58 protein-coding genes and 1 other annotated feature (2 of these 59 cut by a window edge) are annotated in these 55910 nt (G+C 63.9%); of the genes, 40 read left to right on the plus strand and 18 right to left on the minus strand.

Annotated elements, in window-relative coordinates; translation table 11 throughout:
* Window positions 1–1557: the 5' portion of a TRIC cation channel family protein gene (locus RAZWK3B_RS15195; protein WP_007816676.1), read on the minus strand. It extends 36 nt beyond the left edge of the window; 1557 of the gene's 1593 nt are visible here — the first part of the coding sequence; the start codon lies at window positions 1555–1557; its stop codon lies beyond the left edge, outside the window.
* A 350-nt stretch (window positions 1558–1907) separates the two neighbouring features.
* On the opposite strand from RAZWK3B_RS15195, the gene RAZWK3B_RS15200 reads away from it, so the two are divergent.
* Window positions 1908–2522, plus strand: a complete 615-nt coding sequence (locus tag RAZWK3B_RS15200) for a hypothetical protein (protein ID WP_007816678.1) — start codon at window positions 1908–1910, stop codon at window positions 2520–2522.
* A 142-nt stretch (window positions 2523–2664) separates the two neighbouring features.
* Here RAZWK3B_RS15200 and RAZWK3B_RS15205 read toward each other — a convergent pair whose 3' ends face one another.
* A complete protein-coding gene (locus RAZWK3B_RS15205) occupies window positions 2665–3459 on the minus strand; it encodes a beta-keto acid cleavage family enzyme (RefSeq protein WP_007816680.1) in 795 nt (264 codons plus the stop codon).
* Window positions 3456–4124 (minus strand): DUF1989 domain-containing protein, encoded by a 669-nt coding sequence (locus RAZWK3B_RS15210; RefSeq protein WP_198133298.1) that lies wholly within the window; start codon window positions 4122–4124, stop codon window positions 3456–3458. Before RAZWK3B_RS15210 ends, RAZWK3B_RS15205 begins: the two co-directional genes overlap by 4 nt.
* Before the next feature lie 332 nt (window positions 4125–4456).
* Here RAZWK3B_RS15210 and RAZWK3B_RS15215 point away from each other — a divergent pair, with 332 nt between their 5' ends.
* Entirely contained in the window at window positions 4457–4774 is a 318-nt protein-coding gene (locus RAZWK3B_RS15215; protein WP_007816684.1) for a hypothetical protein, read from the plus strand.
* Between the two features lie 32 nt (window positions 4775–4806).
* Here RAZWK3B_RS15215 and modC read toward each other — a convergent pair whose 3' ends face one another.
* The 5 genes from modC to RAZWK3B_RS15240 form a co-directional block, all read right to left on the minus strand.
* The gene (gene modC / locus RAZWK3B_RS15220) at window positions 4807–5907 is read right to left on the minus strand and encodes a molybdenum ABC transporter ATP-binding protein (RefSeq protein WP_007816686.1); all 1101 of its coding nucleotides are present in this window, start codon (window positions 5905–5907) and stop codon (window positions 4807–4809) included.
* Window positions 5907–6596, minus strand: coding sequence for a molybdate ABC transporter permease subunit (modB, locus tag RAZWK3B_RS15225; protein WP_007816689.1), 690 nt, complete (start codon window positions 6594–6596; stop codon window positions 5907–5909). Before modB ends, modC begins: the two co-directional genes overlap by 1 nt.
* A gap of 12 nt (window positions 6597–6608) precedes the next feature.
* Complete coding sequence (modA, locus tag RAZWK3B_RS15230) at window positions 6609–7394, minus strand: molybdate ABC transporter substrate-binding protein (RefSeq protein ID WP_007816691.1); 786 nt, start codon at window positions 7392–7394, stop codon at window positions 6609–6611.
* Between the two features lie 66 nt (window positions 7395–7460).
* A complete protein-coding gene (locus tag RAZWK3B_RS15235) occupies window positions 7461–7835 on the minus strand; it encodes a winged helix-turn-helix domain-containing protein (protein ID WP_037296015.1) in 375 nt (124 codons plus the stop codon).
* A gap of 50 nt (window positions 7836–7885) precedes the next feature.
* Complete coding sequence (locus RAZWK3B_RS15240) at window positions 7886–8836, minus strand: GlxA family transcriptional regulator (protein WP_007816695.1); 951 nt, start codon at window positions 8834–8836, stop codon at window positions 7886–7888.
* Window positions 8837–8913: 77 nt separating this feature from the next.
* Here RAZWK3B_RS15240 and bcoG point away from each other — a divergent pair, with 77 nt between their 5' ends.
* The 7 genes from bcoG to RAZWK3B_RS15275 all read left to right on the plus strand — a co-directional run bounded on the left by bcoG (window position 8914) and on the right by RAZWK3B_RS15275 (window position 16865).
* Window positions 8914–9825 carry a 3-dehydrocarnitine:acetyl-CoA trimethylamine transferase BcoG gene (gene bcoG / locus RAZWK3B_RS15245; RefSeq protein WP_037296018.1) on the plus strand — a complete coding sequence of 304 codons (912 nt, stop codon included), beginning with the start codon at window positions 8914–8916 and terminating at the stop codon, window positions 9823–9825.
* A gap of 73 nt (window positions 9826–9898) precedes the next feature.
* A complete protein-coding gene (locus tag RAZWK3B_RS15250; RefSeq protein WP_007816698.1) occupies window positions 9899–10666 on the plus strand; it encodes an SDR family oxidoreductase in 768 nt (255 codons plus the stop codon).
* A complete protein-coding gene (locus RAZWK3B_RS15255; protein ID WP_007816700.1) occupies window positions 10666–11208 on the plus strand; it encodes a lipocalin family protein in 543 nt (180 codons plus the stop codon). The genes RAZWK3B_RS15250 and RAZWK3B_RS15255 overlap by 1 nt, the downstream gene beginning before the upstream one ends.
* Entirely contained in the window at window positions 11205–12623 is a 1419-nt protein-coding gene (locus tag RAZWK3B_RS15260; RefSeq protein ID WP_007816702.1) for a carnitine 3-dehydrogenase, read from the plus strand. The genes RAZWK3B_RS15255 and RAZWK3B_RS15260 overlap by 4 nt, the downstream gene beginning before the upstream one ends.
* Window positions 12624–12626: 3 nt before the next feature.
* The gene (locus tag RAZWK3B_RS15265; protein ID WP_007816703.1) at window positions 12627–13787 is read left to right on the plus strand and encodes an acyl-CoA dehydrogenase family protein; all 1161 of its coding nucleotides are present in this window, start codon (window positions 12627–12629) and stop codon (window positions 13785–13787) included.
* A gap of 253 nt (window positions 13788–14040) precedes the next feature.
* Window positions 14041–16083, plus strand: coding sequence for an acetate--CoA ligase family protein (locus RAZWK3B_RS15270; RefSeq protein WP_037296057.1), 2043 nt, complete (start codon window positions 14041–14043; stop codon window positions 16081–16083).
* Window positions 16080–16865, plus strand: a complete 786-nt coding sequence (locus RAZWK3B_RS15275) for a carnitinyl-CoA dehydratase (protein WP_007816707.1) — start codon at window positions 16080–16082, stop codon at window positions 16863–16865. Before RAZWK3B_RS15270 ends, RAZWK3B_RS15275 begins: the two co-directional genes overlap by 4 nt.
* Window positions 16866–16989: 124 nt before the next feature.
* Here RAZWK3B_RS15275 and sfsA read toward each other — a convergent pair whose 3' ends face one another.
* A complete protein-coding gene (gene sfsA / locus RAZWK3B_RS15280; RefSeq protein WP_007816709.1) occupies window positions 16990–17691 on the minus strand; it encodes a DNA/RNA nuclease SfsA in 702 nt (233 codons plus the stop codon).
* Window positions 17692–17739: 48 nt separating this feature from the next.
* Here sfsA and RAZWK3B_RS15285 point away from each other — a divergent pair, with 48 nt between their 5' ends.
* The 6 genes from RAZWK3B_RS15285 (at window position 17740) to RAZWK3B_RS15310 (ending at window position 23377) form a co-directional block, all read left to right on the plus strand.
* Complete coding sequence (locus RAZWK3B_RS15285) at window positions 17740–18462, plus strand: competence/damage-inducible protein A (RefSeq protein ID WP_007816711.1); 723 nt, start codon at window positions 17740–17742, stop codon at window positions 18460–18462.
* Entirely contained in the window at window positions 18459–19169 is a 711-nt protein-coding gene (locus tag RAZWK3B_RS15290; RefSeq protein ID WP_007816712.1) for a GNAT family N-acetyltransferase, read from the plus strand. The genes RAZWK3B_RS15285 and RAZWK3B_RS15290 overlap by 4 nt, the downstream gene beginning before the upstream one ends.
* Window positions 19170–19193: 24 nt before the next feature.
* Window positions 19194–19772 (plus strand): peroxidase-related enzyme, encoded by a 579-nt coding sequence (locus RAZWK3B_RS15295; protein WP_007816713.1) that lies wholly within the window; start codon window positions 19194–19196, stop codon window positions 19770–19772.
* Window positions 19772–20794: an OmpA family protein gene (locus RAZWK3B_RS15300; protein WP_007816714.1), complete on the plus strand. Its 1023-nt coding sequence runs from the start codon at window positions 19772–19774 to the stop codon at window positions 20792–20794. The genes RAZWK3B_RS15295 and RAZWK3B_RS15300 overlap by 1 nt, the downstream gene beginning before the upstream one ends.
* A 74-nt stretch (window positions 20795–20868) precedes the next feature.
* Window positions 20869–20926 (plus strand) — a sequence feature (sul1 is cis-regulatory element that is thought to sense ions involved in sulfur or methionine metabolism; They are found in Alphaproteobacteria).
* A 64-nt stretch (window positions 20927–20990) separates the two neighbouring features.
* Complete coding sequence (locus RAZWK3B_RS15305) at window positions 20991–22481, plus strand: SulP family inorganic anion transporter (protein ID WP_007816715.1); 1491 nt, start codon at window positions 20991–20993, stop codon at window positions 22479–22481.
* Window positions 22482–22495: 14 nt separating this feature from the next.
* On the plus strand, window positions 22496–23377 hold the full coding sequence (locus RAZWK3B_RS15310; protein ID WP_007816716.1) for a universal stress protein: 882 nt from the start codon (window positions 22496–22498) through the stop codon (window positions 23375–23377).
* 46 nt (window positions 23378–23423) lie between these two features.
* Here RAZWK3B_RS15310 and RAZWK3B_RS15315 read toward each other — a convergent pair whose 3' ends face one another.
* Genes RAZWK3B_RS15315 through fsa form a run of 4 tightly spaced genes read right to left on the minus strand, consistent with a single transcriptional unit; the run spans window position 23424 to window position 26469 of the window.
* A complete protein-coding gene (locus RAZWK3B_RS15315) occupies window positions 23424–24122 on the minus strand; it encodes a CDP-alcohol phosphatidyltransferase family protein (protein ID WP_037296061.1) in 699 nt (232 codons plus the stop codon).
* A gap of 35 nt (window positions 24123–24157) precedes the next feature.
* A complete protein-coding gene (locus tag RAZWK3B_RS15320; RefSeq protein ID WP_007816718.1) occupies window positions 24158–25072 on the minus strand; it encodes a tyrosine recombinase XerC in 915 nt (304 codons plus the stop codon).
* Window positions 25069–25776 carry a DUF484 family protein gene (locus RAZWK3B_RS15325; RefSeq protein ID WP_037296020.1) on the minus strand — a complete coding sequence of 236 codons (708 nt, stop codon included), beginning with the start codon at window positions 25774–25776 and terminating at the stop codon, window positions 25069–25071. Before RAZWK3B_RS15325 ends, RAZWK3B_RS15320 begins: the two co-directional genes overlap by 4 nt.
* 39 nt (window positions 25777–25815) lie before the next feature.
* Entirely contained in the window at window positions 25816–26469 is a 654-nt protein-coding gene (fsa, locus tag RAZWK3B_RS15330; protein WP_037296063.1) for a fructose-6-phosphate aldolase, read from the minus strand.
* A 95-nt stretch (window positions 26470–26564) separates the two neighbouring features.
* Between fsa and RAZWK3B_RS15335 the strand changes: the two genes are divergently transcribed.
* Entirely contained in the window at window positions 26565–28766 is a 2202-nt protein-coding gene (locus RAZWK3B_RS15335) for a primosomal protein N' (protein WP_007816723.1), read from the plus strand.
* Window positions 28767–28830: 64 nt separating this feature from the next.
* On the opposite strand, the gene RAZWK3B_RS15340 is transcribed toward RAZWK3B_RS15335, so the two are convergent.
* Window positions 28831–29892 (minus strand): YeeE/YedE family protein, encoded by a 1062-nt coding sequence (locus tag RAZWK3B_RS15340; protein ID WP_007816724.1) that lies wholly within the window; start codon window positions 29890–29892, stop codon window positions 28831–28833.
* A 182-nt stretch (window positions 29893–30074) separates the two neighbouring features.
* Here RAZWK3B_RS15340 and RAZWK3B_RS15345 point away from each other — a divergent pair, with 182 nt between their 5' ends.
* The 3 genes from RAZWK3B_RS15345 to RAZWK3B_RS15355 all read left to right on the plus strand — a co-directional run bounded on the left by RAZWK3B_RS15345 (window position 30075) and on the right by RAZWK3B_RS15355 (window position 32686).
* Complete coding sequence (locus RAZWK3B_RS15345) at window positions 30075–31307, plus strand: MFS transporter (RefSeq protein ID WP_007816728.1); 1233 nt, start codon at window positions 30075–30077, stop codon at window positions 31305–31307.
* A gap of 29 nt (window positions 31308–31336) precedes the next feature.
* Window positions 31337–32215: a 50S ribosomal protein L11 methyltransferase gene (locus RAZWK3B_RS15350; protein WP_007816730.1), complete on the plus strand. Its 879-nt coding sequence runs from the start codon at window positions 31337–31339 to the stop codon at window positions 32213–32215.
* A 126-nt stretch (window positions 32216–32341) separates the two neighbouring features.
* The gene (locus tag RAZWK3B_RS15355; RefSeq protein ID WP_007816732.1) at window positions 32342–32686 is read left to right on the plus strand and encodes a hypothetical protein; all 345 of its coding nucleotides are present in this window, start codon (window positions 32342–32344) and stop codon (window positions 32684–32686) included.
* Window positions 32687–33028: 342 nt separating this feature from the next.
* Here the strand turns inward: RAZWK3B_RS15355 and RAZWK3B_RS15360 are convergent, their stop codons facing one another.
* A complete protein-coding gene (locus RAZWK3B_RS15360; RefSeq protein ID WP_007816733.1) occupies window positions 33029–33220 on the minus strand; it encodes a DUF1127 domain-containing protein in 192 nt (63 codons plus the stop codon).
* 228 nt (window positions 33221–33448) lie between these two features.
* On the opposite strand from RAZWK3B_RS15360, the gene ruvC reads away from it, so the two are divergent.
* The 20 genes from ruvC to folD all read left to right on the plus strand — a co-directional run bounded on the left by ruvC (window position 33449) and on the right by folD (window position 52089).
* On the plus strand, window positions 33449–33943 hold the full coding sequence (ruvC, locus tag RAZWK3B_RS15365; protein ID WP_037296022.1) for a crossover junction endodeoxyribonuclease RuvC: 495 nt from the start codon (window positions 33449–33451) through the stop codon (window positions 33941–33943).
* The gene (ruvA, locus tag RAZWK3B_RS15370) at window positions 33940–34611 is read left to right on the plus strand and encodes a Holliday junction branch migration protein RuvA (RefSeq protein WP_007816737.1); all 672 of its coding nucleotides are present in this window, start codon (window positions 33940–33942) and stop codon (window positions 34609–34611) included. The genes ruvC and ruvA overlap by 4 nt, the downstream gene beginning before the upstream one ends.
* 3 nt (window positions 34612–34614) lie before the next feature.
* On the plus strand, window positions 34615–35643 hold the full coding sequence (gene ruvB, locus RAZWK3B_RS15375; RefSeq protein ID WP_007816739.1) for a Holliday junction branch migration DNA helicase RuvB: 1029 nt from the start codon (window positions 34615–34617) through the stop codon (window positions 35641–35643).
* A 54-nt stretch (window positions 35644–35697) separates the two neighbouring features.
* On the plus strand, window positions 35698–36465 hold the full coding sequence (locus RAZWK3B_RS15380) for an SGNH/GDSL hydrolase family protein (protein WP_007816741.1): 768 nt from the start codon (window positions 35698–35700) through the stop codon (window positions 36463–36465).
* A 331-nt stretch (window positions 36466–36796) separates the two neighbouring features.
* The gene (locus RAZWK3B_RS15385) at window positions 36797–37366 is read left to right on the plus strand and encodes an NYN domain-containing protein (RefSeq protein WP_007816744.1); all 570 of its coding nucleotides are present in this window, start codon (window positions 36797–36799) and stop codon (window positions 37364–37366) included.
* A 212-nt stretch (window positions 37367–37578) separates the two neighbouring features.
* On the plus strand, window positions 37579–38217 hold the full coding sequence (locus RAZWK3B_RS15390; RefSeq protein WP_007816747.1) for a hypothetical protein: 639 nt from the start codon (window positions 37579–37581) through the stop codon (window positions 38215–38217).
* A gap of 12 nt (window positions 38218–38229) precedes the next feature.
* On the plus strand, window positions 38230–38790 hold the full coding sequence (gene thpR, locus RAZWK3B_RS15395) for an RNA 2',3'-cyclic phosphodiesterase (protein WP_007816749.1): 561 nt from the start codon (window positions 38230–38232) through the stop codon (window positions 38788–38790).
* An 11-nt stretch (window positions 38791–38801) separates the two neighbouring features.
* A complete protein-coding gene (gene ybgC, locus RAZWK3B_RS15400; RefSeq protein WP_037296027.1) occupies window positions 38802–39191 on the plus strand; it encodes a tol-pal system-associated acyl-CoA thioesterase in 390 nt (129 codons plus the stop codon).
* A gap of 160 nt (window positions 39192–39351) precedes the next feature.
* Window positions 39352–40047, plus strand: a complete 696-nt coding sequence (tolQ, locus tag RAZWK3B_RS15405) for a protein TolQ (RefSeq protein WP_007816753.1) — start codon at window positions 39352–39354, stop codon at window positions 40045–40047.
* 3 nt (window positions 40048–40050) lie between these two features.
* Entirely contained in the window at window positions 40051–40527 is a 477-nt protein-coding gene (gene tolR / locus RAZWK3B_RS15410) for a protein TolR (protein WP_037296029.1), read from the plus strand.
* A 10-nt stretch (window positions 40528–40537) separates the two neighbouring features.
* On the plus strand, window positions 40538–41680 hold the full coding sequence (tolA, locus tag RAZWK3B_RS15415; RefSeq protein WP_007816758.1) for a cell envelope integrity protein TolA: 1143 nt from the start codon (window positions 40538–40540) through the stop codon (window positions 41678–41680).
* Window positions 41677–42999 (plus strand): Tol-Pal system beta propeller repeat protein TolB, encoded by a 1323-nt coding sequence (gene tolB, locus RAZWK3B_RS15420; RefSeq protein ID WP_007816759.1) that lies wholly within the window; start codon window positions 41677–41679, stop codon window positions 42997–42999. Before tolA ends, tolB begins: the two co-directional genes overlap by 4 nt.
* 86 nt (window positions 43000–43085) lie before the next feature.
* The gene (gene pal, locus RAZWK3B_RS15425) at window positions 43086–43601 is read left to right on the plus strand and encodes a peptidoglycan-associated lipoprotein Pal (protein WP_007816761.1); all 516 of its coding nucleotides are present in this window, start codon (window positions 43086–43088) and stop codon (window positions 43599–43601) included.
* A gap of 28 nt (window positions 43602–43629) precedes the next feature.
* Window positions 43630–44478, plus strand: coding sequence for a tol-pal system protein YbgF (ybgF, locus tag RAZWK3B_RS15430; RefSeq protein WP_007816763.1), 849 nt, complete (start codon window positions 43630–43632; stop codon window positions 44476–44478).
* On the plus strand, window positions 44475–45728 hold the full coding sequence (gene tilS / locus RAZWK3B_RS15435; RefSeq protein ID WP_007816764.1) for a tRNA lysidine(34) synthetase TilS: 1254 nt from the start codon (window positions 44475–44477) through the stop codon (window positions 45726–45728). The genes ybgF and tilS overlap by 4 nt, the downstream gene beginning before the upstream one ends.
* 79 nt (window positions 45729–45807) lie before the next feature.
* Window positions 45808–47733: an ATP-dependent zinc metalloprotease FtsH gene (ftsH, locus tag RAZWK3B_RS15440; RefSeq protein ID WP_007816766.1), complete on the plus strand. Its 1926-nt coding sequence runs from the start codon at window positions 45808–45810 to the stop codon at window positions 47731–47733.
* A 62-nt stretch (window positions 47734–47795) separates the two neighbouring features.
* Window positions 47796–48515 carry a methyltransferase domain-containing protein gene (locus RAZWK3B_RS15445; RefSeq protein ID WP_149778355.1) on the plus strand — a complete coding sequence of 240 codons (720 nt, stop codon included), beginning with the start codon at window positions 47796–47798 and terminating at the stop codon, window positions 48513–48515.
* 94 nt (window positions 48516–48609) lie between these two features.
* The gene (locus tag RAZWK3B_RS15450; protein ID WP_007816769.1) at window positions 48610–49209 is read left to right on the plus strand and encodes an MOSC domain-containing protein; all 600 of its coding nucleotides are present in this window, start codon (window positions 48610–48612) and stop codon (window positions 49207–49209) included.
* Between the two features lie 222 nt (window positions 49210–49431).
* On the plus strand, window positions 49432–51108 hold the full coding sequence (locus tag RAZWK3B_RS15455; protein WP_007816771.1) for a formate--tetrahydrofolate ligase: 1677 nt from the start codon (window positions 49432–49434) through the stop codon (window positions 51106–51108).
* Between the two features lie 78 nt (window positions 51109–51186).
* On the plus strand, window positions 51187–52089 hold the full coding sequence (folD, locus tag RAZWK3B_RS15460) for a bifunctional methylenetetrahydrofolate dehydrogenase/methenyltetrahydrofolate cyclohydrolase FolD (RefSeq protein WP_007816773.1): 903 nt from the start codon (window positions 51187–51189) through the stop codon (window positions 52087–52089).
* A gap of 52 nt (window positions 52090–52141) precedes the next feature.
* Here the strand turns inward: folD and RAZWK3B_RS15465 are convergent, their stop codons facing one another.
* Window positions 52142–52564, minus strand: a complete 423-nt coding sequence (locus RAZWK3B_RS15465; protein WP_007816775.1) for a PaaI family thioesterase — start codon at window positions 52562–52564, stop codon at window positions 52142–52144.
* A gap of 266 nt (window positions 52565–52830) precedes the next feature.
* Between RAZWK3B_RS15465 and RAZWK3B_RS15470 the strand changes: the two genes are divergently transcribed.
* Window positions 52831–53103 carry a hypothetical protein gene (locus RAZWK3B_RS15470; protein WP_007816776.1) on the plus strand — a complete coding sequence of 91 codons (273 nt, stop codon included), beginning with the start codon at window positions 52831–52833 and terminating at the stop codon, window positions 53101–53103.
* A 71-nt stretch (window positions 53104–53174) separates the two neighbouring features.
* Here RAZWK3B_RS15470 and pdeM read toward each other — a convergent pair whose 3' ends face one another.
* Both pdeM and RAZWK3B_RS15480 read right to left on the minus strand, forming a co-directional pair.
* Window positions 53175–53837: a ligase-associated DNA damage response endonuclease PdeM gene (gene pdeM / locus RAZWK3B_RS15475; RefSeq protein ID WP_007816777.1), complete on the minus strand. Its 663-nt coding sequence runs from the start codon at window positions 53835–53837 to the stop codon at window positions 53175–53177.
* A 17-nt stretch (window positions 53838–53854) separates the two neighbouring features.
* Window positions 53855–55910 carry the 3' portion of a ligase-associated DNA damage response DEXH box helicase gene (locus tag RAZWK3B_RS15480; protein ID WP_007816778.1) on the minus strand. It continues 374 nt past the right edge of the window, so only the last 2056 of its 2430 coding nucleotides appear in the window; its start codon lies off the right edge, out of view; its stop codon occupies window positions 53855–53857.

A 55910-nucleotide genomic window follows, 5' to 3' on the forward strand; every position in this document is an offset into this window, starting at 1 on the left:
GCGTATCCCAAGGATCACCACGGTCATGCGTGTCACGAAGGTGCCGATGACCGTGATCACGATGGCAAGTGCGATCTCTTCCGGTGCCAGCACATTGGGGCGGGTCAGCAGGAACAGCGAAAAGGCCAGCCCCCAGAAAAACGGAACTTCAGCGTAAAACTCAGTCTTGAGAGTTCCGACCTGGCCGGATTGCCGCACGATATCACGCAGGATCCCGCCACCGGCGGCTGTCAGCATCGCGAGGATCGGCCCCCATAGCCACAATGGCTCTGCATCCATGGATATTGCTATGGCAAGCCCCGAGACCGTGAAGACGGCCATCCCAAGTGAATCGGTCAGCTCCTGAACATTGGCAATCGTGACAATTCGGGGTGCTTTGGGCAGGCGTGACAGTGTCCAGCCCCGGCTAGCCATAAGTCGTAGCGCAAGAATAATCGCAAAACCCACCAGAACGGTCACGCCGACAAGGCACAGGTAAAGCGGCGATGACATCATGCCCATCGGGTGCCGGTCCAACAGGATGTCCCGCAATGCCCCGCCGCCAAGGGCCGGAAGCGCGGACAGCACCAGCGCACCGAAGAAACTGAAATTTTCCCGATAGGCGATCAACACGCCCGACACGGCAAAGGCCACTGTCCCAACAATGGTCATAATAAAGAACAGCCGCGTGTCGAGCACGTAACTCATCAACACCGAGGAAATGCTTGAATGGAGGCGCCTCTTCAATTGTCCATTGTCGTCCAGTGTCTCGATTGCCTGATCGATGGCGGCCAGCGATGAAGGTTGCATGGTGGTCTTGCTGAAAATGAAATGAACACTCGTGATACCAGGCATCATGATTTCGGCCGCCTGGAATTTCAGCCCAGCCTCAAGGGCCGCTGTCGATACGCCAAGCCTGTCTCCGACAAAACCATCGATCCGTCCTGCCAGCAGGTTGCGAAGATTTTCCTCGTCATTCGACGCGGGAATGACCCGCCGTTCCCGTGTCGCGGTTTCGATGCTTTGATTCAGCGCGGAGTCCGCGAACAGACGGCCAGGAATGACCCCTAGCCGGAAATCGGGCGTTTCGATGATTAACTTGGCGATATCGGTCGTGTCATACAGGCTGATCTCGTCCTGCTTGACATAAAGCGCGATCCGCGCCCATCGATAGGGCAAAGAATAATGAAACCTGTCATCGCCATTCTCGGGCTGAAATGCCCCAAGCGCAATGTCACCTCGGCCTTCGCCGAGATCTTGCAACTGATCCTGCCAGGACTGTCTGCGAAGATGGGCGTCCATTCCGGCCAAGTGCAACACATCGGCCAGGATTGCGATGTCCAGCCCCTCGACGCCTTGAAGCTGTCCGACCGCCGCTGTCTGATAAGGTTTCGACATGATCCAGCCGCCGCGTAGGCTGGTCATGTCATTAGTCTGATGCAGTGGCTCAAGATCTGTCTCCGAGGCATTGACCATGTCCTGTGCCATCGCTGGTGATGTGATCGAACCACACAGACCCGACATTGCGGCGAGGCCGAAGGTTGCGGAAAACAGGAACGACCAGAGGCAGGATCGCATCTTCAAGCCTGCTTTGGCCGGCCACTCGTCATGGCGTCGCGGGCACACGGGCGGTCTCGTTGCTTGTCGCAGTGATGGAAGGGATCACAAGGCAGCTTTTGTCAAAGTCGTTCAAGGTCAAATTCCTGAGTGGCGTCGCCTCGGAAATGGTTGGAGCATTCAGCCCCCGAATACAAGGCCCAGGCGTTCTGGCAGCTTGATACGCCGACTCGCCAGCGCCTCAACCCGCTGATATTTCGTGAAAATCCACCTTGGCCTCCGCTATCGATCGACCTATTCAGACAATAAAAACCTGCTGCCTTTGGCGTATTGGTGCCATTGTCCTGACATCGATATGCAAACGCCTCCAGATGGCGCGTCATTTCTCTTTGGATAGTGACGACACCGCCTCTGAGAAGTCTTGTTTCAGGATCTCAACCGGCATTCCCCAAGTGGCCAGCCGAAGCACGCCTTACGAAAACCTGCTTGAGCAAGCATCCGAATTAAAGCGTTTCGCCTTTAACCTGAGGTATCAGCTAAAGGCGAAACGCGCGCAAAGATTGAACAAAGCCCTGCATTTCGCGAAACGCTTTAGATCAGCCATTCGGGAATTTTGGAGTGCAGGGTTTGAGCAGGCCATGCGTCTGCGTCCAGAGGCTTGCCGGGCGTACTTTGATGCTGAAGACACGCGGGTAGAAGTTGCGTTTTCTTGTATGTGCGGTTTTCTTGCAATGCAGCTTGGTGAAAGCTCTTTGCCCCAAGAGCGGCGGGGCGAATTACAGAAATGCGCCTGCAACCTGATACCTGAAATGGTCATGGTGATGAACGACTGGATCAAATCACAGGCACCCGTTCCTATGGGTGCTGTAGCGGATTGGCTCAGTGCAGCGAACGTGAATTTAGGTCCAGCGCGATCAAACAAGTTTGGGCGTAAGAACAATGCGCTTGTGGAGGCGGTGGAAAGTACAAGCGATGCTGTGGGGTAAATTGAGGCTTTGAAATGCGTCACGCGCGTAGCTCACTATAATTTTCAAAATCCAAGTCATTGAAAGTAAATATTTAAAGAGCGCGCCCTGAAATCATAATCCGCGTATCGGGGGCTTAGTTCCTCCTCCGCTACCATCACCGTCATTCTCGTGTCGCGATCGTATCTCCGTGCTGACCGCAAGCGCGCAGGACATCCCGCACTCTTTCGGCGTTGTCGGTCGCTTGTCGGCCATCGCCATGCCACAGCGAATTTTCGAACCCGACGCGGAGTTTGCCCCCGCGTTTGTGCGCCTCCACAAGGCAGGCCGTTTCGCCCCTGCCGAAAGCGCAGACGGCCCAATCCGCCTCGGGGTTCACGTCAGACAAACGCTCGGTGAATGGCACAAGGTCTGATGGCGCGCTTTCCTGATCGCGACTGTAGCGCCCCAGCACAAAGATCAGCTGCAATCCCGGATCCCGAAGCAGGCTTTCGGGCAGAAGGCGGGTCAAAAGGTCGAAGTCACTGGTATCATACAAGATATGCTGAACCGCGATGCCCTGCTCGGCGCAGTTCCGGTAAAAGGCCGTGGCTATCGCGTCTTCGGTCTGATGCGTCATTTCCCGCAAGGCGGCCGAAACTAGAGTTGCGCCAGAATGAAGGGCGACGTGCCGTTGATGCGGTGCGTCATAGATGCCTACCGCTTCCGTGGTGATCTGAACCACGAGGCCCGGCAGGGCGCTCTGCAATTCGCCAAGCGCTTCGCGGTACAGTCCCGCATCCAGCAGATGGCGACCGGCCGCATCGCGCAAATGCAGGTGCAGACCGTCTGCTCCCGCCGCGGCGCAATCGCGCGCCGTTTCGATAAGCTCCGGTAGCGTCAGCGGAATGGCCGGATGATCCGATGTCACACGCCGCGCCCCGTTCGGTGCGACCATCAGATGTGGCAGCGCCGTCATGGAAGCGCCGCGCCGATGGCTTTCGACAGCTTGTCCACCAGTTCCCCTGTTTGATCCGCGCTCAGAATGCGGTAATGCGCATCGGTCGGCACGCAGTCGGCGCCATTTATCGGCAGCATGTCCTGCGGGCAGGCGGACATCGCCACGATGCAATCCATCTGTGCGCGCAAGACCACGACATCCCCGGGTTTCGACAAGGGCTCGCCCCAGCTGGTCGTGCCATCCTGCGCCACCGGAATATTCATCCAAAGGTTCAGCGGGCTTGGGCAGTCATGCGTGATGACCCCGATCCTGCGCATCGCGGCGTGCAGGTTGTCGGTGCAGTTGTCGTGATAGTCTCGGCAGCCCAGAAGCCCGTAGCGATAATCGTCGCATGCCGCGATCAGCGTATCGTGCCTGCCCGGAGACGTGTCTTCTTCGAGAATGAGGATGGGGCGGCGCCGGTTCGTGATCAACGGATCCCCCTTGGCCGGCCACAGCTTGCCAAGGCTCGCGCGCATATGCTCGTTCGACAGGAACTCCGAGATGTCTTCCGCATTGAAGGCCCATGTGTCCACCACCTGTGATCCATGGGTGTTGATGATCTCTATGGCCTCGCCCTTGGTCAGACGAACAGCGCGCCCTTTGCGGGCAGGAAGAAGGGTCAGGTGGGGGGCAGGGGACATCGGCATGCTCCAGTGGGTGCGAAGGTCTTCGAGCAAGCACGCCCAGATGACCGTATCTGAACTATAAATCTGCATCTTGCGCGGGGCGGCACAAGCGCTTTCGGGCAGAACCCATCGCCTCGCCCGAGCGCATCCGGCAAGGCATTCTGGTTGTCATGCCATGGCCCCGCCTAGCCGCGCGCCGTGCTTGGGCCATGACCCGAACAAGACCTGCCTTCGGATTGTGCAGATCGAGTGGCCGAGCAACGATTTTGCTGCACTGCAGCGCGAATCATCTTGTCTTCGGGTGATCGGCTTACACAAATAAATTATGACACCGATGGGGGATCGCAATGCCGCAATTTGATGAAAGCGCGCTCGAGTTTGCGAATTTCATTTTCGACCGGAAAAAAGTGGTCTGTTACGGCCTGCAGAACGCCGCCGGAGGGACGACGACCATCCTCAACTTTCCGACGGCATCCCTGGCGGATGCGTTCCGCACGGCGTTTCTCGAAGGCCGCAATTTCCGCATCGTCCAGAACGGTGCGCAGATCATCTGCCTTGCCGATTATGAGACCGTGATGCGGTGCTCATCCGATGATCCCCGGGTTCAGCCCCTGAGATACAGTCGCGATTACATGATGGGCACGCTGTCGCACATGGTCTGCTGAGCGAATTGTCCTGATTGATCAACCGGCCTGGATCAGAGCGCCTTTGGCACCCTGTCCGAACCGCCCACATCTTCGGGCGCGATAGCCACGGATTTGACAATGGCATAACAGGACGCGCCTTCGGTCAGATCCAGCAGTCGCGCCGATCTCTGGGTGATGCGCGCCAGAAGAATGCCTGCCGGCGTGGCCACGGAAACAAGCGCACCCGGTCCGGCGCCCGAGCGGATCGTCGTGATCTGCCCAGGCAAGATATTCAAAGCCGACAGCCCCTCGGGCCGGGTGCGCGACAGGATCACCTCCTGCGCCGCAATCCTGATCCGCAGCGGTTGCCCCGCCGCCTGCGCCACACGCGGCACGAACAGCGCCACGCCCCCGGCACTCAGTTCGGTCAGCCCGTCGTCATGGTGCCGCGCCACCTTGGTTTCCAGCACGGCACCTGCCGCGCGCGCGCCAAGCGGTGTGAGCATCGGATCGCCCAAGATTCCAGTCGCCGGGCCTTGGCCGGTAACCTGCCCGTTTTCCAGCGTCACCACCGTGGTCGCCAGACGCGCCACCTCGGTGGCGGAATGGCTGACATAGAGGATCGGCACCGAGATCTCGTCTCGCAGCCTTTCGAAATAGGGCAGGATCTCGGCTTTGCGCGGCTCGTCGAGTGCGGCAAGCGGCTCGTCCGCCAGAATGATCCGAGGATCGCCCAGCAGGGCGCGCCCGATCGCCACGCGCTGCTTTTCGCCCCCCGAGAGGGCAAGTGGCCGGCGATCCAGCAGCGCGCCGATCCCGAGCATCTCCACCACCTCGTGGAAATCGGATCTGGCGCCCTTGCGGAACCAGCGGCTGAACATGAGGTTCTGGCGCACCGTCATATGCGGAAACAGCTGCCCCTCCTGAAAGACATATCCAAGTCCCCGGCGATGCGGCGCAAGATCGATGCCTTGGGTCCGGTCGAACAGCGTCTTGCCCTCGACCGTGATGCGGCCCGTATCCGGGCTCAGCAGCCCCGCGACCGCATTGATCACTGTCGATTTGCCCGATCCGGAGCGCCCGAACAGCACCGTCAGGCCCGGCGGCGCCTCGAAACTGACATCCAGTGTGAAGTCACCGAAGGCATGTCTGATATCCACCGACAGGGTCATCAGCCCGCCATCCTTTTTGCAGCCCTGCGTGCCAACCACTCCGACAGCAGCAGCGCGCCCATCGCCACCACGACCGATACCACCACCAGCCGCATCGCCGAAGTCTCGCCCCCCGGCACCTGCAGGAACGCATAGATCGCTGATGGCACCGTGCGCGTCTCGCCGGGTATGTTTGAGACGAAGGTGATCGTCGCGCCGAATTCCCCCATCGCCTTGGCAAAGCCAAGGATGCTGCCCGCGATGATCCCGGGCAGGATCAGCGGCAGCGTCACCGTCGCGAACACCCAAGGGCGCGACGCTCCCAGGGTCGAGGCCGCCTGTTCCAGCTTGGGATCGACCGCTTCGATCGACAGGCGGATCGCGCGCACCATCAAGGGAAACCCCATCACCCCCGCCGCAAGCGCGGCCCCTGTCCAGCGAAAGGCCAGAACGATGCCCAGATCCTGCAGAACGCTGCCGACTGGGCCTTTGGTGCCGAAGGTCAAGAGCAGCAGGTACCCGGTGACGACCGGCGGCAGGATCAGCGGCAGGTGCACCAGCCCGTTCAAGACCTGCTTGCCGGGAAACGACCAGCGCGCCAGCGCATGCGCCACGAAGATGCCAAGCGGCAGCGATACCAGCGTCGCCCAGAACGACACCCGCAGCGACAAGGCGACCGCCTCCCATTCCTGTGGGCCAAGCCACCCCATGATCAATGCCGCCTATCGGTCAAGGACTGTGAATCCTTGCTGCTCAAAGACCCGGCGTGCATCCGGGCCGCGCAGGAAGTCCATGAAATCTGTCGGGGCCTGTGCCGCGCGACCGGCGATCCTGGCGGCGGGATAGATGACGGGTGGATGGCTGTCTTCGGGAAAGACGCCAAGGATGGCTACCGCGTCATCGGCTGCTGCATCGGTTGCATAGACGATCCCATAGGGCGCCTCGCCGGTGGCGACGAGGGCCAGAGCCGCGCGCACATTGTCGGTTTGCGCCACGTCGGCCGCCACGCTGTTCCACAAGCCCAGGCGGCTCAGCGCCGCTTTGCCGTAGATTCCCGCCGGCACCGCCTCGATCAACGCCATGGCCAGTTTGCCGCCATCCAGAAGCGCCGCAAGATCAAGTTCGGGGCTGATTTGCCCGATGTCCGAAGGGGCTGCAACCGATCCATGAGCGACAAGCACGATCCGGTTGCCCAGAAGATCGACCCTTGTGCCCGGTTGGATCAGCCCATCGGATTCCAGCGCGTCCATCCAATCGCTATTGGCCGATATGAACACATCTGCCGGGGCGCCTTGCTGTATCTGCCGCGCCAGTGCCGAAGACCCCGCCAATGACACGACAAGGTCATGCCCGGTGTCGGCCTCGAACAGCTGTTCGATCTCCTGCAGGGCGTTGGTCATGCTGGCGGCGGCAAAGACCGTGACCCTGTCCGCCAGCGCCGCGCCGGGCTGCAGACTGACCAGCACGGCGGCGGCAAGAAGCGTCTGGCGAAGGACTGGCGGAATCATCAAGGTCTTTCCCACATGCGATATATCCACATGGGAATATCGAATGCCCCACCGGTCTGGCAAGCGTTATTTCTGGTCGGGAATATCGCGAAGCATGGCTTGCAGCCGGTCGATATGCGCGGCGCCGGCCTTTTCGGCCACCGCTTCGAGGCTGCGGAATTCGGTCAACACGGCCTGTCCCGCTTCTGTCAAAACCGCACCACCGCCCTTGGCGCCGCCGCGGGTGCTTTCCACCAGCGGTTGGCGGAACATGGCATTCATGGTCTCGACCAATTGCCATGCCCGCTTGTAGCTCATGCCCATGTCGCGCCCGGCGGCTGCGATGGACCCGGTGCGCGCGATCCCCTCCAGAAGATCGGCCTTGCCCGGCCCAAGCATCTCGCCGGGGGCAAAGACAAGGCGCAGGCGAAAGCGCGGATCATGGGGACTGCCTTGGGTCATGCCTTTGACCTTGCGCTGAAATACGGCCCGGCACAAGCCGCCCGACTGCCCTATGATCCCTTGCGCAGCGCCGAGGGTGTTGTGTCATAGACCTGCCTGAAAGCCCGGGCCAGAGCCGCCGGGCTGTCATAGCCGCAGCGCAGGCTGATCTCGGCGATGCCGAGTGCCGTGGCCTCCAGCATCCGCCGTGCCGCAGCCAGCCGAAGATGCCGGTAGACCGTTCCCGGAGCAGCACCCAACCGCGACTGAAAGCGGCGATTAAGGGTGCGGGGCTGGCACGACAGCGCCTGCGCCAGGCTGGCCAGCGGCAGGGGGCGTTCGACGGTTTCACGCATCAGCCCAAGCGCGCGATGCACCAGAGGATCGCTGATTGCCTGTCGTTCACGCGGCATGGTGACCGGCGGATCGCCATGAATGAACAGCGATTCCACATCCAGCCGGGCGGCGATCCCCAGATGATCCGCGATCAGCCCAAGTGTCAGGTCCAGCGCCGACATCGCGCCCGCACAGGTCCACCATGCCCCGTCGCGCAGCACCCGTGCGCGTTCGGCCTCGGTATCAAGAAACCGTTCGGTGAAGGCATCCAGCAAATCCCAATGCACTGTCACACGTCGTCCGCTCAGCAACCCCGCCGACGCCAGAAGCCATGGCCCCGCATCCAGTCCCACCACTGTGCGTGCCTTTTTCGCGGCCATGCGAAGTGCCTGCCGGTTCTGTCGCGAATCGTGGGCCTCGTGGTGATAACTGGCCAGAACGAAAAGATAATCCCGCTCGCGCATGTCGGACAGGGCGGCATGGGGCATCACCTGCATTCCGCTCGAGGACAGCACCGGCGCGCCAGATGGCGTCACGATCTGCCAGTCGAAGGCCCGGGTTCGGGTGATCGTATTGGCGGCGCGCAGCGGCTCAAGGCAGTTGGCCAGGCACAGGTTCGAGAACTCGTCGAACAGAAGGAAGGTGATGCGCACGGGCGCGTCGGCTGATTTGGTCCATTCCGGCATGATATTTGTCCGATACAGCAAAACATGACTGCGCGCCAGCGCGATACGCTGGCCTTGATCGAGAACAGGAGGGGTCGATGCCGTTAGCCATGAACCGCGAGGTTTTCATCACCTGTGCCGTCACCGGATCGGGTGCCACGCAGGATCGCAGCCCTCATGTGCCCCGGTCTCCAAAGCAGATCGCGGATGCCGCGATCGCGGCGGCCAAGGCGGGGGCGGCGGTGGTGCATTGCCATGTGCGCGACCCCGAGACGGGGGCGCCGTCGCGGGATCTGGGGTTGTTCCGCGAGGTGACGGAGCGGATCAGGGAGGCGGACACCGATGTGGTGCTGAACCTGACCGCGGGCATGGGTGGCGACATTACCTTTGGCGGGGTCGAGGCGCCGTTGCCGCTGAACGCCGCTGGAACCGACATGGCGGGGGCCACGGAACGGGTGGCGCATGTGGCCGAATGCCTGCCGGAAATCTGCACGCTCGATTGCGGCACGATGAATTTCGCCGAGGCCGATTACGTCATGACCAACACGCCCGGCATGTTGCAGGCGATGGGCCGCATGATGACCGATCTTGGCGTGAAGCCCGAGATCGAAGCCTTTGACACGGGCCATTTATGGTATGCAAAACAACTGGTTGCGGATGGTATCCTGGACCCTGACGCGCTGGTGCAGCTGTGCATGGGCGTGCCATGGGGCGCGCCGGATGATCTCAATACCTTCATGGCGATGGTCAACAATGTGCCGCCCGAATGGACCTTTTCGGCCTTCTCGCTGGGGCGCAACCAGATGCCTTACGTGGCCGCCAGCGTGCTGGCGGGCGGCAATGTGCGCGTGGGGCTGGAGGACAATCTGATGCTGGATCGCGGCGTGCTGGCGACCAATGCCCAGCTTGTCGAGCGGGCCGTGAGCATCATCGAGAACCTCGGGGCACGGGTCATCGGGCCAGAAGATGTGCGCCGCAAGCTGAACCTTCGCAAACAGGCGCCAGCGTGAAAATCGCGCGTCGGTATCACGTCGGTATCACGTCGGTATCGTGTCGGTGCGCGCAGCCCGAAATGGACCGCCGATGAGTGCGCAGCGGGTCGTCATCACCGGCGGCGCGTCGGGCATCGGCCTGACGCTGGCGCGGCGCTTTGCGGCGCGCGGCGACTGGGTCGCGCTGTGCGATGCGGATGCGGCGGCGGTCTCGGCGGCGCAGGAAGCGCTGCCCGACACCATCGCGCGCCATGTCGATGTGACAGACGCCGCCGGCATGGAGGCGTTTCTATCCGAGGTCGAAACATCCTGGGGCGGGGTCGATGTGGTCTGCGCCAATGCCGGGACGGGCGGTCCTGCGGGCCGGATCGAGGATCTGGACTATGACGCCTGGCGCGCCTGTCTGGACGTGAACCTGAATGGTGCGTTCCTGACCTGCCGGTGGGCCGCGCGGGTGATGCGGGCGCAGGGCGCGGGGCTGATCCTGATCACCTCGTCCACCTCGGGGCTGCATGGCGTGCCGTATCGCAGCCCCTATGTGGCGGCGAAATGGGGGCTGATCGGGTTGACCAAGACGCTGGCGATGGAGCTTGGCCCTGCGGGTGTGCGCGTCAACGCCATAGCCCCCGGCGCCGTGACGGGCGACCGCATGGATCGCGTCGTGGCGATGGAGGCCGCCGCCAGTGGCCTGACCGAGGACGCGGTGCGCCAGATCTATGTCAAGGGCACCAGCCTGCGCACATGGGTCACCGCCGACGATCTGGCCGATATGGCGCTGTTTCTGGCCTCGCCCGCCGCCGCCCGCATCAGCGGGCAGGTGCTGGCGGTGGATGGCCATACCGAAAGCATGGTGCCCTGATGCGCGCGTTCCTGTCCGCCATGCTGGCCTGTGTGATGCTGACGGCTTGTGCGCAACCGCCCGGAGATGGCGTCTATCGCGACACCGGCCAGTCTTTGTCGGTCACCACGCGCAGCGATGCGTCGCGGCTGGCGGGCGATTGGGTGGTGCGCAGCGCCACCCCGGACGAGGCGGGGCTGACCCATGTTACCTATCTTGGCCGGACCGGGGCCGAAAGGGGCGAGGCGTTTGCCCTGACGCGGCGGGTCTGCGACGAAAGCGCCCGCTGCGAGCTGCGCCGCAGCACCCGTGCGGCCATGCCCCTTGGCATGAACCGCTGGCGGTTGGCGGGCAATGAGGCCCCGCGCGAGATCTGGGTTGTCTGGGTCGATGAAGGCTATCGCACCGCCGCGATCGGCACGCCGGATGGCAGCTTTGGCTGGATCCTCGACCGGGCCGCCACGGGCGGTGCAGACCGGATCACGGCGGCGCGCGAGATACTCGAATTCAACGGATACACCGCCGGCGCCCTGCGGGCGCGCGGCACGGGAGGCGAGACATGACCAGAACCGCAGCGATCATCGGGGGTGGCGTCATCGGCGGCGGATGGGCCGCGCGATTCCTGCTCAATGGCTGGACCGTCCGCGTGTTCGACCCCGACCCGCAGGCCGAGCGCAAGATCGGCGAGGTGCTGGAGAATGCGCGCCGCGCGCTGCCGATGCTCTATGATGTCGCCATGCCGGAGGAAGGCGGGCTGATCTTCTGCCCCTCCATCGCCGAGGCTGTGACGGGGGCGGATTGGGTGCAGGAAAGCGTGACCGAACGGCTGGACCTCAAGCACCGGGTCTTTGCCGAGATCCAGTCGGCCGATCCATCGGCGCTGATCGGATCCTCGACCAGCGGGTTCAAGCCGTCGGAGTTGCAGGAGGGGGCGATTGATCCCTCGCGGATCATGGTGACCCATCCGTTCAACCCGGTCTATCTTCTGCCGCTGATCGAGCTGGTGCCGTCGGCTGTGACGGACGCGGGTGCTGTCGAGACCTGCAAGGATATCCTGCGCGCGGTCGGGCTTTATCCCCTGCATATCCGCAAGGAGATCGACGCCCATATCGCCGACCGGCTGATGGAGGCGGTCTGGCGCGAGGGGCTGTGGCTGGTCAATGACGACATCGCCACCACCGAAGAGATCGACAATGCGATCCGCTATGCCTTTGGCCTGCGCTGGGGGCAGATGGGCCTGTTCGAGACGTTCCGCATCGCAGGCGGTGAGGCGGGGATGCGCCATTTCATCGCCCAGTTCGGCCCGGCTTTGGCCTGGCCCTGGACCAAGCTGATGGATGTGCCCGAGATGACCGATGCGCTGATCGACAAGATCGCCAGCCAGTCGGACGCGCAGTCGGGCCATCTGTCGATCCGCGAGCTGGAGCGCAAGCGCGACGGCAACCTCATTGCGATGATGCGCGCGCTCAAGCAGCAGGGGCATGCGGCGGGGCGGCTGATCCTCGAGCATCAATCGGCGCTGCGACCCGGGCCCGAGATGGCCTGCCCCATGGTCTCGGCGCGCCGGGTGATCCCGATCGACTGGACCGACAACAATGGCCATATGAACGAGGGGCGCTACGGGCAGCTTTTCAGCGATGCCTCGGAAACGGTAATGGCGGCGGTGGGGGCGGATGATGCCTATATCGCCAGTGGCAAAAGCTTTTTCACCGTCGAGAACACGATCCGCTTTCTCGAGGAAACCCATGCCGGCGAGAAGATCGAGGTGCATAGCCGCGTGACCCAGGCCGAGGGCAAGAAGCTGCGCTGCCTGCACGAGATGCGGCGGGTGGCGGATGGCGCGGTGCTGGCCACGTCGGACCAGTTCATGCTGCATGTGGATCTGGAAACGCGGCGCAGCTGCGTGCCGTCCGAAGATGTGGCCACGCGGATGGCGGCGCTGGCCACGCTGCACGCCGCGCCCGAGACGGAGGGCTGAGCGATGCATTTCGGACTGAGCGAAGAACAGGAGATGATCGTCTCGACGGTGCGCAGCTTTGTCGAGAACGAGATCTATCCCCATGAGGCCGAGATCGAGCGCAGCGGCGAGGTGCCCCCCGAGCTGGCCGACGAAATCCGCCGCAAGACGCTGGAGCTGGGATTTTATGCCTGCAACTTCCCTGAGGAGGTGGGTGGCGCCGGGCTGGGGCATGTGGATTTCGCGCTGGTGGAACGGGAGCTGGGTCGTGGGTCGATGGCGCTCACGCATTTCTTCGGGCGACCGCAGAACATCCTGATGGCCTGCACCGGGGCGCAGCGCGACCGGTACCTGCTTCCGGCGGTGCGCGGCGAGCGGATGGACGCGCTGGCGATGACCGAACCCGATGCCGGATCGGATGTGCGGGGGATGAAATGTTCGGCACGGCGCGAGGGTGGCGACTGGGTGCTCAATGGCACCAAGCATTTCATCTCAGGCGCCGATCACGCGGATTTCGTGATCGTTTTCCTGGCCACCGGCGAGGACATGACCGACCGGGGACCGAAGAAGCGCATCACCACCTTTCTGGTGGATCGCGGCACGCCGGGCTTCACGATCCGCGACGGCTATCGCTCGGTCAGTCATCGCGGCTACAAGAACATGATCCTCGAGTTCGACGATTGCCGGCTGCCGGATGACAAGGTGCTGGGCGAGGTGGATGGCGGGTTCGCGGTGATGAACGAATGGCTCTATGCCACGCGGATCACCGTGGCCACGATGAGCGTCGGGCGCGCGCGGCGCTGTTTTGATTATGCGCTGGGCCAGGCCGCAGAGCGGCGCCAGTTCGGCCAGCCGATCGGCAGGTTCCAGGGCGTCGGCTTCCAGATCGCCGACATGATCACCGAGATCGACGCGGCCGATTTCCTGACCCTCGCCGCCGCCTGGCGGCTGGATCAGGGCCTGCTCGCCAATCGCGAAATCGCCAGCGCCAAGCTCTATGCGACCGAGATGCTGGCGCGGGTGAGCGATGCCACGCTGCAGATTCATGGCGGGATGGGACTGATGGATGATCTGCCGATCGAGCGGTTCTGGCGCGATGCGCGGGTCGAGCGGATCTGGGACGGCACCAGCGAGATCCAGCGCCACATCATCAGTCGCGAGTTGCTGCGACCGCTGGGCGCCTGAGGTCGACCCCGGTGACAAGAGATTTCATGCCTCCGGCGGGGATATTTTCAGCCAGAAGAAACGGGGAAGCGCGCGCGGCCCTTCCCCGTCCTGCGAAACGCTGGGGGGCGTTTCTCCTGGCGCGGTCATCGGCGTCCCCGCCTGTACCGCCCCGCGAGACTGGCATGGAATGGTTAAGAAACCCTTGTTTCTTCTGGCTGAAAATATCCCCGCCGGAGGCTCCCGTCGGTTCCGTGCGCGCGAAGGGGCGCAGATGAGGCGCGATCTCAAACGTCTGCTGCGGCCGCGCTCGATTGCGGTGATTGGCGGCGGGGCCTGGTGTGCCAATGTCGTCGAGCAATGCCGCAAGATGGGCTTTGACGGGGCGATCTGGCCGGTGCATCCGACGCGGCACACGCTGGCCGGCGTGCCGGCCTTCGCCGGCATCGAGGATGTGCCGGGCGTCCCGGATGCGGCGTTCATCGGTGTGAACCGGCATGCCACGGTCGAAATTGTCCGGCACCTCGCCGGGATCGGCGCGGGCGGGGCGGTGTGTTTCGCCAGCGGTTTTCGCGAGGCGCAGGCCGAGACCGGCGACGGCGCGGGGCTGCAGGAGGCGCTTTTGCAGGCGGCCGGCGGGATGCCTATCCTCGGGCCGAATTGCTATGGGATGATCAACTATCTCGACGGGGCGCTCTTGTGGCCCGATCAGCATGGCGGGCAGCGCTGCGACCGGGGCGTTGCGATCGTCACCCAAAGCTCCAATATCGCGATCAACCTGACCATGCAGGCGCGCGGCCTGCCCATCGCCTATGTGGTGACCGCGGGCAACCAGGCGCAGACCGGGCTGGCCGATCTGGGCCGCGCGCTGTTGGCTGATGACCGGGTCAGCGCGCTTGGACTGCATGTCGAGGGGATCGGTGATCTGCGCGCCTTCGAGGCGCTGGCCGCAGAGGCGCGGGCAAGGGGCAAGCCGATTGTCGCGCTCAAGGCCGGCAGATCGGATCACGCAAGGGCCGCGGCGGTGTCGCATACCGCGTCGATGGCGGGCAGCGATGCGGGGGGGCGGGCGCTTTTGGACCGCCTTGGCATCGTCCGGGTCGCGAGCCTGCCCGCGCTCCTGGAGACGCTCAAGCTGGTGCATTTCGCGGGGCCGCTGCGCTCGAACCGGATCGCGTCGATGTCCTGTTCGGGCGGCGAGGCGAGCCTTGTGGCCGACAGCGCCGAGGGGCGCGACATCGTCCTGCCACCGCTGAGAGCGCGCCAGCGCGATGGGTTGCGCGCGGCGCTTGGGCCCAAGGTGGCGCTGGCCAATCCGCTGGATTACCACACCTACATTTGGGACGACACGCCCGCCATGGCGCGCGCCTTCGCGGCGATGTTGACAGGGGATCTGGGGCTTGGCTGTCTGATCGTCGATTTTCCGCGCACCGACCGGTGCAGCATGGCCGCATGGGATTGCGCGATCGAGGCCAGCCGCCTTGCGGCGGGCAGCGGCACCACGCCTCTGGCGCTGATCGCGACCTTGCCAGAGGGGATGTCCGAGCCGGTGGCGCAGCGCTGCATCGATGCCGGGCTGATCCCGCTTCTGGGGCTTGACGATGCGCTGAGCGCCATCGAGGCGGCGGCCTTTCTGGGGCAGGCGCGTCGAGACCCCGCGCCGCTGCTGTTGCCCGGAACGCCGGCGGCGCTCCGGACCCTGAGCGAGGCCGAGGCCAAGGCCGCACTTGCCGGGCACAGCCTTGCGGTGCCGCGCGCCGAGCGCGCGGCGGAGGCGCGCGCGCTTTCAGCGGTGGCCCATCGGATCGGCGCACCGCTGGTCATCAAGGCCGAAGGTCTGGGGCATAAATCCGATCTGGGCGGTGTCGTTCTGGCGCCCGACGATCCGCAAGCCGCGCTGGCCGCCGCCCGAAGGATGCCCTGCGACAGCTGGCTGGTGGAGGAGATGGTCACCGGGGCCGTGGCCGAGCTCTTGATCGGGGTGCTGCGCGATCCCGCGCATGGCTTCGTGCTGACGCTTGCTGCGGGCGGCACGCTGACCGAGATCATCGCCGACAGCACACAGCTTTTGCTGCCCGTCACGGCGCAGGAGATCGACGCGGCGCTGAACGCCTTGCGCATCGCGCGCCTGCTTGAGGGCTATCGCGGCAAGCCGGCTGCGGATCGCGAGGCGATTGTCCGCGCCGTTCTGGCGGTGCAGGATTACGTCATCGCCCAAGCCCATCGCCTTGAGGAGGTGGAAATCAACCCGCTCATCTGCACGCCCGATCGGGCGGTCGCCGTGGATGCGCTTATCACCATCGGAGAGCCGACATGACCGACAGTCCCGTCAAGACCCACCGCCGAGGCCATGTGCTGGAGGTGACGCTGGACCGGCCCAAGGCCAATGCCATCGATCTCGCCACCAGCCGCATCATGGGAGAGGTGTTCCGCGAGTTCCGCGACGATCCGGATCTGCGCGTGGCGCTGATCACCGGCGCGGGGGACAAGTTCTTCTGTCCGGGCTGGGATCTCAAGGCCGCCGCCGATGGCGATGCGGTGGATGGCGATTACGGTGTCGGCGGGTTCGGCGGGCTGCAGGAGATGCGCGCGATGAACAAGCCCGTCATCGCCGCCGTCAACGGGATCTGCTGTGGCGGGGGTCTGGAATGGGCGCTGTCGGCGGATATCATCCTGGCCGCCGATCACGCGCAATTTGCCCTGCCCGAGATCCGCTCGGGCACCGTGGCGGACGCGGCGAGCGTCAAGCTGCCCAAGCGCATCCCCTATCACATCGCCATGGAGATGCTGCTGACCGGGCGCTGGATCGATGCCGAAGAGGCCGCCCGCTGGGGGCTCATCAACCAGATCCATCCGGCGGGCGAGTTGATGGAGAAGGCGCGCGCGCTGGCCGATCACCTGGCCTCGGGGCCGCCGCTGGTTTACGCCGCGATCAAGGAAATCGTGCGCGAGGCCGAGGCGATGACCTTTCAGGAGGCGATGAACCGCATCACGCGGCGGCAGTTCGAGACGGTCGATACGCTTTACGCGTCCGAAGATCAGCTGGAGGGCGCGCGTGCTTTCGCCGAAAAGCGCGATCCGGTCTGGAAGGGGAAATAAAGCGTTTCGCGAAATGCGGCGCGCCGTTCAATCGTTGCACGCGGTCCGCCTTGAGCGGATGCCTGAGGTCAAAGGCAGACCGCTTTAGCCCGCAAAGGTCGCGAGGAGGAGGTCTGCGCCGGGCTCAGTCCAAGGCGAGAGCGCGGCCAAGTGTGACCGCCTCGGGCGTGATCCGCGTGTCGTAGATCAGCACCTCGACCCCGGCGGCGCGGGCGGCGTCGAAGCCCGCCGCATAGGCCGGGTCGATATCCGAGGCCAGCCGGAAGGCGCGGGCATCGGTGCGCTGAACCAGATAGAACATCACCGCGCGGTGCCCCTCTCGGACCATCTGCGCCAGCTCTGCCAGGTGTTTGGTGCCGCGCGCGGTCACGCTGTCGGGAAACTCGGCGATGCCGGGCTGTCGCTGCAGGGTCACCGATTTGACCTCGACATAGGCATCCCGCCGCCCGTCACCCTGCAACAGGAAATCGATCCGGCTGCCGGTGCCATAGGCCACCTCGGCGCGCAGGCGCTCATAACCGGCAAGCTCGGGCACCTCGCCTGCCTCGAGTGCTGCACGCAACGCGCGGTTGGGCACGGATGTATCCACCCCCGTGAAATGCCCGTTCCCGTGATCCACAAGGCGCCAGCCGTATTTCAGCTTTTTCTTCGGGTCGTCATTCGGCTCGACCCAGATGCGCATGCCGGGATCGGCCAGCCCCATCATCGAGCCGGGATTGGCGCAATGCGCCGTCACCTCGCGCCCGTCCATGAGCCGGATATCGGCCAGGAAGCGTTTGTAGCGCCGGATCAGGGTCGCCGGCTCAAGAGGGGTTTGAAAGCGCATGGCGACAGGCCTATACCGAAGCCACCATCCCATCAAGGAGCGCGCCTCATGCCCAACCCCACCGCCGCCATGCTGGTCATCGGAGACGAGATCCTTTCCGGGCGCACCCGCGACGCCAACATGCATCATCTGGCCAAGGAACTGACCCATGTGGGCATCGACCTGTGCGAGGTGCGGGTGGTCAGCGACAAGGCCGATGCGATCACCGATGCGGTCAAGGCGCTCAGCGCGGCCTACACCCATGTGTTCACCTCGGGCGGGATCGGCCCCACCCATGACGACATCACCGCCGACAACGTGGCGCGCGCCTTTGGCGTGCCGATCGATGTGCGCCACGACGCCCGCGCGATTTTGCAGGCGCATTACGACCGTCAGGGGCTCGAGCTGAACGAGGCCCGGCTGCGCATGGCCCGCATCCCCGAAGGCGCAAAGCTGATCGACAATCCGGTGAGCGCCGCGCCGGGCTTTATCCTTGGCAATGTGCATGTGATGGCGGGCGTGCCGTCGATCTTCAACGCGATGCTGGCCAGCGTGTTGCCGACCCTGACAGGCGGCGCGCCGGTGCTGTCGCAATCGCTGATGATCCATCGCGGCGAGGGCGATATCGCCGGGCCGCTGCGGGCCTTGGCGGAACGCTATCCCGATCTGTCCTTCGGCTCCTATCCGTTCCAGCGTGATGGCGCCCATGGCGCGCAAGTGGTGATCCGCGGTCAGGACGGCGCGCGTCTGGATGCCGCCATGACCGAGTTGCACGCGATGTTCCCCGCATGACGCCCGAGACGTTCCATGCCGTGATCGAGGCCACGTGGCCTGCCGCCGAAACCATGCCGCAGGGTCCATGGACGATCCGCAACGGGCAGGGCGGCGGCAAGCGTGTCTCGGCGGCCAGCGCCCGACAGCCGGTGACGGCGGCCGACCTCCCCCTCGCCGAGGCGGAAATGCGCGCCTTGGGCCAGACGCCGCTGTTTCTTATTCGCAACGGCGATCTGGGGCTGGATGCGATGCTCGAAGGCTATGGCTATGACGTGGTCGACCCGGTCAACATGTATGCCGGCCCGATCGACAGCATCGCCGTGCCGCCGCCGCACGCCACCAGCTTCGCCATATGGGAGCCGCTGGCGATCCAGCTCGAGATCTGGGCCGAGGGCGGTATCGGCCCCGCCCGGATCGACGTGATGCGCCGCGCCAGCTTTCCCAAGACCTCCATTCTGGTGCGTGACGGTCAGCGCCCCGCCGCCACCGCCTTTTGCGCGATGCATGACGGGGTGGCGATGATCCATGCGCTCGAGGTGCGCGCCTCCTGCCGTCGCCGCGGCATGGGCCGGCACGCGGTGCATCAGGCCGCGATCTGGGCGCGGGCCAATGGCGCCACGCGCATGACGGCCCTGTGCACGCAGGCCAATCAGGGCTCGAACGCGCTCTTTGCTTCCCTCGGGCTGACGCCTGTGGGACAGTATCATTACCGGATCAAGACCTGAACCACCCAAGGAGGCGCCCCGCCGATGACCGACACTTCACGACCCACGGCGCTGGATCTGCCGATGGCCGATCCGCTTCCCGATGCGACGCGGAAATATTTCGACATCTGTCAGGACAAGCTGGGCATGGTGCCCAATGTGCTCAAGGCCTATGCCTTTGACATCGCCAAGCTGGATGCGTTCAACGCGATGTATAACGACCTGATGCTGGCCGAGAGCGGCCTGAGCAAACTGGAACGCGAGATGATCGCGGTGGTGGTCAGTTCGATCAATCGCTGCTGGTATTGTCAGGTGGCGCATGGTGCGGCGGTGCGGCAATTGTCGGGCCGTCCCGAACTGGGCGAGGCGATGGTGATGAACTGGCGCGCCGCCGATCTGGACGCGCGCCAGACCGCCATGCTGGGCTTTGCCGAAAAGATCACCCGCGCCAGCGCCGAGATTTCCGAGGCGGACCGGGAGGGCTTGCGCGATGCGGGCCTGTCGGATCGCGACATCTGGGACATCGCCAATGTGGCGGGATTTTTCAACATGACCAACCGCGTGGCCAGCGCGACGGGCATGCAGCCCAACCCCGAATATCACGCTCAGGCACGTCAGGGCTGATGCTGGCGCGGCTGGTCCTTCTGCTGCTGTGCCTTGCCTTTCCTTTTGTCGGCGCACAGGCTCAAAGCCCGGCCCAAACTTCGGCCCAGACCCCGGTTGCCGGACTGTCGATGCCGGGCACGGCGGTTCTGACCCGTGAACTTGTCGAAGAGGCGGGCAGCTACCGGCTTCCGGTGGGACCGTTCAGCGATGGCATCATGCGCACCCTCAGGGTCGAGGGCCGCATCGTGCAGCAGGCCTGGCGGATCGAGGCGCAGGGCATGACCACGCTGCAAATGCTGGCGCCCTTGCGCGACCAGCTGACCGGCGCCGGGTTCAACATTCTGTACGACTGTGCGGCGACCGCCTGTGGCGGGTTCGATTTCCGCTTCAACACGCGCGTCATGGCGGCGCCCGATATGTTCGTGGACCTGCTCGATTACCGGTTTCTGTCGGCGCGGCGCGATGGCCCGAACGGCGTGGGGCAGTATCTGTCCCTGCTGGTCAGCCGCTCGGGCGCCAGCGGCTATATCCAGATGATCCATGCCGGCGGTGCGCGGATCGGCCTTTCGGACGATGCCGGCACCATCCCGGCCAGCAACACTGGCACCAACACTGGCACCAACACTGGCACTGCCACGTCCATCCCAACCCCTGCGCAGGATCTGGCCCTGGCCGAGGCCCTGCTTGACTGGGGTCATGTCCGATTGGCCGATCTCGAATTCGAAACCGGACGCTCGGCACTGGGGCAGGGGCCGTTCGCTTCGCTCGCGGCGCTTGCCGCCTTTCTGACCGAAGACGATGGCAGGCGTGTCGCCCTTGTGGGGCATACCGATTCCGTAGGCGCGCTCGAGCCGAATATCGACCTGTCGCGCGCCCGCGCCACTGCAGTGATGACCCGGCTCATCGATAAATACGGCGTGCGCCCCGAGCAGCTCGAGGCGCGCGGCGTGGGCTATCTCGCGCCCATCGCCTCGAACCGCACCGATACCGGCCGTGATGCCAACCGCCGCGTCGAGGCGGTGCTTCTGAACACCGAATAACCCCGCCGGGTGGGCGATCAGCGGGCGAGCGGTTGCGCCCGCGGGCGCCTTGCGCTATGCCGCGACGCAGCGAACATGGAGCCGGGTGCGATCCCCGGCTGGCTCTTCCGGCCGCCGATCCGCCGGACAACAAGACCACAAGCCATAACCGCGCCGTTCCTGCTGCGCCGGCACGGCTCAAGGGAACCTAAGTCTCATGATCTCTCTCTCCGCCTACCGGCGCGACTGGACCGGGAATATCCGTGCTGATCTCTTGTCCGGCCTTGTCGTGGCCCTTGCCCTGATCCCCGAAGCCATCGCCTTTTCGATCATCGCGGGGGTTGACCCCAAGGTGGGGCTTTATGCCAGCTTCTCGATTGCCGTGATCACCGCGATCACCGGCGGGCGGCCCGGCATGATCTCGGCGGCGACCGCCGCGACGGCGGTTCTTATGGTCACGCTGGTGCGCGATCACGGGCTGGAATATCTGCTGGCGGCCACCGTGCTGGCCGGTCTGTTGCAGATCGTCGCGGGTTTCCTGCGTCTGGGCTATGTGATGCGCTTCGTGTCGCGCTCGGTGATGACCGGCTTCGTGAACGCCTTGGCGATCCTGATCTTCATCGCGCAGCTGCCCGAGCTCGACCCCACGAGGGTGCCGATGCTGACCTATGCTCTGGTCGCGGGCGGTCTGGCGATCATCTACCTTTTCCCGCGGATCACGACCGTGATCCCCTCTCCGCTGGTCACCATCATCGTGCTGACGGCGCTTGTTGTGGTGATGGGGTGGGACGTGCGCACCGTGGGCGATATGGGCCAGTTGCCCGATACGCTGCCGGTTTTCCTGATCCCCGACATTCCGCTCAATTTCGAGACGCTGCAGATCATCTTCCCCTATGCGCTGGCCGTGGCTGTCGTCGGCCTGCTGGAAAGCCTGATGACCCAGCAGATCGTCGATGACCTGACCGACACGGCCTCCAGTCGCAATCAGGAATGCATCGGGCAGGGGCTGGCCAATACCGCCACCGGCTTCATCGGCGGGATGGCCGGTTGCGCGATGATCGGGCAGTCGATCATCAACGTGAAATCCGGCGGGCGGGGGCGGCTGTCGTGCTTTGTCGCGGGGATTTTCCTGCTGATCCTGTGCGTGGTGCTGGGCGATATCGTGGCGATCATCCCGATGGCCGCGCTGGTGGCGATCATGATCATGGTGTCGATCGGCACCTTTTCGTGGTCTTCGATCAAGAACCTGCGCGATCATCCGCGCTCGTCCTCGATCGTGATGCTGGCGACGGTGTTTTTCGTGATCTACACCCATAACCTTGCCATCGGGGTTCTGGTCGGCGTGCTCTTGTCGGGCATCTTCTTTGCGTGGAAGATCGCGCAGCTGTTCCGCGTCCGCTCCGAGATCACCGCCGACGGCACCCACCGCACCTATATCGTCGAAGGTCAGCTGTTCTTCGCCTCGGCCGAGGACTTCATGAAGGCGTTCGACTTCCGCGAAGCCCCCGAAAAAGTGACCATCGATGTCAGCCGCGCCCATATCTGGGACATTTCCTCGGTTGCGGCGGTGGACATGGCCGTGCTCAAGTTCCGCCGCGAGGGGGCCGAGGTCGAGATCATCGGCATGAACGAAGCCTCCGAGACCATCGTCGACCAGCTTGCCGTGCATGACAAGCCCGGCGCGATGGACAAGTTGCTGGGCCATTGAGGAAGGACAGGACCATGACAACCGACACACTCATCGCCCTTGTCGACGGCTCGGCCTATTCCGAAAGCGTCTGCCACCATGCCGCATGGATCGCCGCGCGCGCCGGCTGGAGCGTCAAGGTCTATCACGTGCTGGGCCGGCGCGATGCGCCCGCCACAAGCGATCTGAGCGGCGCGATCCGGCTTGGGGCGCGCAGCGCGCTGCTGGAACAGCTCTCGGATCTCGATGCGCAGCGCGCCAAGCTGGCCCATGAACAGGGCCGTGCGATCCTCGACGATGCCCGCGCGATCATCGAAGGGGCGGGCGACATCGTCGTGGAAACCCGTTTGCGTCAGGGCGATCTCGTCGAAACGGTCACCGCCAAGGAAGAGAGCGGCGACATGATCGTGATCGGCAAGCGTGGTGAGGCGGCGGGACTGGCCTCGGCGCATCTCGGCTCCAATCTTGAACGGATCGTGCGGGCCAGCCACAGGCCGGTCTTCGTGGCCAACCGCGCCTTTCACGAGATCAAACGCGTGCTGGTGGCCTTTGATGGCGGCGCGTCCTCGCTTCGGGCGGTGGATTACATCGCGCGCAGCCCGATCTTTGCCGGGCTCACGGTGAAGCTGGTCTTTGCCGGGGTCGAAACCCCCGCCGTTGTCCGATCGCTCGAGGATGCCGCGGCAACCCTGCGCGCCGGTGGCTTCAGTCCCGAAACGGTGATCCGTCCCGGCGAGCCGGAAAAGGTGCTGGCGGCGATGACCGCCGATAGCGGCGGTGCGCCCGGGTCCGATGCGGGCCATGATCTTCTGGTGATGGGGGCTTATGGCCACAGCCGGGTGCGCACGCTTCTGATCGGTTCCACCACGACCGAGATGATCCGCTCATGCAAGGTGCCCGTGATCCTGATGCGCTGATGCGCTGAACCGCTGCGGCGCGGATATCCCCGGCCGGGGGGGGCGTTCAGGCCCCCGGATGCTCGGGGATAAGCTGTTGCGCGATGCCCGCGAACAGCAGGTAGACGCTGGTCACCACCAGCCCCCAATGCGCCCAGCTTTCGGGGTGGAAATCCACCCAAGCCGCCCATCCCGCAAAGAAGGTCCAGGCGAATGTCATGGGCAGCGACAGCCACCGCCAGCGTTCGGTGCGCACCGGATGGATGAATTTCAGCGGCAGGAACATCGCCACCGACAACAGCGTGACCAGCAGCAGGATCAGCCATGTGGGCGGCTGCACGGCGAACATGACCAGCACGGTCATCTGCCAGCAGCCGGGAAAGCCGGAAAACGAATTGTCCTTCGTTTTCATGTTGGTATCGGCGAAATACAGCGCGCTGGCATAGGTGATGATGATGATCGCCACCCATCCCGTCCAGCCGGGCAGCAGATCGGACTTGAACAGCGCGAAGGCTGGGATGAACACATAGGTCAGGTAATCGATGATCAGATCCAGCAACACCCCGTCAAAGCGCGGGGCGTTCTGCCAGACCAGATAGCGGCGTGCCAGCGGCCCGTCGACCCCGTCCACCGCAAAGGCCACGACCAGCCACAGGAACATCATCGCCCATTCGCGATCCATCGCAGCCAGCAGCGCCAGCATCGCAAACACCGCACCCGAGGCCGTCAGGAAATGGACCAGTAATGCCTTGTAGCTCAAACTCATGACGTCCTCTTCGCGCAGCTGCGCGCCCGATGCAATCACCCTTTGGGGTGCGCCTTGCGATAAACCTCCATCAGGCGGCTGGTATCCACCGCCGTGTAGGCCTGCGTCGTCGACAGCGAGGCATGGCCCAAAAGCTCCTGAATGGCGCGCAGATCGCCGCCCGCATTCAACAGATGGGTGGCAAAGCTGTGGCGCATCGCATGCGGCGTGGCGGTTGCGGGAAGGCCCAGTTGGGTGCGGGCCGCCTCGGTCACCTTCTGCACCGCCCTCGGGTTCAGCGGGCCACCCCGCATGCCGCGAAAGAGCGGCGTGCCGGGGCGCAGATCGAACGGGCAGAGCCGCGCATAATGCGCCACCGCATCGCGCGCGGGCGCGATGACCGGCACGATCCGTTCCTTGCCGCCCTTGCCGGTGATCCTGAGCGCCTCGCCCATGGGCAGATCACCGCCTGTCAGGCCAAGCGCCTCGGAAATCCGCAGCCCGCAGCCGTAAAGCAGCGTCACCACCGCCTGATCGCGCGCCGCCACCCATGGCGTGGCCGATTGCAGCTCGAGCGTGTCGATCAGGTCCTGTGCCGCCTCGGGCGCCAGCGGGCGCGGCAGCTTGCGCTGGAACTTGGGCGCGCGCGCCGACAGAACGGCGGTCGCATCGAACCCCTCGCGCTCGGCAAGCCAGCGATAGAAGCTTTTCACCGCCGACAGCTTGCGCGCCAGGGACCGGGGGCCAACATCCTCACCCCGGATAAAGGCCATCCATGCGCGCATGTCGGTGACGCCGATCCGGGTCAGCGGCGCGATGCCCTGCATCTCGCCCTTGTGCCCGGTCATGAAGGTCAGGAATCCGGCCACATCCCGGCCATAGGCCTCGAGCGTGTTGTCGGCGGCACCCTTCAGGGCCTTTTGCGTCTCCAGCCAGCCCTGCAACGCATCGCGGGCCGCCGGGCTTATCATGACAGCCAGCGCCGCATCGCGCGCTCGAACACGCCCGCGAAGAACGCCAGAAGATCGGTGCCCTGCTGCGGGCTGAACTGATGCGGATCCTCGGCACCCATGGCCAGCATGCCCGGCAAGCGTCCCTCGCCGAAATCCAGCATCAAACAGGCCTCCGAGCGCAGATAGGCCGCGTCCTGCCCATAGACGCGCGGATCGCCCTCGTGGATCTGGCGCAAGGTCACCTGTCGCGGCGCGGCGTTGCGCCCATCGGTCAGGTAGCGCCGCACAAATCCCGTTTCGGCCACCGACAGCACAGTGCCGAGGCGCTTGATCGTGGGGTCGTTTTCATTCTGCACGGTTTCCAGAACCAGCTTCATGCTGTCCACCCGCAGGATATCGGCCACCTCTCCGCCCAGATCGCGCAGGAACACTTCGAATTCGACCGGGTCCAGCATCCGCAGGATCGCACGGTGCACCTGATTCGTGCCGGCAAGATTGTCATAGGCCGCCGCGATCACTGATCGGTGGGTGTCCTCCAGCCGGTCCAGACGCGCCTCGAGACGTTCCATCGCGATGCCGCGCAGATCGACGATATTGTTGCCCATCGACCGCTCGTTCGCCGCGATGAGCGCGCGCATCAGATCCTGATCCTCGAGAATCACATTGGGCTGCGCGATGATACGCTCACGCAGCTTGTCTTCCATTTCCGGCGTACCGCTCATACTGGCCTCAGTCTTGTTTTCCCGGGGTTATAACATGGGTCACAGAATTTTCTGCCCTGTTTTTTCCCAATCTTTCATGAAGGCCTCAAGCCCCTTGTCGGTCAGCACGTGCGACGCCATCGCCTTGATGACCGAGGGCGGCGCTGTCATCACATCGGCGCCGATCTGGGCCGACTGGAACGCGTGATTGACCGTGCGGATCGACGCGGCAAGAATCTGCGTGTCGAACGCGTAGTTGTCATAGATCTGGCGGATATCCGCGATCAGCTCCATGCCGTCGAGGTTGATATCGTCCAGCCGCCCGATGAACGGGCTGATGAAGGTGGCCCCCGCCTTGGCCGCCAGCAGTGCCTGATTGGCCGAGAAGCACAGCGTGACATTGACCATCCGGCCTTCGCCCGACAGCACCTTGCAGGCCTTCAGCCCGTCCCATGTCAGCGGCACCTTGACGGCGATATTCTCGGCGATCGCGGCCAGCTTGCGGCCCTCCTCGATCATCGCATCCGCCTCCAGCGCGACCACCTCGGCGCTCACCGGGCCATCGACCATCTCGGCGATCTCGCGGGTGACTTCGAGGATGTCGCGCCCCGATTTCAGGATCAGCGATGGGTTGGTCGTCACACCATCCACCATGCCCAGATCATTCAGCTCGGCAATGGCATCGACATCGGCGGTATCTACGAAGAATTTCATGTCAGCGGTCCCTTGGCGCGGGTTGGGGTTTTTCATCCCCGGCTTTACCCCATAGAGTGACATGCCGAAACCCCTCACTTGGAGTCGCCGCCCCCGTGTCACCCTCAGGTCCGGACTTTTTCGCCGAAGGCGACCTTGTGGGGGTGCTCACCACCCAGCCGCTTGACCGGCTGCTGGATTACCGCGCGCCCGAAGGCGGCTGCCATGTCGGCGCCTTCGTCGAGGTGCCACTGGGTCCGCGCAAGGTGCCGGGGGTGGTCTGGGGGCCGGGGCGCGGGGATTTCGACATCTCTAAGGTCCGGCAGGTGCTGCGCGTGCTCGACGTGGCGCCGATGCGCGCCGAGATGCAGGAGTTTCTGCGCCGCGCCGCCGACTATACCCTGACGCCGATGCCCGCCATGCTGCGGCTCGCGACCCGCGCGCCGGGCCTGTCGAACCCGCCCTCGATGCAGAAGATCTACCGCTCGGGGACAGCCGCGCCCGACCGCATGACCGATGCGCGCCGCCGGGTGCTTTCGGTCCTGTCCGAGTATGGCACGCTCTCCTTCACCCTGGGCGAGCTGGCCGAGCAGGCGGGCGTCACCACATCCGTCATCAAGGGGCTCGTCAAGCAAGGCGCCGTGCTGGAAGAGGACTGCCCCCGCGATCTGCCCTTTCCGCACCTTGATCCGGCCCTTGGTGGCAAGGATCTGACCGACGATCAGTCCAGCGCCGCCGCCACGCTCTGCGCGGCGCTGCGCGGCGGGGGCTATGGCACAACGCTTTTGCGCGGTGTCACCGGATCGGGCAAGACCGAGGTCTATCTCGAAGCCGTGGCCGAAACCCTGCGGCAGGGGCGTCAGGCGCTGGTGCTTCTGCCCGAGATCGCGCTGACCTCGGAATTCCTCACCCGGATCGAGGCGCGCTTCGGCGCGCGCCCCGCCGAATGGCATTCGGGCGTCACCATGACCGAACGCCGCCGCACATGGAAAATGCTGGGCGAGGCGGGGTGTCAGGTTGTCGTCGGCGCGCGCTCGGCGCTGTTCCTGCCGTTCCGCGATCTGGGGCTGATCGTGGTCGATGAGGAACACGACACCTCCTACAAGCAGGAAGACGGCGTGCTCTACAACGCCCGCGACATGGCTGTTCTGCGCGCCTCGATCTGTGGCGCTCAGGTGGTGCTCGCCTCGGCCACCCCGTCGCTCGAAAGCTGGGCCAATGCCGAGGCCGGGAAATACACAAGGCTTGACCTGACCGCGCGGTTCGGTGCGGCGGTCATGCCGCAGATGCGCGCCATCGACATGCGCAACGAGACGCTGCCCGCAAGCCGCTGGATCTCGCCCAGCCTTCAGGCCGCCGTCACCGCGCGCGTTGACGTCGGCGAACAGGCGCTCTTGTTCATCAACCGCCGGGGCTATGCGCCGGTGACGCTGTGCCGCGCCTGCGGGCATCAGATCGGCTGCGATCACTGCGACGCGCGCATGGTCGAACACCGCTTCCAGCAACGCCTCGTCTGCCACCAATGCGGCGAGACGAAAGCCGTGCCCAAAGCGTGCCCCTCCTGTGGTGTCGAAGACAAGCTGGCCGCCGTCGGCCCCGGTGTCGAGCGTCTGACCGAAGAGGCGCAGGCGCTTTTCCCGCAAGCCCGCATCGCCACGCTCAGTTCCGATCTCTTCGGATCGGCCCGCGCCCTCAAGGACCAGATCCGCGCCATTGCCGAAGGCGACAGCGATATCGTCATCGGCACACAGCTTGTCGCCAAGGGCCACAACTTCCCGCGCCTCACGCTGGTGGGGGTGATCGACGCCGATCTGGGCCTGCAAGGCTCGGATCTGCGGGCCGCCGAACGCACCTTCCAACTGATGCGGCAGGTGGCTGGGCGCGCGGGGCGCACCGAAAAGCCGGGCACGGCGCTGTTGCAGACCTTTCAGCCCGACCATCCGGTGATCCGTGCGATCCTGTCGGGCGACGAGGAAGGCTTCTGGCGCGCCGAGGCCGAGGAACGCCGCCATGCTGGCGTGCCGCCCTATGGGCGCATGGCCGGCATCATCCTGTCCTCCACCGATGCGCGCGAGGTGTTCGATTTCGCGACCGAGCTTGCCCGCCGGGATGGGCCTTTGCGGGCGGTGGGGGCGCAAGTCTTCGGCCCCGCGCCTGCGCCCATCGCGCGCATTCGCGGGCGGCACCGGGTGCGGCTTCTGGTCAAGGCGGCAAGGGGCGTGGCGCTTCAGGGGGCCGTGGCGCAATGGGTGGCGCAGCTCAAGCCGCCGGGACAGCTGCGCCTGAGCATCGACATCGACCCGCAAAGCTTCCTGTGATCTGTGCGCGGGCAAGCGGCTTGCAAGCCGCTGTCACGCGCTTTTCAAAGCGCGTTCGCCCCGATCACGCCGCAGCCCGCACGCCGCGTTGATCCACCAGAACATCCGTCACCATGGCACCCACCCACATGCAGAGCAGCGCAAGCCATGCCGTGCCCGCAAAGACCGATCCTCCGGTGACGCCATTGCCGATGGCGCAGCCGCCCGCCAACATGCCGCCGAACCCCATCAGGGCCGCGCCGGTCAGCGCGCGGCGCATGTTGGCCTCGTCCTCGAACCCCTGGAACTTGAATTCCCCGGTCAGCCACGAGGCCACGAACGCGCCCAGAAACACCCCCGGCACCAGCCCGATATCGAACTCCAGCACCGTCGTATGATCGAGGAAAAACATCAGCGTATTGGCCGACGGCCCGGTGAAGGTGGCGCTTTCAATGGCCACGGGATCGAACGCGATCTGTGACAACGCATAGGTCGACACCCAGCCCACCGCCACTGCGAACCCCACGCCCGAAGCAAAGATCAATCGCCACCCGCCGATCCGGTTATGCGCCGCCACCGCCAGTGCGACGCCCGCCACCACGATCCCGAACATCAGCCCGGCGATATCCGGCAGACCAAGCGCCGCCAGCAGATCCATGTTCTGCCCGCCCGCCGTGACCGACAGCGCCGCCAGCTTGTCGCGCGTCGGCGCCAGCCAGCCCGACAGGCTCATCTGCGCCACGACCGCAAAGACCAGCCCCGACACCACCGATCGCAGGTTGCCCGTTGCTGCCAGCACCAGAAGACGCCCCGAACAGCCCCGCGCCAGCACCATGCCCACCCCGAACAAAAGCCCGCCGATCACCGCGCCCGACCAGCTGCCCGGCACCGCCATGATCCGCGCATCCTCGGCGCGAAACAGGCCCAGATATTGCGCCGCCTGCACCCAGACCACCGCGGTCGAGAAGGTCAGCAGCCACACCGCCACCTTGTCGCCCATCCGCCCGCGGGCGAATTCCACCGTCGCCGCGCGCAGGCAGAACCGCGAGCGCTGCGCCGCCACGCCGAAGATCACGCCGGTCATCACCCCCAGCAGGGCCGCCGCAGGTGCTTCGCCGATACGTTCCACGAGTGTCAGAAGATCCATTGTCTGGCCCTTTCGCGTTTCGCGCGTGCATGACATGCAAAATCCTGAATGTCCTTGATCCAGATCAGGCGCCGCCGGGCCTCCCGGCGCGCGCCCAGCCCGCAAAACCGGCCCGCAAAACCAGCCCGCAAAAACGCAGCTTGCCTCTCGCCAAGACCGCGCGATGGGCGTAAAGCAGTCCCATGATCCGGATCGTCCCCCTGGCCCACGCGCGGCACCTGCCGTTCTGGCGCCGTCCCGTGACATTGCTGTTCCTGATGGCCGCCGCCATGCCGGTGGCCTTCGCCACATGGTCGGCGCTTCTGAACAATTTCGTGATCGAGGCGGCACAGTTCGACGGCTCGGATATCGGCTGGCTGCACACCGTGCGCGAAATCCCCGGCTTTCTGGCCATCGGCGTGATCGCGATCATCATCTTCATGCGCGAACAGGTGCTGGGGCTGGTGTCGCTCATCCTTCTGGGCGTGGCCACGGCGATGACCGCCTGGTTTCCCTCGCTGGGCGGCATCCTTGTCATCACCATGCTCAGCTCGATCGGCTTTCACTATTACGAGACGGTCAACCAGTCGCTGCAACTGCAATGGATCGACAAGCTGCGCGCGCCGCAGGTGCTGGGCTGGCTCATCGCCGCCGGGTCGGCCGCCACGCTCGTGGCCTATCTGCTGATCGTGCTGACATGGGAAACGCTCGATCTGAGCTACAACACCGTCTACATGCTGGCCGGCGGCTTTACCGCGCTGGTCGCAGTTTTCTGCCTTCTCGCCTATCCCCAGTTCGAAGCGCCCAACCCCCAGATCAAGCGCATGGTGCTGCGCCGCCGCTACTGGCTTTATTATGCGCTGCAATTCATGGCCGGCGCCCGGCGGCAGATCTTCGTGGTCTTCGCCGGCTTCATGATGGTCGAGAAATTCGGCTTCGCCGTCCACGAGGTCACCGCCCTCTACATGGTCACGCTGATGGCCAACATGGTCTTTGCCCCGCTGATGGGCCGGGCCGTGCGCGTCTATGGCGAACGCGCCACCCTAACCTTCGAATATGCCGGGCTTGCGCTGGTGTTCCTGGCCTATGGCGGGATCTACATGTTCGGTTGGGGCGTGATGCTGGCGGCCGCACTCTATGTGGTGGATCACCTGCTCTTCGCGCTGGCCCTGGCACTCAAGACCTATTTCCAGAAGATTGCCGATCCCGGCGATATCGCGCCCACCGCCGCCGTGGCCTTCACCATAAACCACATCGCGGCGGTGTTCCTGCCCGCGCTTCTGGGCTATCTGTGGCTGGTCTCTCCGGCGTCGGTCTTCATCATGGCGGCGGGCATGGCGGGCGTGTCCTTTCTGCTGGCCATGCTGATCCCGCGCCATCCCTCGCCGGGGCATGAAACCATTCTCAGCCCGCCGGCGCCCGCGCCCGCGGAATGATCCAGACCTGACAAAAGGCACGACACGACATGGCCACCTTCACCGCCCTGACGACCCTGACCGGCAAGGACCAGGCCGAGGCTTTGGCCGCGGCCCTCGAAACGCTCCATCCAGAACCCACAGGCGTCGGCATCTTCGAGATGGAGGACGGCTCCGGTCTGTGGGAGGTGGGCGGCTATTTTGACACCGACCCCGATCAGGCCGGTCTGGCGCTTCTGGCCTCGATGCATGGCGCGCGGCCCTTCGCGATCTCGGAGCTGCCGGACACCGACTGGGTCGCCAAGGTCCGCCGCGAGCTTGTCCCGGTCGAAGCGGGGCGCTTCTTCGTCTATGGCAGTCATGACGCCGACAAGGTGCCCGCCGATGCCGAGCCTTTGCTGATCGAGGCGGCGATGGCCTTTGGCACCGGCCATCACGGCACGACCCAAGGCTGCCTGCGCGCCCTCGACCGGCTGGTCGGGCAGGGCTTTGCTGCGCATTCCGTGATCGATATCGGCTGCGGCACGGCGGTTCTGGCGATGGGTGCTGCGCGGGTTTGGCCCGACAGCGTTCTGGGCACGGTTCTCGCCAGCGATATCGACGAGGTCGCGGTCGAGGTGGCGCGCGCCAATGTGATCGCCAACGATCTGGGCGGGCGCGTCACCTGCCTCGAGGCCATGGGCCTCGATCATCCGGTGATCGCCTCGGCCGCGCCCTTCGATCTGATCTTCGCCAATATCCTAAAGGGGCCGCTGATCGACATGGCGGGGGATGTGACCGCCGCGCTGGCGCCGGGCGGGCGGGTGATTCTCTCGGGGGTTCTGAACGAGCAGGCCGACGAGGTGATCGCGGTTTATCGCGATGCCGGAAACAGTCTTGAGTACCGCGAAGAGATTGGTGACTGGACGACGATAACACTGGCCAAATAGGCCTGATAATTCCTTGATATCTTTTGGTAAATGAAGGCAAGATTGTGGCAATTGCCATAAAAGCGCCGTGTTTTTTCAGTATGTATGTTGATTATTTTGAACGGCTCGACACCAAGAGGATTGGATATGTCGGAGATTTTCAAGGATTTTGACGACCGGATCGAGCGTATTACCAGCAAACGCGCGAAGATGCGCGATGGCTATGTCGGCCGGGTCAACAAGGACGGGCTTGTCGTGTTCCGCCCCAAGCGCCGTTCCCTTTCGGTCTCGCCGCGCGGCATCGCGATGGTTGTTTTTGCCTTCATCCTCTTCAAGGCGCTGATCGTGTCGCATCTGGGCATGGCGCTTTATCAGGACCGGATCGACACGCTGCGCTCCGGCTCGCTGGTCGAACAGGCCGGCGCCTTCATCATGCAGCCCGACCCGGCGACGCTTTGGCTTGCCGACAAGATGCGCCCCTACCTGCAATAGGCGTCGGGCCAAGGATTTCTTTGAAAGAAATCCTCCCGGAAACTTTCAAAGTTTCCGGAACCCGCGAAACCCGCCGAAGGCCCTGTGGATCCCCTGTGGTCCTGACGCCCCTTCCTTCGATCACCGGCCCTCTGCAGTGCCGGCCTGCTTCCTCGCCCGTCCATGCCTGGTGATGTGCCTTGCACCGGCGCGCCGCATAGCAGCTTGGCCCGGCATCAAGGCGACGCGCTTGCAAAAAAGCCCTGCACGGGTCTCCGCACAGGGCTTTGGATGTCGCTGTGTCCGATAGCTCCGACCGTGGAAAGCGCACCGGGTCCACGCATCGGTGTATCGGTGACCCTGTCACAGGTTGCGGGCAACCGTGTCGATGTCGCCGCGTGTCAGGCCGATATCGTCCAGTTCGCGGTCGGTCAGTTTGGACAGCGCCGAGCGGGTCGCGCGGGCGTCGTTCCAGCTTGCGAAGCTGTGCAGCAGATGGGCTAGCACGCCGCGCAGGCCGGGTGCGGCTGGGCGGGAGGTGTCGATGGCGGACATGGTCATGTTCCTTGATGAATGAATGCTTTGTGCGGGATCCCCCGCGTCTGAGCGGCAGGTATGCCGAAGCCGCTTTGCTGACAAGCTAAGCTTTTTGCATAATCCTTATGCAGTTTGTGCATGACTTGCGGCCCCTCTCTCGTGTCGCGCCCATCACGCATTCTTCTTGGTCTTTGTTCCCGTTTCGTGCTAATCCTCTGCAAAAGCCAGAAGAGCGGGGCAGGACATATGCGGGTATTGGGGATCGACCCCGGATTGCGGAACCTCGGCTGGGGTGTGATCGACGTGGATGGCAGCCGCCTGTCGCATGTCGCCAATGGCATCTGCAAGTCTTCGGGCACGGATATGGCCGCGCGGCTGATGTCGCTGCATGTCCAGCTGACCGAGATCTTCCGCCAATTCGCGCCTCAGACAGCGGCAGTGGAGCAGACCTTCGTCAACAAGGACGGCGCGGGCACGCTCAAGCTCGGGCAGGCGCGCGGGATCGCCTTGCTTGTCCCGGCGCAATTCGGGCTGGCGGTGGGCGAATACGCACCCAATACCGTCAAGAAAACCGTGGTCGGCGTGGGCCACGCCACCAAGGACCAGATCGCTCATATGGTACGTGTTCAGCTTCCCGGCATCACGCTTGCCGGCGCCGATGCCGCCGACGCGCTGGCCATCGCGATCTGTCATGCCCATCACGCGCGGATGCCTGCGCTTGCCCGGAGGGTGGGGGCATGATCGGGCGGATCGCGGGGCGCATCGACTACCGCGCCAGTGACCATGTGCTGATCGATGTGCGCGGCGTGGGCTATCTTGTCTATTGTTCCGACCGCACTCTGCAATCGCTGCCGCGCGTGGGCGAGCATACCGCCCTCTACACCGATCTCGTTGTGCGCGAGGACCTGCTTCAGCTTTTCGGCTTTCCCACGCTCATCGAAAAGGAATGGCACCGCCTGCTGATGAGTGTGCAGGGCGTCGGCGCCAAGGCGTCGCTGGCCATTCTCGGCGCGCTTGGCCCCGATGGCGTGGGCCGCGCGATCGCGCTGGGCGACTGGAATGCGGTCAAGGCCGCCCGCGGGATCGGCCCCAAGACCGCGCAGCGCGTCGTCAACGAACTCAAGGACAAGCTGCCCGAGCTGATGGCCATGGGCACGACCCCGACGGCTTCGGCCCCCGCGCCACCCTCCGATGCCGAGGATGCGGTCATCGAACCCGCCAGCCTGGCCGCGGCCCCCCCGCCGCCGCGCTCGGATGCGCAGGCCGAGGCGCTGTCGGCCCTCACCAATCTGGGCTATGCCCCCGGCGAGGCGGCGCGGGCCGTGGCGCAGGCCGCCGAGTCCGACCCGCAAGCCGAGACCGCCGCGATGATCCGCGCCGCCCTCAGGCTGCTGGCACCGAAAGGCTAGGCCATGGACAGCCCCGATCCCACGCTGCGCCCCGATCCTCTTCCCGAGGATTCCGACCGCTCCCTGCGGCCACAGGCCCTGAGTGAATTCATCGGTCAGGCCGAGGCCCGCGCCAATCTGCGCATCTTCATCCAATCCGCCCGCCAGCGCGGCGAGGCGATGGACCACACCCTGTTTCATGGCCCCCCCGGCCTTGGCAAGACGACGCTTGCACAGATCATGTCGCGCGAGCTTGGGGTGGGGTTCCGCATGACCTCGGGGCCGGTTCTGGCCAAGGCTGGCGATCTGGCGGCGATCCTGACCAATCTCGAACGCAACGACGTTCTTTTCATCGACGAGATCCACCGCCTCAACCCCGCCGTCGAAGAGGTGCTTTATCCCGCGATGGAGGATTTCGAACTGGATCTGGTGATTGGCGAAGGCCCTGCCGCGCGCACCGTCCGGATCGAGCTGCAGCCCTTCACCCTTGTCGGCGCCACGACACGGCTGGGCCTTCTCACCACCCCCCTGCGCGACCGATTCGGCATCCCCACAAGGCTCGAATTCTATACCGAGGATGAACTCCACGAGATCGTCACCCGCAACGCGGTGCTGCTGAACGCCCCCGCCGATACCGAGGGCGCGCGCGAGATCGCGCGGCGCGCGCGCGGCACGCCCCGGATCGCGGGCCGCCTGCTGCGCCGGGTGGTGGATTTCGCGCTGGTCGAGGGCGACGGGCGCATCACCCGTGATCTGGCCGATCACGCGCTGACTCGTCTGGGCGTGGACAAGCTGGGCCTCGATGGGGCTGACCGGCGCTACCTGCGCCTCATCGCCGAGGCCTATCAGGGCGGTCCCGTCGGCATCGAAACGCTCAGCGCAGCACTCAGCGAAAGCCGCGATGCCCTTGAAGAGGTGATCGAGCCGTTCTTGCTGCAACAGGGGCTCATCCAGCGCACGCCGCGTGGCCGGATGCTGGCGCAGCGCGCATGGGCGCATCTGGGCATGGCCCCGCCAAGTGCGGCCGGGCAAAGCGATCTTTTCGGCAAATAGCCCCATGCGCCCTGGCCCCTCCATACCGGCACGCGACGGCCCGCGCGGCGGGCCATGCCCCATGCTTTCATGGCCGTGCCTTTCCTCATGCTTCGGGACCTGCCGCCTTTGCGCCTCGTCGACACTCCTCTGATCCCGCTGCTCGCGGCGCAGGCCGCCTGGGTCGCCATCCGCGCCCGCCGTCTGCCCGAGGCGCGCGGCCCCCGGTCTGGGCAGACCGGCAATGGCGCCCCCCTTCGGCTGCTGGTGCTGGGCGACAGTTCCGCCGCGGGGGTCGGCGTCGCCCATCAGGACATGGCGCTTGCCGGTCGGCTGGTGGCGCATCTCGCGCCGCATCGCGCGGTGCGGTGGCGGCTTCATGCCCGTAGCGGCGCCACCGCCCGCAGCACGCTCAAAAGCCTCGATACCCTGCCGCCCGGCGCCTATGACGCCGCCGTGCTGGCGCTTGGGGTGAACGACACCAAGAACGGCCTTTCCGCCGGGCGCTGGCGGCGTGATTATGCGGCCTTGCTCGATGCGCTGGCCACCCGCTTCGGCGTGACGCTCTGGGTCGCATCGGGTGTGCCGCCGCTCGATCGCTTTCCACTGCTGCCGCGCCCGCTGCGCGATGTTCTGGGGCAAAGGGCCATGGTGCTCGATCACGAACTCGCGCGGCTCGCGGCCTCGCGCCCGGATGTCATCCACCTGTCCGTGGGCGACGCCCTGGACCCCTCTGGCATGGCCGAAGACGGCTTCCATCCAGGCCCGGCGGTCTATGATGCCTGGGCGCGGCGCGTGGCGCAGGCCCTGCTCGATCGGCCCGTGCCCGGCGTCGCTCCCTGAGCCCCGCCGCGTCGCGGGCATATCCCGCAGGGTCGCCCAAGGCCCGATCCGAAGGGCGCAAACCCGGCCAGCCCGTCGTAATCCCGCAAGGCTCCGGCCCGGCCATATGCCTCGAAACAGCGCCTTGCCTGACAAGACCCATCCCGCGTCAGCTGTCGCCGACACCAGATGCCCCACAGCCCGGATCCTTGCCACGGCTTTGCCGCAGTATCGCCGCATAGGCGACCAGATGCCGATCTGTATTAAGGGTGTTTCGAGTCTGCTCAGGTTAGAATATGCTCTCGCCATGATTGTTCAGTGTTTACTCTTAAGTATAGGTATCGTCGCTCTGGTGACCGCGCATGTTCTGCCTGTCATGCCGGGCATGGTCATTGTGGCCGAGGCTTGGGTCATCGCCGCGCTCCTGTTGCTGCTCAAGGCGGTGTTGGGCCGCCGCGCGCGTGTGGTCCCGGTGGTGGTGGACGGCTCCAACGTCATGCATTGGCGCGATGAAACCCCAAGCGCCGAAACGCTGCGCGAGGTGGTCGACCATCTCAAGCAACTTGGCCTGTCGCCGGATGTCGTCTTCGATGCCAATGCGGGGTATCTGCTGGCGGGGCGGTATCTTCGCGGGGACGAGCTGGGCCGGATGCTCGGCCTGCCCGGAGCGCAGGTCCGGGTCGTTCCGCGCGGTTGCCCGGCCGATCCCGAAATCCTCGACATGGCGCTCGACAAGCGGGCGCGCGTCGTGTCGAACGACCGGTTCCGCGACTGGGCGCAGGACCATCCCGAACTCACCCGCCCCGGCCATGTGATCCGTGGGCGCTATGATGGGGACAAGCTGGTTCTCGACATGCACGATTCTGGCCTCCCTTCGATTGGACCGCATCGGGATCAGAGGCCTGATACTGGCCTGCACTGATTAAGATCGCGTTACCGCAGGGCGCGAAGGGGGCGCGAAGGGGGCGCGCTGGGGTGATTTGCGTACGGGATGGACACAAATCGCGGGTTTGCATCCGTATTCCGTCCCAAACGCGTGTCTGTTCCGTACGAGTCCTACACAAACCGTCCTTGCGCGATATTTGCCTCCGTGCCGGGCTCTGCTAAGGGGGGGCATGTGGAAGGAGGGGGATCATGACCGCAGCTCTGAGCGCCGAACAGATCGAACGACTTTTCACTCGCTCCGATGGCTCCTACATGTTCGCCCGCTGGGGGCGGCCCATCGCGCCTGTCGTTTTTGGTGTGGATGATCAGACACTTGGCATCGTCAAAGGCGCGATCGAGGCGGTCGCCACGCTGGCCAATCACCAGATGGCCGAGACCGATCCCGAACTGGGCATCAACCTCATGGTGTTTTTCATCCGCGATTGGGAAGAACTTTTGCAAGTCCCTGATCTGGATAGATTAATTCCCGATCTGGCGCCTCTGGTCGCGCGTCTTGTCGCGGCCGATGCCAACCAGTATCGCATCTTTCGCTTCGATGCGGCCGGTGCGATCAAGGCCAGCTTCGTTTTTCTGAGGATGGACAAGGAGTTAAGCTCTGTCCCGGCGGAAACGCTGGCGCTGTCGCAGGTCGTTCAGACGATCCTCCTATGGTCCGATACCGCCTTCAAGGACGCCTCTCCGCTGGCCCGCGTGCCTGAGACCGGCGCGGTCATCCTGCGGCCCGACATCGCCTCGCTCATTCGCGCCGCCTATGATTCGGTGATGCCGGTTTTCGCGCAGGACAGCAGCCATGCGATGCGTCTGGCGGCCCGGATCATGCCCAACTAAAGGCTTGGTATCATGCGGCTTTTCGTTGCCATAGGTCTGCCCGATGTGGTGCGCGCGGCGCTCTCGCGTCTGCAATCGGATCTGCGTGTGGGCCGTCTGGTGGAGCCGGACAACCTGCATCTCACCCTCGCGTTTCTGGATGAACAGGACCTGCCCACCGCCGAGGCCGTTAACGAATTGCTCGGTGACATCCGCGCCCCGGCCTTTGATCTGCGCATCGCCGGGCTGGATGTGTTCGACCGCGCCAGACCCCGGCTTGTCTTTGCCGCAAGCGACCGCCCCGAAGCCCTTGTTTCCCTGCGCAAAAAAGTTCGTGTGGCGGTTCGTGACGCAGGGGTCGACCTGCCGCGCGAGCGGTTTCGCCCGCATGTCACCCTCGCGCGCCTCAACCGCGCCTTGCCGCAATTCGAGCTCGACAAACTGGGCGCTTTTCTCGAGTCGCACGGGGATTTCAGCCTCGATCCTTTCCGGACCGACCGCTTTGGTCTTTATCGCTCAACCCTTGGTCCGGACGGCCCGGAATATGACCTGCTGGCCGAGTACATGCTGGACGATCCCGCAGCGCGCCCCTAAGGTTCTCCCCCATGTCCCACAGCTTTCCGATACGCGTTTACTACGAGGATACCGACATGGCCGGTATCGTCTATTATGCCAATTATCTCAAATACATAGAGCGCGCCCGGAGTGACTGGGTCCGGCAGTTGGGCATCGATCAGAACGCCATGCGCGAGACCGAGGGGCTGGTTTTCGCCGTCCGCCGTCTCGAGGCGGACTACCTTGCGTCGGCGAAATTCGATGACGAGCTCGAGGTCCGCACCCGCACGCAGGCCGTGACAGGCGCGCGGCTGGTGCTGGAGCAGGTGGTAACCCGCGGAAAGGACACTCTTTTTTCCGCCGTTGTGACCCTTGTCTGCATCAACGACACCGGCCACCCGGCCCGCCTTCCCGCGAATATCCGGCTTTTGCTGCACTGACCCTTCTCGGCAAATCCGGCGATTATCCGCCGGTGTCCGACCCGTGGTCGCATTTCCCTGCATGGTCACGCGGATGTTGTTGGCTTTCCCTTTGAAAATCGGGTAGTTTGCGGCGCAATTAAGGCCGCAAAACAAGGCCACCCAAAAAAGAGCAGGCAAGATGGAAGCAGAAACCCTGGCATTGGCACAGGAGATGGATTTCTCACTGTGGGGCCTCTACGCTCGCGCTACGATCATCGTGAAGTTGGTGATGTGGATGCTTGTGATCGCGTCGTTCTGGGCGTGGTCGATCATCATTCAGAAGATCATTCTTTACCGCAAGGCGCGGGCCGACGCCGCCGCCTTCGACCGCCGCTTCTGGTCGGGCGAGCCGCTGGATGAGCTGTTCGACGAAATCGGACCCGAGCCTTCGGGGCGCTCCGAACGGATCTTCGCCGCCGGGATGATGGAATGGCGTCGCAGTCATCGCAATGACGGCGGTCTGATCGCCGGCGCCACCGCCCGTATCGACCGCAGTATGGATGTGGCCATCTCCAAGGAAACCGAAGAGCTTCAGAGCAGTCTGCAAATCCTTGCCACCATCGGATCGACCACGCCTTTCATCGGCCTGTTCGGAACGGTCTGGGGGATCATGAACGCCTTCATCGAGATCGCCGAGCAGCAGAATACAAGCCTTGCCGTTGTCGCCCCCGGCATCGCCGAGGCGCTTCTGGCCACCGGGCTTGGCCTTCTTGCCGCGATCCCCGCGGTGATCTTCTACAACAAGCTGAGTTCGGATTCCGACCGCATCGTGGGCAGTTACGAGGCCTTCGCCGATGAATTTGCGACGATCCTCAGCCGCCAACTGGATTCCTGACCGATGGGCGCAGGTGTAGCCGAGAAATCAGGCGGCAGTGGCCGCAGGCGGCGCGGACGGGGCCGGTCGCGTCCGATGGCCGAGATCAACGTCACGCCCTTCGTGGACGTGATGATGGTGCTGCTCATCATCTTCATGGTGGCGGCCCCGCTGATGACCGTGGGTGTGCCCGTCGAATTGCCGAAAACCGCCGCCAACGCCTTGCCGGGCGAGGAAGAGGAAGAGCCCCTGACGGTCACTCTGACTGCCGAAGGTGTCGTGACCATCCAGACATCCGAAGTGCCGCGCGAGGAATTGGTGACGCGGCTGCGCGCGATCGCGGCGGAGCGAGACAGCACCCGTGTCTTCCTGCGTGCTGATGGCGCGGCGCCCTATTCGGATGTGATGCAGGTCATGGGGGCGCTCAACCGGGGCGGCTTCTCGGATATCGGGCTGGTCACGGATATGGGTGGGCCCGAGCTCGACGGGCAGGACAGCTGAAGGCGCTCAGGTGAACACCGGCCAGATCATATCCGGAACGGCCCATATCGGGCTGATCGCCTTCGCGGTGTTCGGCGGGGCGTTCAAGTCGGATCCTTTGCCATTCGAAGTCACCTCCGTTACGGCGATTTCCGCCGAGGAGTATGCCGCATTGATCGATGCGCCGCGCGCGCCCGAAGCTGTGGCGAATGTGGACACGCCCGAACCGCCCGCCGAAGGGCAGGGCCTGCCGGAGCTGACCTCGACCAGTGATGCGGCGCCGGATCTTTCGCAACCCGAGGTTACGCAAACCCCGCCGCCCGACGATGTCCCCGAGGTTGTTGATCCCGTTCCCGTGCCGGAAGCCGAGGTCAGCGATGAGCCGCCGGTGATGCAACCCCCGCAGGAGGACATCGCCGCTTTGGTGCCCGAAGTCTCGCCCCGTCCGCAGCCCAGACCCGCGCCGCGTGTGGCCCCCGAAGCGGTGGCCCCTCCCGAGCCGGATGTCGCGATCGACGAGGTCGAGCGTCAGGAGACCGTGCCCGATGCCGAGGCCGCAGAAAACGTCGAGCCCGAGACCGAGGCCACAGCCCCCGAGGAATCCACAACCGAGATCGTGACCGAAGCCGAACAGGTCGATCCCGCCAGCGCCGCCCCGTCGCGGTCGTTGCGGCCCAAGACGCGGCCCGCACAGCCCCAGACTGCACAACCCCAGCCCGCCGAGCAGACGCAGCCGGCCGAGGACACCCGGACTGCCGCAAGGCCGCAGCCCGATGAAAGCGCGGTCAACGACGCCTTGGCCGAAGCTCTCGGTCAGGCCGGTGGCGCGGATCAGGGCGCGCCCTCGGGGCCGCCTCTGACGGCGGGTGAAAAAGACGCGCTCAGGGTTTCGGTGCAGCAATGCTGGAATGTCGGATCGCTCAGTTCCGAAGCGCTGCGCACGACCGTCGTTGTGAAGGTGCGCATGGGTGAGGATGCAAAACCGGTCTCGGGCTCGATTGAACTGCTCAGCTCGTCGGGCGGAAGCGATGCCGCGGCAAGACAGGCCTATGAAGCGGCGCGACGGGCGATCATCCGCTGTGGCGCGAACGGCTATGATTTGCCGAAAGACAAATACGATCACTGGCGTGATATTGAAATGACGTTCAATCCGGAGAGAATGAGGATCAAATGATGCGTTATATACTGAGCCTCTTGACCGTCCTGATGCTGTGGTCGCTGCCCGCGACGGCACAGACCGGCCCGCTTCGGATCGAGATCACCGAAGGCGTGATCGAACCGTTGCCTTTCGCGGCGCCGGATTTCGTGTCCGATAGCACGACAGGGGCGGAATTCGGGCGGCGCATCGCCGAGGTCATCGCGGCCGACCTGACGGGCACGGGCCTGTTCCGCGAAATCCAGCCAGAGGCGTTCATCAGCCGGGTGACCAGTTTTTCCAGTCCGGTGCAATATGCCGACTGGAAGGCGATCAACGCTCAGGCGCTTGTGACTGGCGCTGTGTCGGTCGACGCGGGCGGCCAGTTGGTGGTGCGTTTCCGGCTTTATGACGTGTTCGCGGGTCAGGAACTGGGGCAGGGCCTGCAACTTGTCGGCACGCAGGACGGCTGGCGGCGCATCGCGCACAAGGTCGCCGATCAGATCTATAGCCGGATCACCGGCGAGGCCCCGTATTTCGACAGCCGTGTGGTTTATGTCGCGGAAACCGGACCCAAGGACCAGCGGATCAAGAGGCTGGCGATCATGGATTATGATGGCGCCAATGTCAGCTATCTGACCGACAGCGCCTCGATCGTGTTGGCGCCGCGCTTCTCGCCGGATGGCAGGCAGGTGCTCTATACCAGCTACGAAAGCGGCTTTCCGCGGATTTACGTGCTGCAGGTCGGCAGTGCGCAGCGCCGCGTGCTCGAGCAGCAAGACGGCACCATGAGTTTTGCGCCGCGCTTTGCGCCGGATGGGCGCAGGGTGGTCTATTCGCTGTCGAGTGGCGGCAATACGGATCTCTACATGATGGATATCGGCAGCGGGACAAGCACCCGGCTGACCAATGCGCCGTCGATCGAGACCGCACCCAGTTTCAGCCCCGATGGCAGCCGGATCGTGTTCGAATCCGACCGCTCGGGCAGCCCGCAGCTCTATATCATGCCGTCCGCTGGCGGCGAGGCGCAGCGCATCAGCTTCGGGCAGGGGCGTTATGGCACGCCGGTCTGGTCTCCGCGCGGTGATCTGATTGCCTTCACCAAGCAATCCAAGGGCCGGTTCCATATCGGGGTGATACGCACCGATGGCAGCGAAGAGCGCCTGCTCACGGCATCGTTTCTTGACGAGGGGCCGACATGGTCACCCAATGGGCGGGTCATCATGTTCACCCGCGAAACGCAGGGCGCACAGGGCAGCGCCAGCCTCTATTCGGTGGATATTTCCGGGCGCAACCTGCGCAAGGTGCCGACCGAGGCCGGGGGCAGCGATCCGTCATGGTCGCCGCTGCAGGATTAGGACACCCGGGACCGGCGCATTCCCAAGATGCAGTGGCTATGATAGATTTGACGACAGCAAGACACCAGAAAAGAACGAGGCACCCAATGACCTATCTGAGCAAGACCCTTTTGCTGTGCGCCGGGCTCGCGCTGGCGGCCTGCTCGAACCCCGACCGGTTCGACGATGGCACGGGCGCAGGCTTCAACAATGGCGGCATGAACGCCGGCATGGCCGGATCGGCCAGTGATCCCACCTCGCCGCTCTATTTCCAGCAAACCATCGGGGACAGGGTTCTGTTCGCCGTGGATCAATCCACCCTTTCGTCCGAGGCTCAGGCCGTTCTGGACGGTCAGGCGCAGTGGTTGATGACCAATATCGATTACTCGGCCGTGATCGAAGGCCATGCCGACGAGCAGGGCACACGGGAATACAACCTCGCTCTTGGCGCGCGCCGAGCCAATGCCGTGCAGGAATATCTTGTCAGCCGCGGCATTGCCGGTAATCGCCTGAAGGTGGTCAGCTACGGCAAGGAGCGCCCCATCGAGCTGTGCAGCAACGAGGCCTGTTACGCCAAGAACCGCCGCGCCGTGACGGTCATTTCCGCCGTCCCGAGCAGCTGACGCCACCACGCGCATGAGGGGAGTGCCGATGCACCGGATCGTGACGATTCTGACAGTTCTTGCGTTAAGTCTTCCGGGGCAAGCCATGGCGCAGGCAAACACGGAAACCCTGGCGGATATCCGGCAGGAACTGTCAGTGCTGTTTGTCGAGTTGCAGAAACTCAAACGGGAACTGAACACCACCGGCGCCGCAGGACAGTTGAGCGGCAGCGGCACGGTGATCGAACGTGTGAACGCCATCGAAAGCGAGTTGCAGCGTCTGACAGCCAAGACTGAAGAGCTGCAATTCAAGGTGGAACGCGTGGCCGAGGACGGGGCGAACCGGATTGGTGACCTCGAATTCCGGCTGTGCGAACTTGAAACCGATTGCGACATCGGAGCACTTGGCGACAGCACCACGCTTGGGGGCATCGACACGTCGGCCAGTGGCGCAAGCGGGGCCGCACTTTCGGCTCAACCTTCAGAAGGCGGCGAGCCGGAAGCCCCCCAGCTTGCGGTCAGCGAAGAGGCCGATTTCAAACGTGCCAAAGAGGCGCTTGATGCCGGCGAGCATGCCGCGGCAGCAGAGCAATTCGCGACGTTTCAGCAGACCTATCCGGGCGGTCCCTTGACCGCGCGGGCAGGTCTGCTGCGCGGGCAGGCTCTGGAAGCTGGAGGACAGATGAAAGAGGCCGCGCGCGCCTATCTCGACACGTTCAGCAGCGACAACAACGGCCCCGAAGCCGCCGAGGCGCTGTTCCGTCTGGGCTCCGCGCTTGGCGCTCTGGGGCAGACCGAGCAGGCCTGCGTCACCCTGGCAGAGGTCGGCAACCGGTTTCCGGGCGATTCCGCAGTCGGACAGGCCCAGGCGGCGATGAGCAATCTGGGCTGTCAGTGACCACGGAACCGGACGCGCTGCGCGACCGGTTCGCCGGCCATTTCCTGCCAAATGCACCAGAGCGGCTGGCCGTGGCCGTCTCGGGGGGGAGTGATTCGCTTGGCTTGCTGGTCGTTCTGAATGACTGGCGGTTGGCCGGGGGGCCTGCTCTTCATGCGGTGACCGTGGATCATCGCCTGCGACCCGAAGCTGCGCAGGAGGCTGCCAAGGTCGCCGCCGATTGCAAGCGTTTGGGCGTGCCGCATGATATCCTGACATGGACGGATTGGGACGGCCGCGGCAATCTGTCGGATCAAGCCCGTAGGGCGCGATATGGCCTGATGGCTCAGTGGGCGCGCGGTCAGGGTATCGCCTGTATCGCCATCGCCCATACGGCGGACGATCAGGCCGAGACGTTCCTCATGCGGCTTGCGCGTGGCGCGGGTGTTGATGGCTTGTCCGCCATGTCGGAGCGCTTCGAAAGCCATGGCGTAACCTTTTGCCGTCCGGCCCTTGCCATCTTTCGGCACGAGCTGCGCGCCGCACTTGAAGGCAGGGGCATGACTTGGGTGGAGGACCCCAGTAACGAAGATCCCCGCTATGAGCGCGTCAAGGCGCGGGCGGCCTTGCAGGAACTGGCCCCTCTCGGGATTACGACGGCGGGCCTTTTGGCGATGGCGCACCGGATGTCCGATGTGCGGCAAACCCTTTATCTCTATGCGCTTGAGGCGGCGCGGCAGCATGTGCGCATCCAGTCGGGTGATCTGATTGTCGACAGGCCGGGCTTCGACGGCCTGCCCCGAGAAACGGCTCGTCGCATCATGCAGACCTCGTTGAAATGGATCAGCGGCGCGGAATATGTCCCCCGTGGTCGGGCGGTCGATGATCTTCTCGACGCCATTGCCGAGGGGCGCGACATGACGTTGCAGGGGTGTCTTGTGACGCTGCGAAAAGACCATCTGCGGATCACGAGGGAATGGAAAGCCGTCGCCTCGGAACGCTGTCAGGTGACGCATGTCTGGGATGGACGATGGCGGCTGGAAGGGCCTGACATCGCGGGCGCCGAGCTGCGCGCCTTGGGCAAAAACGGCCTGTCCCACTGTGCCGGGCGCCGGGAAACCGGTCTGCCGGCTACGTCGCTGATCGCCGGCCCTTCGGTCTGGCGAGAGGATGAGCTGTTGGCCGCACCGCTTGCCGGTCTTGAAAACGGGTGGCGCGCCATTCTGATCCGCGACGAAGAGGCATACTTCACCTCTTTTTTATCGCATTGAAGTAATCGATGTGATCTCTATTTTAGTTGGGTGGGTCTCGTGGTAGGTCCGCTCTATCCGAATTTTAAGGAGAGTTTCCTTGGGCAACGCAAGAAATATCGCCTTCTGGCTGGTTCTGTTCCTGCTGATATTGGCACTGTTCAATCTGTTCAGCGGCCCGGGCAACACGCTCCAGAGCAAGGCGATCAAGTATTCCGAGTTCGTGACCGCGATCGAGGACGGCAATGTGAGCCAGGTCACGCTGGATGGCGAAAACGTGCGCTTCCGCGGTGCGGATGGCAAAGAATACGTCACCATCAAGCCCCAGGACGCCGAACTGACCAACATGCTGATCGAGGCGGATATCCCGGTCAATGCCGAGCCGCAGGAGCAGTCGGGCTTTCAGACCTTCCTGATCTCGCTCTTGCCATTCGTCCTGCTGATCGGCGTGTGGATCTATTTCATGAATCGCATGCAGGGTGGCGGCAAGGGTGGCGCGATGGGCTTTGGTAAGTCCAAGGCCAAGATGCTGACTGAAAAGCATGGGCGCGTCACCTTCGACGATGTGGCCGGTATTGATGAGGCCAAGGAAGAGCTGGAAGAGATCGTGGAATTCCTGCGCAATCCGCAGAAGTTCAGCCGTCTTGGCGGCAAGATCCCCAAAGGGGCTTTGCTGGTTGGCCCTCCGGGCACCGGTAAGACGCTGCTGGCGCGCGCCATCGCCGGGGAGGCCGGGGTTCCGTTCTTCACCATCTCCGGCTCGGATTTCGTGGAAATGTTCGTGGGCGTCGGTGCCAGCCGGGTGCGCGATATGTTCGAACAGGCCAAGAAGAACGCGCCCTGCATTGTCTTTATCGACGAGATCGACGCTGTGGGTCGGCACCGCGGTGCCGGCTATGGCGGCGGGAATGACGAGCGCGAACAGACGCTCAACCAGCTCCTGGTTGAAATGGACGGGTTCGAGGCGAATGAGGGCGTGATCATCATCGCGGCAACCAACCGCAAGGACGTTCTTGATCCTGCGCTTCTGCGTCCGGGCCGGTTCGACCGTCAGATCACGGTTCCCAACCCCGATATCAAAGGGCGCGAGAAGATCCTCGGCGTGCATGCCCGCAAGACCCCGCTTGGCCCCGATGTGGACCTGCGGATCATTGCCCGCGGCACCCCCGGCTTTTCCGGTGCCGATCTTGCCAACCTCGTGAACGAAGCCGCCTTGATGGCGGCGCGCGTGGGCCGTCGTTTCGTGACGATGGAGGATTTTGAGAACGCCAAGGACAAGGTCATGATGGGCGCCGAGCGCCGGTCGATGGTTCTGACTGATGACCAGAAGGAAAAGACCGCCTATCACGAAGCGGGCCATGCCGTGGTCGGTCTGGCGCTGCCGAAATGTGATCCGGTCTACAAGGCGACGATCATTCCGCGCGGTGGTGCGCTTGGCATGGTTGTCAGCCTGCCCGAGATCGACCGCCTGAACTGGCACAAGTCGGAATGCGAACAGAAGCTGGCCATGACCATGGCGGGCAAAGCGGCCGAGATCCTCAAATACGGTCCCGATGACGTGTCGAACGGTCCGGCGGGTGACATCCAGCAGGCCAGTGGCCTTGCGCGGGCGATGGTCCTTCGGTGGGGCATGTCCGACAAGGTGGGCAATGTGGATTACGAGCAGGCCCATGAAGGGTACATGGGCAATGGTGCGGGAGGCTTCTCGATTTCCGCCCATACCAAGGAACTCATCGAAGATGAGGTCAAGCGCCTGATCGACGAAGCCTACGCCTCGGCCTTCAAGATCCTGACCGAGCGCAAGGACGAGTGGGAGCGACTGGCGCAGGGGCTTCTGGAATACGAGACCCTCACCGGCGAGGAAATAGCCCGCGTCATCCGGGGCGAGCCGCCCGAGGCCGGTGACGACGAAGGCAGCGCCCCTGAGGAGAAGAAAAAGCCATCGTTGACCGCCATTCCCAAGACCAAACCCAAATCCTCGCCTGGATTGGGTGAAGGCGGGCCGGAGCCCGAGCCCTCAGTGTGATCGGGTCTTCTGTAAAAACCGACTGGAATCCCGGAGCCTATGCAAGGTTCCGGGATTTGCGGTTGCGACCCGGGTTGGACCTGCTGAATGCGGTTGGCCAGATGGGGGCTGGGGATGTCGTGGATCTGGGCTGTGGCAACGGGTCCATCGGCGAGGCGCTGAAGGCCCGCGCCGGTGGGCGTCAGGTGATCGGCGTGGACGCATCGCCCGCAATGCTGCAAAAAGCTCGGCAAGCGATGGGATATGACAGTGTGCAGCAGGCGGATATCAAGGACTGGCATCCGCGCCGCGCGCCGGGTTTGATCTTCTCGAACGCGGCTTTGCACTGGGTCGGCAATCATGAGCAATTGATGCCGCGTCTGGCGCGGATGCTGGGCAAGGGTGGCACTCTGGCGGTGCAAATGCCGCATCAGAACAAGGCGCCGTCGCATCGCGTCTGGCTGAGTCTGGTTGAAGAATTGGTGCCGGGTCGCGTGGACAAGATGGGCACACCCGGCGTCATGACCCCCGTTAAATACGAAGAGCTTCTGACGCCGCTCGGTCAGTTCCGTATGTGGGAGACTGAGTATTACCAACGGCTGATGGCCGAGGCGGGCAGCCACCCTGTGCGTCGCTTCACCGAAAGTACGTATGCGCGGCCGGTGCTCGAAGTCTTGGACGATGCCGAAAAAGCCGAGTTGATCCGCCGCTACGAAGAGGTCATGCATGCGGCCTATCCCGTGCGAGCGGATGGATCGGTACTGTTTCCGTTCCGCCGGTTGTTCTTTACGCTTACCGTATGACTGCGGCTCATATGCCGGGGCGCATTTCGTCATTTGGCCGCGCCTTGCCCGTTCTGCAACGAACTTGGGTTGATGATGCAAGGAGACAGATGACATGCCGGCATTGATTCCCACCGACTTCACCGCGAAGATCATCTGGCTGGGGCGCGTGTCGGATCGCGACGCGACCCTGCGCGCCGAGTCGCTTGATGAGGTGATGGCGACTTTCTCCGGAGTTGAGGGTGAAGAGCACGCTGGTCTGACACGATCATCCTGCAGCCGGGTCACAAGCCAGTATCCAAGAGGCACGGAAATTCGCAACGTTCGTCAGTTTTCCATCCTTTCCGCCGAAGATCTTGATGCGATCGCCGCGCGGATGGGCGTAGAGGCCATCAACCCCGCGTGGGTCGGGGCGTCGATGGTGCTGCAAGGCATCCCGGACTTCACTCATGTGCCGCCATCCTCCCGGCTTCAGAGCTCCGCCGGCACGACGCTGGTGGTGGATATGGAAAATCGCCCCTGTCATCTGCCCGCCAAGGTCATAGACGAGGATTCGCCCGGCAAGGGCAAAGCCTTCAAAACCGCTGCCAAGGGCCGCCGGGGCGTGACGGCCTGGGTCGAACGTGAAGGCATTTTGAGGGTTGGTGACACGGTAACGCTGCATGTGCCGGATCAAAGGCCCTGGCCCCATATGAAAGCCATACATGGCGCTTGATCGCCTGACCCGGGCCTGTTCGCTGCGAGCTTGACCCTACCGCCTGTCCGCCGGTTGCCGCTGATTTCCTTCTGTCGCGCGCTGTTTCCGATCAGAAACGGCGGTGCGACAGCCCGCCGCAACAGCTACCGGATATGTCGGAATCGCGTGCTGTATACTGTCGCAGACGAGCTAAGAGCGACGGGAAAGCATCACCGCCTTTGGCCACCACGAGGAAAAACAATGAGCTACAAGTCCGACATCGAAATCGCCCGTGAAGCCAACAAGAAGCCGATTCAGGAAATCGGCGAGAAACTTGGCATCCCAAGCGATCACCTGCTGCCCTATGGCCATGACAAGGCCAAGGTCAGCCAGGACTTCATCAACTCGGTAAAGGGCAACAAGAACGGCAAGCTGGTTCTCGTGACGGCGATCAACCCGACGCCGGCCGGCGAAGGCAAGACCACGACCACGGTGGGTCTGGGAGACGGTCTGAACCGGATCGGCAAGAAAGCGGCGGTCTGTATTCGCGAGGCAAGCCTTGGCCCGTGCTTCGGCATGAAGGGCGGCGCGGCCGGCGGTGGCTATGCACAGGTGGTTCCAATGGAGGAAATGAACCTGCATTTCACTGGGGATTTCCACGCGATCACCACGGCTCACAACCTGCTGAGCGCGATGATCGACAATCACATCTACTGGGGCAACGAGCTGGGCATCGACGAGCGCCGGGTCGTCTGGCGCCGGGTTCTGGACATGAACGATCGCGCGCTGCGCGATATCGTCACCTCGCTTGGTGGGGTCGCCAACGGCTTCCCGCGCCAGACCGGGTTCGATATCACGGTGGCCTCGGAAGTCATGGCGATCCTGTGCCTTTCCACCGATCTGGAGGATCTGGAGCACCGTCTTGGCAACATCATTGTCGCCTATACGCGTGACAAGCAGCCCATCACCTGCCGTGACATTAAGGCCGACGGTGCGATGACCGTGCTGCTGAAGGATGCGATGCAGCCCAACCTCGTTCAGACGCTGGAAAACAACCCAGCCTTCGTTCATGGCGGTCCGTTCGCGAATATCGCGCATGGCTGCAACTCGGTCATGGCGACGACAACGGCGCTGAAACTGGCTGACTACGTCGTGACCGAAGCAGGCTTCGGGGCGGATCTGGGCGCCGAGAAATTCATGAACATCAAGTGCCGCAAGGCCGGGCTCGCGCCGTCCGTGGTGGTGGTCGTGGCAACAGTGCGCGCGATGAAGATGAACGGGGGTGTGGCCAAGGCCGATCTGGGCGCGGAGAATGTCGAGGCGGTCAAGAAGGGCTGCCCGAACCTTGGACGTCATATCGAGAACGTCAAATCCTTCGGCGTGCCGGTGGTTGTGGCGATCAACCATTTCGTGACTGATACCGATGCCGAAGTGCAGGCCGTGAAGGATTATGTGGCCGAGCAGGGCTCAGAGGCGATCCTGTGCCAACACTGGGCCAAAGGGTCGGAAGGCACCGAGGAACTGGCGACCCGCGTGGCTACCATCGCCGAGGCGGATCAGGCCAATTTCGCTCCGCTTTATCCCGACGACATGCCGCTGCTGCAGAAGGTTGAGACGATTGCCAAGCGGATTTATCGCGCCGATGAGGTGCTGGCCGATCAGAAGATCCGCAATCAGCTCAAGGAATGGGAAGATGCAGGCTATGGCAATCTGCCTGTCTGCATGGCCAAGACACAATACAGCTTCACCACTGACCCCGGACGCCGTGGCGCCCCCACCGGCCATTCGGTGCCGGTCCGCGAAGTCCGCCTGAGCGCGGGTGCCGGTTTCGTCGTCGTGATCTGCGGCGAGATCATGACCATGCCGGGTCTGCCAAGCAAACCTGCGGCCGAGGCGATCAAGTTGAACGCTGACGGCGATATCGAAGGCCTGTTCTAAGGTCTGCCTCTTGACCATATGCGCCCCGTATCCTGTATGCGGGGCGCAACTTTACCCATTTTCGGAAAGGGAAAACCGATGACGGCACAGATCATCGACGGCAAGGCCTTCGCGGCCAAGGTGCGTGAGAAAGTGGCCGGCCATGTCGCGCGGTTGAAGGAAGAACATGCGATCACCCCCGGCCTCGCCGTGGTTCTGGTCGGTGAGGATCCGGCCAGCCAGGTCTATGTGCGCTCGAAAGGCAAGCAGACCGTCGAGGTGGGGATGAATTCCTACGAGCACAAGCTGGATGCTGACACTTCGGAAAAAGACCTTCTGGAGCTGATTGACAAGCTGAACAATGCGCCCGAAGTGCATGGTATTCTCGTGCAATTGCCGCTGCCCGGGCACCTGAACGAGGATCTGGTGATCAATTCCATTGACCCGGCCAAGGATGTGGACGGGTTCCACATCTCGAATGTCGGGCTGTTGGGAACCGGACAGAAATCCATGGTGCCCTGCACCCCGCTTGGCTGTCTGATGATGCTGCGCGACTATCACGGTAGTCTGTCGGGGATGGATGCGGTGGTGATCGGGCGCTCGAACATCGTGGGCAAACCGATGGCCCAGCTTTTACTGGGGGACAGCTGCACGGTGACCATCGCGCATAGCCGCACCAAGGACATTCAGGATGTGACCCGTCGCGCCGATATCGTCGTGGCAGCTGTTGGGCGCCCGGAAATGGTGACAGGCGACTGGATCAAGCCCGGCGCCACCGTGATCGACGTGGGCATCAACCGGATCGACGCCCCGGACAAGGGCGAGGGCCAGACGCGCCTTGTGGGCGATTGCCATTTCGACAGCTGCGCCGAGGTTGCGGGTGCCATCACGCCTGTGCCGGGCGGGGTGGGGCCGATGACGATTGCGTGCCTGCTGGCCAATACGGTTACCGCCTGCTGTCGCGCCAATGGGTTGTCAGAACCCGAGGGATTGACGGCCTGACACCCTGCGATATGGAATGCGACGCACCCTGAAACCCCTGTCTAGGGGCATATCATTTGGGCGCTACGGGCATCATGGTCCCGGTCATCAGGGCGATATGGGTCTCCTTGCCATCGGTGAGGGCAAAGACATCTGCCTGCACGATGACCAGCCTGCGCCCCGGCTTGATCACCTTGCCCCGCGCGACCAGCTGATCGCCTTGACCGGGGGCAAGCAGGTTCACCTTCATCTCGGTGGTCAGCACTTCGTACCCCTCGGGCAGGACTGACAAGGCCGCATATCCTGCGGCACTGTCTCCGATCGCGAATGTCAGCCCGGCATGGGCGAATCCGTGCTGCTGGAGACTGCCGGGCAGGATTGGCGCTTCGATCTCCACCGCGCCTTCCTCGACCCGAGACAGCGTCGCCCCGAAGGTTGCCATAAGGGATTGAGCGGCGAAGCTTTGGCGAATTCGGTCTTCGGTCACTGGCGCCATTGTGTCTGTTCCCTTGTTCTTCACGGTTATTTGCTCACACTCCGAAATGCGATGCTAGTCGCTTGAAGAGTTGGCAGATCGTGAAATGGCGTTTTACCGAGCAGCAAAGGTTACATTTGGGCAAAGTATGAAGCTGTCTGACAAGGTTACGTCGGCGTTTTCAGAGACGTTCCTGCATTGCTCCGCTCAACGGTTTTGTCTGAGTCACATGCATCGTTGTCACGCTGGCATTTCTGTTTGGCTATTCGGCTCATGCGACCACCCACGTGGTGATCGGTGCTGGCCGACCTGTCCTGTTCGATGGCTTTGCCGCACTGCTCATGGCTTTGGCTTTTGGGCCGACCGTGTTTGGGCTGCGCGCGGTTTTCCGACCCGAGGCGATCGGGGTCAATGTCCATCTGACCCGGGTGACCTTCAACGTGTTTTGCATGGCCGAGCAGGGCAGTTACCTGCTTGTTGACGATATGGGCGGCGGGCCATCGGGCAGCGAACCGAATTGCTCAGACGCCTGTCAGCCGCAAATATCGGACGGCTCTTGAAGAGGCGGGTGTCATCTAGCGTGACCCGGCGGTGCACCTCAAACTGGTCAGCAGGTCATGATTCCGAGATGTCAGCGCGGCATCGGCACGGGATGCGGAATAGGCCCCGTCATGACAGCAAGGGCCTCGGCGCGCATCAGCCCGGCGAAGGCCGCATTATCACTGTGAAGCCCGCCGGTATAGGTGCCGTAAGCTGGCATAACGACCTTGTCCCCATCGATCAGAAAAGCCGGGCGCGTGATCGCGCGGCCCCGCGCCCGGATCGTGGCCTTGGGGTGGTAATGTCCTGACACTTCCCCGCTGTGGCTGGGTTGCGCGATATGGCGGAACACCAGAGGCGGCAGGGGCAGTTCGGCCAGATGCGCGCCGCCAAGTTCGACCGGGCCAGGATCGTGATTGCCCTCGATCCAGACCCAACGACGCCCCGCTTGCAGCGCGATGATCCACAGTTTGTCGTCTTCCGACAGCCCGCGTGCGGCGGCATCGTCGTCGAAACTGTCGCCAAGGCAAATGACTGTCGTGGCTCCGGTCTTGTTGAGATCGGCCTCGAGCCGGGTCAGGGTGTCGCGCGTTTCGTAGGGCGGCAAAGGCGCTTCGCCGCGTCGGGCGCGGCGCTCGGATTTACCCAAGTGAAGGTCCGACACACAGATCAATGCCTTGGATGGCCAGTAAAGTGCGCCTGATCCCAGGGCCACAAGGCGTTGTCCGGCAAGAGTGAAGTCATATCCGTTCATGGAACGTTCTTCGCGTGTCATGCGCCTGATTGCAAGCCTTCGCGGTCAAGGCCTGCGAGCTGCATGAGTTTTGCTGTTTCTTCGGCCAGCAGCCGTTCCTGTGCCGCTCCCTCGACCGGAGTGCGCCCGGCCTCGAGGAAAAGGGGGGCTGCGAAGGGTGTGACGCGGGCTAGGCGCAAGAGGTCGATCCGACCGCCGATGCGGCTCAGCATCTGTTCGATGCGACCGAAATCTATCAGTCCGCGCATCGCCTCCTGGCGGGTGATGTCCAGCAGAAGGTGGCCGGGATCGTATTTGATCAGCGTGTCATAGAGAATGTCCGAGGAAAACGTGGCCTGGCGCCCGGTCTTGCGGGCCTGAGGGGTATTTCGCTGAATGAGGCCCGCAATCGTGGCTGAGGCCCGAAAGGTCCGTTTCATGAGCGCATTGCCGGCAAGCCATTGTTCAAGCCCGTCGCGCAGGGCGTCGGGGGCGAAGATCGGCGCGGGGTCGGTCATGGGCTCAAGCCCCCAGATCAGCGTGGCATAGTCCGTCGACACAAAGCCAAGCGGGGCAAGTCCCATCTCTTCCATCCGCTTGGTGACCAGAAGCCCCAGTGTCTGTTGAGCGTTGCGCCCTGCGAAACCATAGATGCAGACATGCTCGCGCCCGTCATGCGGAAAGCTTTCGATCAACAGACGGCCCTTTTCCGGCAGGCGAGACAGGTCGCGCTGCAGATGCAGCCAGTCTCTTGCATGAGTGGGCAGCTCTGGCCAGTCGTCCTGCGCGAGCATCGACAGGATGCGATCGCTCAGTTGGGTGGAGGTGGCGAATTTGGTGCCCATGAAGGTTGCGATCTTGGGGGTCCGGCCTTTGTCACGGCTGACTTCGACGACCATTTCGCGCAAGGATTCGAACCGCACGATCTGTCCGCCGATCAGGAACGTGTCGCCGGGCGTCAATGATGCGGCAAAGCCTTCTTCGATTTCGCCCAATGGTTTGCCGCCACGCGTGCGGCGCATCCGGACCTTCAGCGTATCGGTGTCCTGGATCGTTCCGATATTCATCCGGATCAGCCGCGCACTGCGCGGGTCGCGCAAGTGCCACCGCCCATCCGGCATCTGCTTGAGCCGCTGCCACTGGTCATAGGCGCGCAGGGCATAGCCGCCGGTGGCGCAAAACTCGAGACAGGCATCGAAATCCGCGCGGCTCAGATCGGCATAGGCCCCGGCGCTTGTGACCTCGGCATAAAGCGCGGCGGCCTCGAACGGTCCGGCGCAGGCGGTGATCAGAATGTGCTGGCACAAAACATCGCGCGGTCCGGGGCCACGTGGTTCGCCATCCAGATCGTGATCGCGCACGGCTTGCAGGGCGGCACGGCATTCCACGATTTCGAAGCGGTTTGCCGGCACCAGAAGCGCCTTTGAGGGCGCACTGTAGCGGTGGTTGGCCCGCCCGATCCGCTGTACCAGCCGCTTGACGTTCTTGGGTGCGCCGATCTGGATCACCAGATCCACATCGCCCCAATCGATCCCCAAATCCAGACTGCCGGTGCAGACGATCGCCCTCAACTCGCCGCGCTGCATGGCGCCCTCGACCCGTTCGCGCTGTTGGCGATCAAGCGACCCGTGGTGAATGCCGATCGGCAGCGCGTCCTCGTTGGCCAGCCAGAGGTTGTGAAAGAACAGCTCGGCCTGCGCGCGGGTGTTGTGGAAAATCAGCGTGGTGGTGTGCGCCTTGACCTGCTCCAGAACCGCGGGGATCGCATAGGCGGCCCCGCCACCGGCCCAAGGCGGCGCCTGATCTGTTTCGAGCATCGAGATGTCAGGTGCCGGGCCGGGATCCGCCTCGAGGATCGCGCAGGGATCGGGGTTGCGTGCCAGCAGCCGCGCGATGGCGCCGGGGTCTTCCACGGTCGCCGACAACCCCACCCGGCGCAGATCGGGGCAGAGCGTCTGCAGCCGTGCCAGTGCCAGCATCAACTGGTCACCGCGTTTTGACTCGGCCAAGGCATGGATTTCGTCGACCACCACCCGACGCAGCCCCTTGAAGATGCGCGGCGCGTCCTCATACGAGGTCAGCAGCGCCAGACTC

Source organism: Roseobacter sp. AzwK-3b (genome assembly GCF_000170875.1).
GTDB lineage: Bacteria > Pseudomonadota > Alphaproteobacteria > Rhodobacterales > Rhodobacteraceae > Roseovarius > Roseovarius litoreus.

Coding starts and splice junctions, on each gene's coding strand:
- RAZWK3B_RS15200 (WP_007816678.1), top strand. CDS start 1,908: ATGGCGCGTCATTTCTCTTTGGATAGTGACGACACCGCCTCTGAGAAG.
- RAZWK3B_RS15205 (WP_007816680.1), bottom strand. CDS start 3,459: ATGACGGCGCTGCCACATCTGATGGTCGCACCGAACGGGGCGCGGCGT.
- RAZWK3B_RS15210 (WP_198133298.1), bottom strand. CDS start 4,124: ATGTCCCCTGCCCCCCACCTGACCCTTCTTCCTGCCCGCAAAGGGCGC.
- RAZWK3B_RS15215 (WP_007816684.1), top strand. CDS start 4,457: ATGCCGCAATTTGATGAAAGCGCGCTCGAGTTTGCGAATTTCATTTTC.
- modC (WP_007816686.1), bottom strand. CDS start 5,907: ATGACCCTGTCGGTGGATATCAGACATGCCTTCGGTGACTTCACACTG.
- modB (WP_007816689.1), bottom strand. CDS start 6,596: ATGGGGTGGCTTGGCCCACAGGAATGGGAGGCGGTCGCCTTGTCGCTG.
- modA (WP_007816691.1), bottom strand. CDS start 7,394: ATGATTCCGCCAGTCCTTCGCCAGACGCTTCTTGCCGCCGCCGTGCTG.
- RAZWK3B_RS15235 (WP_037296015.1), bottom strand. CDS start 7,835: ATGACCCAAGGCAGTCCCCATGATCCGCGCTTTCGCCTGCGCCTTGTC.
- RAZWK3B_RS15240 (WP_007816695.1), bottom strand. CDS start 8,836: ATGCCGGAATGGACCAAATCAGCCGACGCGCCCGTGCGCATCACCTTC.
- bcoG (WP_037296018.1), top strand. CDS start 8,914: ATGCCGTTAGCCATGAACCGCGAGGTTTTCATCACCTGTGCCGTCACC.
- RAZWK3B_RS15250 (WP_007816698.1), top strand. CDS start 9,899: ATGAGTGCGCAGCGGGTCGTCATCACCGGCGGCGCGTCGGGCATCGGC.
- RAZWK3B_RS15255 (WP_007816700.1), top strand. CDS start 10,666: ATGCGCGCGTTCCTGTCCGCCATGCTGGCCTGTGTGATGCTGACGGCT.
- RAZWK3B_RS15260 (WP_007816702.1), top strand. CDS start 11,205: ATGACCAGAACCGCAGCGATCATCGGGGGTGGCGTCATCGGCGGCGGA.
- RAZWK3B_RS15265 (WP_007816703.1), top strand. CDS start 12,627: ATGCATTTCGGACTGAGCGAAGAACAGGAGATGATCGTCTCGACGGTG.
- RAZWK3B_RS15270 (WP_037296057.1), top strand. CDS start 14,041: ATGAGGCGCGATCTCAAACGTCTGCTGCGGCCGCGCTCGATTGCGGTG.
- RAZWK3B_RS15275 (WP_007816707.1), top strand. CDS start 16,080: ATGACCGACAGTCCCGTCAAGACCCACCGCCGAGGCCATGTGCTGGAG.
- sfsA (WP_007816709.1), bottom strand. CDS start 17,691: ATGCGCTTTCAAACCCCTCTTGAGCCGGCGACCCTGATCCGGCGCTAC.
- RAZWK3B_RS15285 (WP_007816711.1), top strand. CDS start 17,740: ATGCCCAACCCCACCGCCGCCATGCTGGTCATCGGAGACGAGATCCTT.
- RAZWK3B_RS15290 (WP_007816712.1), top strand. CDS start 18,459: ATGACGCCCGAGACGTTCCATGCCGTGATCGAGGCCACGTGGCCTGCC.
- RAZWK3B_RS15295 (WP_007816713.1), top strand. CDS start 19,194: ATGACCGACACTTCACGACCCACGGCGCTGGATCTGCCGATGGCCGAT.
- RAZWK3B_RS15300 (WP_007816714.1), top strand. CDS start 19,772: ATGCTGGCGCGGCTGGTCCTTCTGCTGCTGTGCCTTGCCTTTCCTTTT.
- RAZWK3B_RS15305 (WP_007816715.1), top strand. CDS start 20,991: ATGATCTCTCTCTCCGCCTACCGGCGCGACTGGACCGGGAATATCCGT.
- RAZWK3B_RS15310 (WP_007816716.1), top strand. CDS start 22,496: ATGACAACCGACACACTCATCGCCCTTGTCGACGGCTCGGCCTATTCC.
- RAZWK3B_RS15315 (WP_037296061.1), bottom strand. CDS start 24,122: ATGAGTTTGAGCTACAAGGCATTACTGGTCCATTTCCTGACGGCCTCG.
- RAZWK3B_RS15320 (WP_007816718.1), bottom strand. CDS start 25,072: ATGATAAGCCCGGCGGCCCGCGATGCGTTGCAGGGCTGGCTGGAGACG.
- RAZWK3B_RS15325 (WP_037296020.1), bottom strand. CDS start 25,776: ATGAGCGGTACGCCGGAAATGGAAGACAAGCTGCGTGAGCGTATCATC.
- fsa (WP_037296063.1), bottom strand. CDS start 26,469: ATGAAATTCTTCGTAGATACCGCCGATGTCGATGCCATTGCCGAGCTG.
- RAZWK3B_RS15340 (WP_007816724.1), bottom strand. CDS start 29,892: ATGGATCTTCTGACACTCGTGGAACGTATCGGCGAAGCACCTGCGGCG.
- RAZWK3B_RS15345 (WP_007816728.1), top strand. CDS start 30,075: ATGATCCGGATCGTCCCCCTGGCCCACGCGCGGCACCTGCCGTTCTGG.
- RAZWK3B_RS15350 (WP_007816730.1), top strand. CDS start 31,337: ATGGCCACCTTCACCGCCCTGACGACCCTGACCGGCAAGGACCAGGCC.
- RAZWK3B_RS15355 (WP_007816732.1), top strand. CDS start 32,342: ATGTCGGAGATTTTCAAGGATTTTGACGACCGGATCGAGCGTATTACC.
- RAZWK3B_RS15360 (WP_007816733.1), bottom strand. CDS start 33,220: ATGTCCGCCATCGACACCTCCCGCCCAGCCGCACCCGGCCTGCGCGGC.
- ruvC (WP_037296022.1), top strand. CDS start 33,449: ATGCGGGTATTGGGGATCGACCCCGGATTGCGGAACCTCGGCTGGGGT.
- ruvA (WP_007816737.1), top strand. CDS start 33,940: ATGATCGGGCGGATCGCGGGGCGCATCGACTACCGCGCCAGTGACCAT.
- ruvB (WP_007816739.1), top strand. CDS start 34,615: ATGGACAGCCCCGATCCCACGCTGCGCCCCGATCCTCTTCCCGAGGAT.
- RAZWK3B_RS15380 (WP_007816741.1), top strand. CDS start 35,698: ATGCCCCATGCTTTCATGGCCGTGCCTTTCCTCATGCTTCGGGACCTG.
- RAZWK3B_RS15390 (WP_007816747.1), top strand. CDS start 37,579: ATGACCGCAGCTCTGAGCGCCGAACAGATCGAACGACTTTTCACTCGC.
- thpR (WP_007816749.1), top strand. CDS start 38,230: ATGCGGCTTTTCGTTGCCATAGGTCTGCCCGATGTGGTGCGCGCGGCG.
- ybgC (WP_037296027.1), top strand. CDS start 38,802: ATGTCCCACAGCTTTCCGATACGCGTTTACTACGAGGATACCGACATG.
- tolQ (WP_007816753.1), top strand. CDS start 39,352: ATGGAAGCAGAAACCCTGGCATTGGCACAGGAGATGGATTTCTCACTG.
- tolR (WP_037296029.1), top strand. CDS start 40,051: ATGGGCGCAGGTGTAGCCGAGAAATCAGGCGGCAGTGGCCGCAGGCGG.
- tolB (WP_007816759.1), top strand. CDS start 41,677: ATGATGCGTTATATACTGAGCCTCTTGACCGTCCTGATGCTGTGGTCG.
- pal (WP_007816761.1), top strand. CDS start 43,086: ATGACCTATCTGAGCAAGACCCTTTTGCTGTGCGCCGGGCTCGCGCTG.
- ybgF (WP_007816763.1), top strand. CDS start 43,630: ATGCACCGGATCGTGACGATTCTGACAGTTCTTGCGTTAAGTCTTCCG.
- RAZWK3B_RS15450 (WP_007816769.1), top strand. CDS start 48,610: ATGCCGGCATTGATTCCCACCGACTTCACCGCGAAGATCATCTGGCTG.
- RAZWK3B_RS15455 (WP_007816771.1), top strand. CDS start 49,432: ATGAGCTACAAGTCCGACATCGAAATCGCCCGTGAAGCCAACAAGAAG.
- folD (WP_007816773.1), top strand. CDS start 51,187: ATGACGGCACAGATCATCGACGGCAAGGCCTTCGCGGCCAAGGTGCGT.
- RAZWK3B_RS15465 (WP_007816775.1), bottom strand. CDS start 52,564: ATGGCGCCAGTGACCGAAGACCGAATTCGCCAAAGCTTCGCCGCTCAA.
- pdeM (WP_007816777.1), bottom strand. CDS start 53,837: ATGAACGGATATGACTTCACTCTTGCCGGACAACGCCTTGTGGCCCTG.